Here is a 57,229-nt window from a genome sequence, read left to right as displayed (position 1 = left end):
GGACATTGCCGACCCAGCGCTGCTGGATGCTGTTGATTTCCTCGGGCGTCATGTCGGCGATGACCTTGTCGAGGATGCCGACCAGTACTTTCTGTTCCCTCGGAACGCCCATTGCCAGTTGATAACGGTAAGGCGTTTCGCCACTGACATAGAGCCCTTCAAGCTTGAGCTCGCGCAGGCTCCAGACGCTGGAGGCAAGGTCGCCGACGACCGCGTCCACTTCATCCGTGGCCAGGGCCTGCAGTGCCGAGCTGACGTTCGGCATGGCAACCAGATTGAGGTCGGGGTGGTGGGTGCGCAGCAGCTCATGCGGCGCATAGTTTTCCACCACCGCGATTTTCAGGCCGTAGAGGTCCTTCAACGCCTTGGGCTGGGGGCCGCCTTCATGGGACAGAATGACAATGGGAAAGTCGAGGTAAGGGCGGGTGAAGGACAGGTAGGCCTGGCGCTCCGGCGTGGACATGACGCCCGGCAGCAGGTCGAGCCGGTTTTGCCGCGCGCGCTCGAGTACGGCGGTCCAACTGGTTGGCTCCACCGGTTCGAAGGCGACATTCAGGCGATCCTGAATCACGGCAATGTAGTCGGCGGCCAATCCCTGGTAGCGGCCTTCCTGGTCCCGGTATTCGAACGGTGGCCACGAAGCATCGACGCCCAGGCGCAGTTTGGGGTGCGCGCTGAGCCAGGCCTGCTCTTCTTCAGTCAGGGTCAAGGCGCCGGCCGTCGCGCTCCAGGCCAGCAGGAGCGACAGTAGAAGGGCCGGCATTCTGGGCATAGCGGCCTCGTCTATCGAATTAATAGGTTCGAGTGTAGACGGGCATTCCGACCACAGGGCTGCGGTCGACAGCAGGATTTTCCGGGCGGGAAAGAAAAACCCCGGCGGGTGCCGGGGTTTGTCATTACTCGTCGAGGAAGGAGCGTAGATGCTCGCTTCGCGTCGGGTGGCGCAGCTTGCGCAGCGCCTTGGCTTCGATCTGACGGATCCGTTCACGGGTCACGTCGAACTGTTTGCCGACCTCTTCGAGGGTGTGATCGGTGTTCATGTCGATACCGAAACGCATGCGCAGCACTTTGGCTTCGCGTGCGGTCAGGCCCGAGAGCACGTCACGGGTTGCTTCCTTGAGGCTTTCGACAGTGGCGACATCGATTGGCGACTGCATGGTCGAGTCTTCGATGAAGTCACCCAGATGCGAATCTTCGTCGTCGCCGATCGGGGTTTCCATGGAGATCGGCTCTTTGGCGATCTTCAGTACCTTGCGGATCTTGTCCTCAGGCATTTCCATGCGTTCGCCCAGCTCTTCCGGGGTCGGTTCGCGACCCATTTCCTGCAGCATCTGCCGGGAAATGCGGTTGAGCTTGTTGATCGTCTCGATCATGTGCACCGGAATACGGATGGTGCGGGCCTGGTCGGCGATCGAACGGGTGATCGCCTGACGAATCCACCAGGTGGCATAGGTCGAGAACTTGTAGCCGCGACGGTATTCGAACTTGTCCACCGCCTTCATCAGGCCGATGTTGCCTTCCTGGATCAGGTCGAGGAACTGCAGGCCGCGGTTGGTGTACTTCTTGGCGATCGAGATAACCAGACGCAGGTTGGCCTCGACCATTTCTTTCTTGGCACGACGAGCCTTGGCTTCACCGATCGACATGCGACGGTTGACGTCCTTGATCTCGGCGATGGTCAGACCGGTTTCGGCTTCGAGGTCGACCAGCTTCTGCTGGCAACGCACGATGTCCGCGTCCAGACGACCCAGGGCTTCAGCCCATTTGGTGCTGCGCTTGGCGAGGTCGCCGCTCCAGGTCATGTCGACTTCGTTGCTCGGGAACAGACGCAGGAAGTCGGCGCGTGGCATGCGGGCGTCACGGACGCACAGTTGCATGATGGCGCGTTCCTGGGCACGCAGACGCTCAAGTGCACCGCGAACACGCTCGACCAACACTTCGAACTGCTTCGGAACCAGCTTGATCGGCATGAACAGCTCGGCCAGTGCCAGCAGCTCGGCAACGCCTTGCTTGCTGCCGCGACCATGCTTCTTCAGGATCTTGGTGGTAGCTTCCAGTTGTTCGGCGACGGCACCGAAACGTTGGCGCGCGATTTCAGGATCGGGACCGCTTTCGGTCTCTTCCTCTTCTTCGGCACCTTCTTTCTCTTCGTCTTCGTCCTCGTCACCTTCGGCCTTGGCCGGGGCTTTCGGATCGACAGGCGGAGGCACTTCGGCCGGCGGTGCAATACCGTCGTCCGGGTCGATGTAGCCGCTCAGGACGTCGGACAGCCGACCGCCTTCGACGGTAACGCGATCATATTCGCCGAGGATGTATTCGACGGTACCGGGGAAGTGAGCGATAGCGCTCATTACTTCACGGATGCCTTCCTCGATCCGCTTGGCGATTTCGATTTCGCCTTCACGGGTCAGAAGCTCGACGGTACCCATTTCGCGCATGTACATGCGCACTGGGTCGGTGGTGCGACCGATATCGGTTTCCACAGCCGCCAACGCTGCTGCGGCTTCTTCGGCTGCGGCTTCGTCGGTATCGGCTTCGGCCAACAAAAGGGCATCCGCATCCGGAGCACTCTCGAATACGTTGATCCCCATGTCGTTGATCATGCGGATGATGTCTTCCACCTGTTCCGGATCTGAAATATCCTCCGGCAGGTGGTCGTTGACCTCCGCGTAAGTCAGGTAGCCCTGCTCACGACCGCGGGTGATCAACTCTTTGATGCGAGACTGCTGTTGCGCTTTTCCGGACATAACACCCTATCCACTGAAGGTCTTGGCGGGCAAAAAACAAGCCGAGGATTATACCCGAGCATGGACCTCACGCGCCAGTTGAGGTCGGGGTTTGTGCGGGAACATTGCGACTCAGCAGGTCGCGCAGCTGATTTTTTTCCTCTGCGCTCAATTCGCTTTGACGTGCTTTTCTGAGCAGATGTTCCAGGCTGCGCTCGCGTTGGCGAGCGGACAAGCTAGTTATAGTGTCGAAAAACTGTTGTTCAAGGTTGTCGGCATCGATCAGCCATTCCTTTTCCGCGAGCGCCCGCAGCAGACGGCCTTGTTCAGTGCCGTGCCAGCGTGCGATCAACTGTAATGAGCGTAGCTCAGGTTTTTTTTGCAGCGCTTCGACCAGTGCTACCAGCAGTTGCGCGTGAAGATGTTCTTCGGCGGCAAAATGGCTGGTTTCCTCGACTTTCCTCGCCAGTTCCGGGTGATGCAGCAAGGTCCGCAGGGCGATGATGGTCGGTGGTTCGACCGAGGTCGGGACCCATGCCGGGTGGAATTCCTGGCGTTTGCCATTGCGATCCCACGGTTTGCCCTTCTTGCCCTGGCCGTCCCATTTCTTCTTCTGCTGCTGGCCGCCCTGGTTGGGCGTCCATTGCGGCTGGGGCTGGAAATGCTCCGGCTGGTGGAAGTCGCTGTAGTCCTGGCTGTAGTCCGGAATCGCATCGTAGTCGATGCCCGGGTCGTAGGCCGGCGGCGCCTCGCGCGGCGCGCTCTGGGCCAGTCGCTCGACCTGCTGGTTGTCCAGCCCGGTGATTTCCTTCAGGCGATTGCGCATCAGGGCGCGCAGGTTGGCGCCCGGCACTTTGTCGATCAGCGGTGCGGCGAGGGTGGCCATGTGGGCCTTGCCTTCGAGCGAGCGCGGATCGGCTTCCTCGGTCAGTTGCTGGAAGAAGTAGTCGGCCAGGGGCTGAGCGTGCTGGTTGATGCGGGCGCGGAAGGCATCGGTGCCTTCGGCGCGTACCAGGGTGTCCGGGTCTTCACCTTCGGGCAGGAACAGGAAGCGCGCCTTGCGGCCATCCTGCAGGCTCGACAGCGCTGCTTCCAGTGCACGCCAGGCGGCGTTGCGGCCGGCCTGGTCGCCGTCGAAGCAGAACAATACGCTGGGCACCACGCGGAACAGGCGTTTGAGGTGTTCCTCACTGGTCGCTGTGCCCAGGGTTGCGACGGCATTGCGCAGGCCTTGCTGGGCGAGGGCGATGACGTCCATATAGCCCTCGACGACGATGATCTCGTCGAGGTTGCGGTTGAATTTGCGTGCCTCGTACAGCCCGTACAGCTCCTGGCCCTTGTGAAAGACCGGGGTTTCCGGGGAGTTGAGGTATTTCGGCTTGTCGTCGCCGAGTACCCGGCCACCGAAGGCGATCACTCTGCCGCGACTGTCGCGGATCGGGAACATGACCCGGTCGCGGAAGCGGTCGTAGCGCTTGCCGGATTCGGCGTTCTCGATGAGCAGGCCGGCGTCGATCATGGCCTTTTGTTGCAGGGTGTCGCTGCCCAGATGCTTGAACAGGTTGTCCCAGCCGGGCGGGGCGAAACCGAGGCCAAAGTCGCGGGCGATTTCCCCGGACAGGCCGCGACCCTTGAGGTAGTCCACCGCCGCCTTGCGGGTCGGGTGGCTTTTCAGGGCCTGGCGATAAAACTCGGCGGACGCGGTGAGCAACGGGTAGAGCGGCGAATCGGTCGGCTGGCGCGGCTTGTGTCCGCGACCGCTTTCTTCGCGGGGGATTTCCATCCCCGCAGCCTTGGCCAGTTCTTCGACAGCCTGGGGAAAGTCCAGGTTGTCGTGGTCCATGATGAAGCCGAGGGCGTTGCCGCCGGCGCCACAGCCGAAGCAGTAATAGAACTGCTTGTCGGGGCTGACGCTGAAGGACGGGGTCTTTTCCTTGTGGAACGGGCAGCAGGCGGTGAGGTTCTTGCCGGCTTTTTTCAGCTGGACGCGAGAACTCACCACATCGACGATGTCGGTGCGGTTCAGAAGGTCGTCAATGAAGCTTTGGGGAATCAACCCGGCCATGGCTCTCTCGTCGTCAGGCGATAACAAAGTCTATCGCTAATGCAGCGGGAACGACGGTGCATTCGAAGCAGGTGTCGAATGGCATGACGCAAAAACGGAAAGAAGGGTGTGCTCGTCTGCAGCCCGTAAGGGCTCGTCAGTGGTGACGTGCACGGCTGGCGTTGAGGCCAGTTCTGACGATTTAAGCAGGCTTGCCCGCGCTGATAAACAGTCTGGGCGTCTCTGGCATCACGACCTGGGTCGCTGCCGGAGTAAACAGCAGAACATCTGCCGGCAGCCCGGCTGTAGGCCGGGCAAGGCAGAAGCTTGCGACGAATGTCTGTATTAGTACAGACGAACGGCGCGGCGCTGTTCGCGCTGAACTTTCTTGGCGTGACGCTTAACAGCGGCTGCTGCTTTGCGCTTACGCTCAGAAGTTGGCTTCTCGTAAAATTCGCGGCTACGAACTTCAGCCAGTACACCGGCTTTTTCGCAGGAGCGCTTGAAACGACGCAGAGCTACGTCGAAGGGTTCATTCTCTTTAACTTTGACGGCTGGCATCCAGAGCTACCTTCATTCATTACCGGGGTCAACGAACTCGTGGCAGAAATGTGCACTGGAGTAACGTCGGTTTTAAGGGTTGCGGATGGTAACTCTTAGCTGGGCGGAATGCAAAGCCTCTGATCGAAAACCGCTGGTCGGCACCGGGAGCGGGGACTATCATGCGCGCCTTCGAATTCAGCCTCGACAAGGCAAACACCCATGCTAGTACTGGGATTGGAAACATCCTGCGATGAAACCGGCGTCGCGCTCTACGACAGCGAGCGAGGCCTGCTGGCCGACGCGTTATTCAGCCAGATCGACCTGCACCGCGTCTACGGCGGCGTGGTGCCCGAGCTCGCTTCGCGCGATCACGTCAAGCGCATGCTGCCGCTGATCCGCCAGGTTCTGGCCGAAGCCGATTGCGCGCCTACCGAGATCGATGCGATCGCCTACACGGCCGGCCCCGGCCTGGTCGGTGCGCTGCTGGTGGGCGCCTCTTGCGCCCAGGCCCTGGCCTTTGCCTGGGACATTCCGGCGTTGGGCGTCCACCATATGGAAGGTCATCTGCTGGCGCCGATGCTGGAAGAGCATCCTCCGGAATTCCCGTTCGTCGCCTTGCTGGTGTCGGGCGGCCATACGCAACTGGTGCGGGTCGATGGCATTGGCCGTTACGAGCTGCTCGGCGAGTCGCTGGACGACGCCGCAGGCGAGGCCTTCGACAAGACTGCCAAGCTGATCGGCCTGAATTATCCGGGCGGTCCTGAAATTGCGCGCCTGGCAACCCAGGGCGTGCCCGGCCGCTTCGTATTCCCGCGGCCGATGACCGATCGTCCGGGTCTGGATTTCAGCTTCAGTGGTCTGAAAACCTTCGCCCTCAATACCTGGCAGCAGTGCAAGAGCGCTGGGGACGACGGCGAGCAAACCCGTTGCGACATCTCCCTGGCCTTCGAGAAGGCGGTGGTAGAGACTCTGACCATCAAGTGCCGTCGCGCATTGCAGCAGACCGGCCTGAAGCGCCTGGTGATCGCTGGCGGCGTAAGCGCCAACAAGGCGTTGCGCGCGTCCCTCGAGGATATGACTGCGGGACTCAAGGGCAATGTGTATTACGCCCGGCCGCAGTTCTGCACCGATAACGGCGCGATGATTGCCTATGCGGGATGCCAGCGCCTGGCGGCGGGCCAGAAGGAAAGCCTGGCGATCAGCGTGCAGGCACGCTGGCCGATGGAACAGTTGCAGGCGATCTGAAGGTGAATCCTGTTCATTCGGCGCGTTCAGAAATGCCGTTCGCGCCCGGCGAACAGGTCGCGTAGATTGCCGCGATGACGCCAGACGATGAGCAAGGTCAACAGGCTCATTGGCAACAACGCTTCAGGCTCGCGCCAGGCCAGCAGTGGCAGGGTGAGGGGTGTTGCGATCAGGGCGGCCAGCGAGCTGGTGCGGGTCAGGTAGAAGGTCAGCAGCCAACTGCTGATGGCCAGCAGGGCGGCCGGCGGGTAGAGGCCGAGCAGCATGCCGGCGGCGGTGGCGACACCCTTGCCGCCGCGGAAGCGGAAGTACACCGGGAACAGGTGGCCGATGACCGCGCTGACGCCGATCCAGGCCTGCTCTTGTTGGTCCAGGCCAGCCGAATGGGCGAGCAGTATGGGCAATAGCCCCTTGCACAGGTCGCCAAGCAGGGTCAGGATCGCCAGTTTCCGCCCTGCCAGACGCAACATGTTGGTGGCGCCGGCATTGCCTGAACCGCTCAGGCGCGGGTCCGGGCTACCGCTCAGGCGGCTGAGGACGATGGCGAAGGACAGAGAGCCGAGCAGGTAGGCGAATAACGCCAGTAACCAAAACATGCTAACTATTCCGGGCGAGGACGCCCTGATTCTAACGGCGCAAGTCGCCCTTGTCGTGCTGTGGAGAGAAGTGCTTGGACAGAGTGTTCATCGAGGGGCTGGAAGTCGACACCGTGATCGGTGCCTACGACTGGGAACGTGGCATTCGCCAGTGCCTGCGGCTGGACCTGCGGTTCGCCTGGGATAATCGCCCGGCGGCAGCGGGAGACGACCTCACCCTCGCCCTGGACTATGCCAGCGTCTCGGCGCGAATCCAGGCATTTGCCGAACAGACGCAGTTCCAGTTGGTGGAAACCTTCGCCGAGCGTCTGGCCCAGGTGCTGATGGCCGAGTTCAACATTCCATGGCTGCACTTGAAGCTGACCAAGCCCGGCGCGGTGCCTGCGGCTTCGGGAGTTGGTGTGGAGATCGAGCGCGGATGCCTCTGATACGGGTCTACCTGGGCCTCGGCAGTAATGTCGAGCGCGAACGGCACCTCAGTGCCGGCCTCGACGCACTGGCCGGTTTTCTCCAGCAAATGGAGTGTTCCGCCGTCTTCGAAAGTCAGGCGGTGGGCATCAAGAGCGGGCCGTTTTTCAATCTGGTGGTGACCGGCCTGACCGATCTGCCGCTGATCGAACTGGATCGCCGGCTCAAGTTCATCGAGGCCGACAACGGCCGCTATGCGCCGGAGCGCAAAGGGCTGCCGCTGGACATCGATGTGCTGATGTACGGCGACCTTCACGGCAACTTCGACGGCCTGATCCTGCCCCGTGCCGAAATTCTGAAAAACGCTTTCGTTCTGTGGCCGCTATCGCTGATAGCGCCGACGCTGCTGCATCCGGGCGCCGGCAAGACCATGGCGCAGCTATGGAGCGAGGCGCAGATCGACCAGGTCCTCGCCCCCGTGCCGTTCCTCTGGAGCGACCGGCAGTTGACTCCGCAAGGGCTCTGATCGAGCGCCGCGAACTCAGTTCGCGGCGTTTTCCTTGTAGGCTTTCAGCGCATTCAGACGCGCTTTCTTCAGTGCTTCGCCCAGTGCCTGCCCGGTGTAGCCCTGCTGCACCAACGGCTGCACGGCCACTTCTCTCGCCGCCGCCGCCGCGCCGCGCAGATATTCCGCCTGTGGATAAGCACGATCCTCCAGCCCCAGCCGACCCCGCGCATCCATTTCGCAAGCGGCAATAAATTCTTCGAACCGCTGTGGGCGCCGATACACGTCGAAACGTTGCAGCAGCTCCAGCAAGGTCGAGGGCTTCAGTTCCAGGGCGCGATGGCCGTGGGTGTGGAACTCGCCTACCAGCAGCGCCAGCTCCTGGCAGTCGCGCGGTGCCTTGAAGCGCTGGTTGACCGCTTCGATCAATTTCAGGCCGCGATGTTCATGGGCGATATGTCGGGGCCATTCGGCTTCCGGCGTGGCGCCCTTGCCCAGGTCGTGGAGCAGGCAGGCCCAGCGCACGGTCAGTGGATGCTCATGCCGCGCGGCTTGTTCCAGCACCGCAAGCGTATGGGCGCCGGTATCGATTTCCGGGTGATGGGCGACCGGCTGGGGCACGCCGAACAGGGCGTCCAGCTCGGGCATCAGTTGCTTGAGTGCGCCGCAGTCGCGCAGGACCTGAATGAATACTTGGGGGGCGTCTTCCATCATTGCGCGGGAAATTTCCTTCCAACTGCGCTCCGCGGTGAGGGCCTGCAGTTCGCCTGACTCGCTCAACTGACGCATCAGTTCCAGGGTTTCAGGGGCCACCGTGAAACCGAGCCCGGCAAAGCGCGCAGCAAAGCGTGCGACGCGCAGGACCCGCAGAGGATCTTCGGCGAACGCGGGGGAAACATGGCGGAGAATGCGGTCTTCTAGGTCTTTCTGGCCGTTGTAGGGATCGGTCAGATTACCGTCGCTGTCTTCGGCCATGGCGTTGATGGTGAGGTCGCGGCGGATCAGGTCCTGCTCAAGGGTGACCTCCGGACTGGCATGGAACGTAAAGCCGCCGTAGCCAACGCCACTCTTGCGCTCGGTGCGGGCGAGGGCATATTCCTCGCCGCTCTTGGGGTGCAGGAACACCGGGAAATCGCTGCCTACCGGGCGAAAGCCCTGGGCCTGCATCTGTTCGACCGTGGCGCCAACCACCACCCAGTCGTTGTCGGTGACCGGCCTGCCGAGCAGGCGGTCACGCACGGCGCCGCCGACTTTGTAAATCTGCATGAAAAACCTCCGTAGATGCCCCACAGGATAACCTGTGTGACATCACGGAGGCTGCCTGGGTTACAGGTGGACGACGGCGAGATCGAGGCGACCGTGGTCACCGTCTGAGTGCTCCCCCCGTGGCGGAACATGATGGGTTTTCATGATCTGCTCGCCCTGCAGGGTTTCGAGGTGAATATCGAAGCCCCAGAGACGGTGCAGGTGCTTGAGGACTTCCTCGGTGGAGTCGCCCAGTGGTTTGCGGTCGTGTTGTTGGTGGCGCAGGGTGAGCGAGCGATCGCCGCGGCGGTCGATGCTCCAGATCTGCACGTTGGGTTCGCGGTTGCCGAGGTTGTACTGGGCCGCCAGGGTTTCGCGAATGACGCGGTAACCGCTCTCGTCATGGATTGCCGGGACCAGCAGGTCGTCGCGCTGATCGTCATCCATGATGCTGAACAGTTTCAGATCACGAATGACCTTGGGCGAGAGGTACTGCAGGATGAAGCTCTCGTCCTTGAAGCTGCTCATGGCGAACTTGATGGCGGACAGCCAGTCGCTGCCGGCGATGTCGGGGAACCAGCGGCGGTCCTCTTCGGTTGGGTGCTCGCAGATGCGGCGAATGTCGGTGTACATGGCGAACCCCAGCGCATAGGGGTTGATGCCGCTGTAGTAGGGGCTGTCGAAGCCGGGCTGGAACACCACACTGGTGTGGGACTGGAGGAATTCCATCATGAAACCGTCAGTGACCAGGCCTTCGTCGTACAGGTCGTTCATCAGCGTGTAGTGCCAGAAGGTTGCCCAGCCTTCGTTCATTACCTGGGTTTGACGCTGTGGATAGAAATACTGGGCGATCTTGCGCACGATGCGCACGATCTCACGCTGCCAGGGCTCCAGCAGCGGCGCATGTTTCTCGATGAAGTAGAGAATGTTCTCCTGAGGCTCGGCAGGGAAGCGGCCGGCGTCCTTGTCGCTGGACTTGTCAGCTCCTTTAGGGATGGTGCGCCACAGGTCGTTGATCTGCTTCTGCAGGTGTTCTTCGCGGTCTTTCTGCCGACGTCGCTCTTCTTCGGCGGAAATCGGGTAGGGCCGTTTGTAGCGGTCGACGCCGTAGTTCATCAGGGCGTGGCAGGAGTCCAGCAGGTCTTCCACGGCGTCGATGCCGTGGCGCTCCTCGCACTGGGTGATGTACTGCTTGGCGAACACCAGGTAATCGATGATCGAACTGGCGTCGGTCCAGGTGCGGAACAGGTAGTTGCCCTTGAAGAAGCTGTTGTGCCCGTAGCAGGCGTGAGCCACCACCAGGGCCTGCATGCAGATGGTGTTTTCCTCCATCAGGTAGGCGATGCAGGGGTCGGAGTTGATCACGATCTCGTAGGCCAGGCCCATTTGACCGCGGCTATAGGATTTTTCCGTGCTCAGGAAGTGCTTGCCGTAGGACCAGTGGTGATAACCCAGCGGCATGCCCACCGAGGCGTAGGCGTCCATCATCTGCTCGGCGGTGATCACTTCGATCTGGTTGGGATAAGTGTCCAGGGCGTAGCGCTCTGCCAGGCGGCTGATCTCGCGGTCATAAGCCTGGATGAGCTCGAACGTCCACTCGGACCCGGTGGAAATGGGATGGCGTTTCTGCTCTCTGGCGGTCATGTCACTAACCTGCGCTGGAAGAGTTCACGGAAGACCGGATAGATATCGCCGGCCGACACCAACTGTTGCTGGGCGAACGTGTCAGCAAAGGCTTCGCCGATACGTTCGTATTCGTACCAGAGGGCCTGATGTTCGCGGGGCGTGATTTCGACGTAAGTGTAGTACTGCACGAACGGCATGATCTGCTTGCTGAGGATCTCCCGGCAGATGGGCGAATCGTCGTTCCAGTTGTCACCGTCCGAAGCCTGGGCGGCGTAGATGTTCCACTCGCTGGCCGAATAGCGTTCGGCCATGATTTCCTGCATCAATTTCAGCGCGCTGGAGACGATGGTGCCGCCGGTTTCGCGTGAATAGAAAAACTCTTCTTCGTCCACTTCGCGGGCGCTGGTGTGATGGCGGATGAATACCACTTCGATGCGGTCGTAATTCCGCTTCAGGAACAGGTACAGCAGGATGAAGAAGCGCTTGGCGATGTCCTTGGTGGCCTGGGTCATGGAGCCGGAAACGTCCATGAGGCAGAACATCACGGCTTTGGAGCTCGGGTTCGGGTGTTTGACCAGCAGGTTGTACTTGAGGTCGAACGTGTCAAGGAAGGGGATGCGGTGGATACGGGCGCTCAGGCGCTCGATTTCCGCTTCGATTTCCTGAATGTCGCCGAAATTGTCGGGTTCTTCGCGTTTCAGCCGTTCCAGCTCTTCCCGTACCTCGCGCAGGCGCGCGCGGCTGCTGCCGGACAAGGCGATGCGCCGGGCATGGGCCGAACGCAGGGTGCGGATGATATTGATGCGCGACGGGTTGCCTTCGTTGCTGATGCCGGCGCGTACGGTCTTGAAGGTGTCGGTGCCGGTCAGGTGGCGTTTGACCAGGTTGGGCAGTTCCAGGTCTTCGAACATGAATTCGAGGAACTCTTCCTGGGTGATCTGGAAAACGAACTCATCCATGCCTTCGCCGGAATTGCCCGCCTTGCCACGGCCGCCGCCGCCCCCGCCGCCTTGTGGGCGCGGAATGTGCTCGCCAGCAGTGAATTCCTTGTTGCCAGGATGAACCACGGTCTGTTTGCCACCACGTCCGTGGTGAAGAACAGGTTCGTCGATATCGCGTCCGGGAATGCTGATCTGCTCGCCGTGTTCCATATCGGTAATGGAGCGGCGGCTTACGGCTTCCTCGACGGCTTTCTTGATGTGGTCACGGTAACGCCGCAGAAAGCGCTGGCGGTTGACCGTGCTCTTGTTCTTGCCGTTCAGGCGTCGGTCGATTACATAGCTCATGGGCCCCTCCGGTAATGCAGCCGCAAGCGTCAAGCTACGCGCTGCAAGTAAAAGCATCCGCCGCCACCATGAGCTGCGCGGTGTGCCTTGGGCACCCGCGACCAGCTCGTGGCTTGTGGCCTACTGCTTGCAGCTTTTACTGGGATTTTCTGACCCGCAGGTACCATTCCGAGAGCAGGCGAACCTGTTTGTCCGTGTAGCCGCGCTCCACCATCCGCGTAACGAAGTCGTTGTGTTTCTGTTGATCCTCTTTGCTGGCCTTGGCGTTGAAGCTGATGACGGGCAGGAGGTCCTCGGTGTTGGAGAACATTTTCTTCTCGATGACCACCCGCAGTTTTTCGTAGCTGAGCCAGGTCGGGTTCTTGCCGTTGTTGTTGGCCCGGGCGCGCAGTACGAAGTTGACGATCTCGTTGCGGAAATCCTTCGGATTGCTGATGCCGGCCGGCTTCTCGATTTTCTCCAGTTCTTCGTTGAGCGCGATGCGGTTGAGGATCTCGCCGGTTTCCGGATCGCGGTATTCCTGATCCTGAATCCAGAAGTCCGCGTACAGCACATAGCGGTCGAAGATGTTCTGGCCGTATTCGCTGTAGGACTCCAGGTAAGCGGTCTGGATTTCCTTGCCGATGAACTCGATGTAGCGCGGTGCCAGGTATTCCTTCAGGAAGCGCAGGTAGCGTTCGCGCACTTCGGCGGGGAATTGCTCCTGCTCGATCTGTTGTTCCAGCACGTACAGCAGGTGAACCGGGTTGGCCGCCACTTCATGAGGGTCGAAGTTGAACACCTTCGACAGGATCTTGAAGGCGAAGCGGGTCGACAGGCCGTTCATGCCTTCGTCCACGCCAGCGCTGTCGCGGTACTCCTGGATCGACTTGGCCTTTGGATCGGTGTCCTTGAGGTTTTCCCCGTCATAGACACGCATTTTCGAATAGATGTTCGAGTTTTCCGGCTCTTTGAGGCGCGAGAGAACGGTGAACTGGGCCAGCATTTTCAGGGTGTCGGGCGCGCAGTGCGCCTTGGCCAGGGAGCTGTTGAAGAGAAGTTTGTCGTAGATCTTGATCTCGTCGCTGACGCGCAGGCAATACGGCACCTTGACGATGTAGATCCGGTCGATGAACGCCTCGTTGTTCTTGTTGTTGCGGAAGCTGTGCCATTCCGATTCGTTGGAGTGGGCCAGCAGGATCCCGGAGTAAGGGATCGCCCCCAGGCCTTCGGTACTGTTGTAGTTGCCTTCCTGGGTCGCGGTCAGCAGCGGGTGCAGGACCTTGATCGGCGCCTTGAACATCTCGACGAATTCCATCAGGCCCTGGTTGGCCCGGCACAGCGCGCCCGAATAGCTGTAGGCATCGGCGTCGTTCTGCGGGAATTCCTCGAGCTTGCGGATATCCACCTTGCCCACGAGGGCCGAGATGTCCTGGTTGTTCTCGTCGCCCGGCTCGGTCTTGGCCACGGCGATCTGGTTGAGGATCGAAGGGTAGAGCTTGACCACCTTGAACTGGCTGATGTCGCCGCCGAATTCGGCCAGGCGCTTGGTCGCCCAAGGGGACATGATGGTGCTCAGGTAGCGACGCGGGATGCCGAAGTCTTCTTCCAGAATCGCGCCATCCTCGGTGGCATTGAACAGCCCCAGTGGTGACTCGAAGACCGGCGAGCCCTTGATGGCGTAGAAGGGCACCTTCTCGATCAGTTGCTTGAGTTTTTCCGCCAGGGACGATTTACCGCCACCTACCGGGCCGAGCAGGTAAAGGATCTGTTTCTTCTCTTCCAGACCCTGTGCGGCATGGCGGAAGTAGGAAACGATCTGATCGATGCATTCCTCCATGCCATGGAAATCCTCGAAGGCCGGATAACGCCGGATGACCTTGTTGGAGAAGATTCGCGACAACCTGGAGTTGTTCGAGGTGTCGACCAGTTCCGGCTCCCCGATGGCCATGAGCAGGCGCTCAGCCGCCGAGGCGTATGCGCTGCGGTCGTTCTTGCAGAGCTCTAGATACTCCTGCAGCGAGAGCTCTTCCTGACGGGTGGACTCGAAGCGTTGTTGGAAGTGGCTAAAAATACTCATGACGTCACCTCGCTCGATACGTGGAGCCGACGCCGGATCAGTCAGCTGATGCTGGCATGCAATCGGGATGGACGATTGCTGTATACCCCCCAGAACACCTTGAAATCGCTACCGATGACCCGCACGCCGGTGTACCGGCTCTCCCCTTTTTGGATGGCCTGGGCTTAAGGATAGTTCGGAATCCGGGAGGTCAAGGACGGAAGGGCGATAAGTTCGCCATGACCGTTCGTCTGGTCAGGCGCGAGCCCGCACGGGACGCGGGCTGCGGGGAATTTAAAAAATTATTCGGACGTCCCTTGGCTGGTTTCCGCCGGGTAGGTGCCGCGCCACAACTCGAAACCGCCGTCGAGGCTGTAGACCTCCGAGAAGCCCTGGCCAGCCAGGTACGCTGCCGCGTTCTGGCTCGAGTTGCCGTGGTAGCAGACCACCACGGTGGGGGCGTCCAGGTCGGCGTTGCGGATGAAGTCGGCAACCGACTGGTTGTCCAGGTGATGGGAGCCTGCGATGTGGCCAGTGGCGTAGCTTTGAGGGTCGCGAATGTCGACCACGACCGCACCTTGTTCACGCAGCGCCTGGGCCTGCTCGGGAGGGATGCGTTTGAATTCGCTCATGGGGCGGTTTCCTTCAGCAGTGACGGGCCATTCTAGCCGTTTGTGTGGGGCGTGGCAGGTGGGGCCGAGGGGCCTTTGGGCTTGCAGTCGCAGCGCTGGATTTCGCCGCTGTCGACATTCATCAGGGTCATGGCGCCGCCCCACACGCAGCCGGTGTCCAGGGCGAAGACCCCAGGCGCATTGCAGCGGCCTTCAAGGGCCGCCCAGTGGCCAAAGATGATCTTCACGTGCCGCGAGCGGCGGTCCTTGTGGGCGAACCAGGGCTTGTAGCCGGGCGGGGCGGTGTCGGCGCCTTCCTTGCCCTTGAGGTCGAGCTTGCCGTCCACGGTGCAGAAGCGCATGCGGGTGAAGTAGTTGGTGATGACGCGCAGGCGGGTGACGCCGGTAAGGTCCTTGTTCCACTTGGCCGGTTCGTTACCGTACATGCCGTCCAGGTAAGGCTTGAGGCGGTTGTCGTCGCGCAATACCTCTTCGACCTCGGCGGCCAGGGCCAGGGCCTTGGCCAGGGTCCACTGCGGTGGAATGCCGGCGTGAACCATCACCGTGCCGCGGGCTTCGTCGAAATGCAGCAGCTTCTGCTGGCGCAGCCAGTCCATCAGCTCCGGTGCGTCCGGTGCGTCGAGCACTTCGCGCAGGGTATCGCTCTTTTTCAGTCGCTCAATGTTGTGCCAGGCCGCCAGCAGGTGCAGGTCGTGGTTACCCAGCACGCAGACCAGCGAGTCGCGCATGCCATAGAGGAAGCGCAAGGTTTCCAGGGACTGCGGGCCGCGGTTGACCAGATCGCCCACCAGCCACAGACGATCGACGGCGGGGTTGAAGTTGACCCGTTCGAGCAGGCACTTGAGCGGCTCCAGGCAACCCTGCAGATCGCCGACGGCATACGTCGCCATCAGTGCAGGGCCCCGGGAACGGCAAGGCGGAACGGCGCGATCACCGCTTCGAAGCGCACGCCGTCTTCGGCGAACATCTGGTAGCTGCCCTGCATGGTGCCGACCTTGGCGGACAGCACCGCACCGCTGCTGTAGGTGTGGCTCTGGCCCGGTGCGATCAGTGGCTGCTGCCCCACCACGCCGTCTCCGCGAATCTCTTCCACCTTGCCGCTGCCATGGGTGATGACCCAGTGACGGGAGATCAGCTTGGCCGCCAGGGCGCCGTTGTTGCTCACCGTGATGGTATAGGCGAACGCAAACTGCTCGTTCTCGGGGTTGGACTGTTCCGGGAGGAAGCGGGTGACGACGCTGACGTCGACCTGATAGCGCGGTTCGGACATGCGAGGGGCCTTCAATACAAGCGGATGTTGCGAAGGAGTCAGTCTAGGCCATTGGCCGGTGCGCCGGCCAGCTTCGGAAGGAAGCTGGCCGGGCTTGTATTAATTGGCCGGCGCTTGCTCGGCCAGCTTGTCCGCCAGACGGACAAACGCGGCCAGGTCGAGCTGCTCGGGACGCAGGCTGCCGTCGACACCGGCGGCTTCGATGGCATCGCTGCTGAGCAGGGCCTTCAAGGTGTTGCGCAAGGTCTTGCGGCGCTGGTTGAAGGCTTCGCGAACGACGCGCTCCAGCAGCCGGTGGTCCTTGGCCGGATGAGGCAGGGTTTCGTGAGGCACCAGGCGTACGATCGCGGAGTCGACTTTCGGTGGCGGATTGAATGCGCCCGGGCCGACGTTGAACAGGTGCTCGACCCGGCAGTGGTACTGCACCATGATCGACAGGCGTCCCCAGTCGCCACCGCCAGGGCCTGCGGCCAGGCGCTCGACTACTTCTTTCTGCAGCATGAAGTGCATGTCGCGGATCAGGCCGGCGTTGTTCAGCAGGTGGAAGATCAGCGGGGTGGAGATGTTGTACGGCAGGTTACCGACCACCCGCAGGGCGCGTGGTTCGGCGCCGAGTGTGGTGAAGTCGAACTTCAGCGCGTCGCCCTGGTGCAGGCGGAAGTTGCTGCGGTCGGCAAATTGCTGGTTGAGGATCGGCACCAGGTCCTTGTCCAGCTCCACCACGTCCAGTTGCGCGCCGCTGCTCAGCACGCCTTCGGTCAGGGCGCCCTGGCCAGGGCCGATCTCCAGGATGTGTTCGCCGGCCTTGGCATTGATGGCGCGCAGAATGCGATCGATCACGCCAGCGTCGTGCAGGAAATTCTGGCCGAAGCGCTTGCGCGCCCGGTGTTGGTATTGCTCAGTCATAGTCGGGTCTCGGCCATCTGGTAGGCGGTTTCCAGTGCGACCTGCAGGCTGCCTGTGTCGATCTTGCCGGTGCCGGCAAGGTCCAGAGCGGTACCGTGATCCACCGAAGTGCGGATGATCGGCAGGCCGAGGGTGACATTCAGTGCGGCGCCAAAGCCCTTGAACTTGAGCACGGGCAGGCCTTGGTCGTGGTACATCGCCAGCACTGCATCGCAGTGCTCCAGATATTTGGGGGTAAACAGTGTGTCGGCGGGCAGCGGACCGCGCAGGTCCATGCCTTCGCCACGCAGGCGTTCCAGCGTGGGCTCGATGATGTCGATTTCCTCGCGACCCAGATGGCCACCTTCGCCGGCATGCGGGTTGAGTCCGCAGACCAGGATGCGCGGAGCGGCGATACCGAATTTCTGTTGCAGGTCGGCATGCAGGATCCGCGTGACCCGCTCGAGGCGTTCCACAGTGATGGCGTCCGCCACATCGCGCAGGGGCAGATGGGTTGTCACCAGGGCGACGCGCAGGCCGCGGGTGGCGAGCATCATGACGACCTGGGCGGTGTTGGTCAGTTCGGCGAGGAATTCGGTGTGTCCGGAGAAAGCGATGCCGCTCTCGTTGATCACGCCCTTGTGTACCGGGGCGGTGATCATGCCGGCGAAGTGCCCGTCCAGGCAGCCCTGCCCGGCGCGGGTCAGGGTTTCCAGGACGAAGGCGGCGTTGGCCTTGTCCAGCGTACCCGCGACTGCCTTGTTCGCCAGTGGCGTATCCCAAACGTACAGGCTGCCGGCTTTGGCGGGCTGATCGGGGAAGGCAGCGGGGCTGACTGGCAGCAGTTCGACAGCCACACCCAGTTGCGTGGCCCGCTCGGCGAGCAGGTCACGGCTGGTGATGGCAATCAGGGGATAAGGCTGGGCTTGCGAGGCGAGCAGCAGGCAAAGGTCAGGACCTATGCCGGCCGGCTCGCCGGGTGTGATGGCGAAGCGCTGAGGTTTCACTGGGCTGCCTGTTCGGCGCCAGGAAGCTTGATCTCGACGTAGGCTTCGTCGCGGATCTGACGCAGCCAGCTTTGCAGCTCTTCGTCGTACTTGCGGTTGCGCAGTACGGTCATGGCCTGTTGCTCGCGGGCCTGGGCAGTGCTGTCAGTGGCGCGACGACCAAGGACTTCCAGTACGTGCCAGCCATATTGGGTCTGGAACGGCTTGGACACTACGCCTTGCTGGGCGTGGGCCATGACTTCGCGGAACTCGGGTACCAGGGCGTTCGGGTCGATCCAGTTGAGGTCGCCGCCGTTGAGCGCCGAGCCCGGGTCTTCCGAGAAGCTCTTCGCCAGTTCGGCAAAGTCTTCACCCGCCTGGATGCGATCGTACAGGCGCTGGGCCAGGACCTTGGTCTCGGCTTCGCTGCGGATTTCGCTTGGCTTGATCAGGATGTGGCGTACATGGACTTCATCACGCAGCTGGGTTTGGCCGCCGCGCTTTTCCTGCAGTTTTAGGATGATGAAGCCGCCTGGCGTACGGATCGGCTCGGTGACGTCACCAACTGCCATGGATCCGAGCATCTTGTCGAATGGAGGTGGCAACTGGGCCGCTTTGCGCCAGCCCATCTCGCCGCCTTCCAGCGCGGTTTCGCTAGCTGAGCGGGCGATTGCCAGCTGGGCGAAGTCGGCGCCTTGCTTGAGCTGCTGATAGATCTCGCCGGCCTGACGGGCAGCGGCCTGGATCGCGTTGGAACTGGCGCTTTCCGGGGTCGGGATCAGGATGTTGGCCAAACGGTATTCTTCCGACAGCTGCACCTTGCCCAGATCCGAGGCGAGGAAGTTCTTCACTTCCTGCTCGGACACCTGGATGCGCTCGGCAACCCGGCGCTGGCGTACGCGGCTGATGATCATCTCGCGACGGACCTGCTCGCGGGCGTCATCAAAGGACAGGCCATCATGGGCCAGGGCAGCGCGGAACTGCTCCAGGCTCATGTTGTTGCGCTGTGCAATGGTGCCGATGGCCTGGTTGAGTTCTTCATCGGTGATGCGGATACCGGAGCGTTCGCCGATCTGCAGTTGCAGGTTTTCGACGATCAGACGTTCCAGTACCTGCTGGTCGAGCACGCTGGTAGGCGGCACCGCGCCGCCCCGCTTGGCGATGGTCTGCTGGACTTCGTGGACACGCTGATCCAGTTGGCTCTGCATGACCACGTCGTTGTCGACGATGGCGACGATCTTGTCCAGGGTCTGCACCGCGGCGTGCGCGGTGCTGCTCAACATCACGGCGCCCAGCACTAGCGGGCGCAGACAATCAATAAGCTTGGTCTTCACGTGTACGGTAACCTTGAATGCCTTGATCGAGGAACGACTCAACCTTGTTGCCCACTACACCACCGAGGCCTTTCAGCACGATCTGCAGGAAGACGCCGTGGTCGCCTTTTTCGTTTTGCGGTGCGTCCTGGCTGAATTCGTCGTAATCGACCCAGTAGCGGTTGATCAGACGCAGCTTCCAGCAGCAGTTGTCATATTCGAAACCACCGAAGGCTTCCAGGGTGCGGTTGCGGTTGTAATCGTGCTGCCAGCGAGCGATTGCGGTCCACTGCGGAACGATCGGCCACATGACGGAGAAGTCATGTTGCTGGATCTTGTAGTAGTCCTTGACGTAGCCCGGTTGGCCTGGAGTTCCGTAGTCGCCGCCTCCCACTGACCATTTACCGGTGGTTTGGTCGTAACGGACCAGATCATTACGGTAGCGGTAGCCGAAGTTGACGATCTTGTTGACGTTATCTTCAGGCTGGTAGTGGAACATGGCGCTTCCCGAACGAGTACTGCGCGTATCCGGGTCCCAGTTGAAGTCGGAAGTCACACGCCAGTCACGATTGAAGCGGAGTTCGTACTCCATGGCATAGGGCGACACGTCAGAGGTCGAATCCTGGCGGATACTTCCGTCAATGCCAGGCAATTGAACCTTGCGATCCTTGAAGTACAGTGCTTGGCCAATACTGAAGCGCTGGCGTTCAAAGCCGTTCTCTTCGATCCAGCGGTTAGTGAGACCCAGAGAGAGCTTGTTCTCGTCACCGATACGGTCATTACCGCTGAAGCGGTTGTCGCGGAAGAGAGAGGAATAGCTGAAGGTCGACTCGCTCGTGTCGAAGATCGGAATATCGCTCTGATCTTTATATGGCACGTAGAGGTAGTACAGCCGTGGCTCAAGGGTCTGGCGATAGTTTTTGCCAAACCACTGAGTGTTGCGATCAAAGTACAGACCGCTGTCCAGGCTAGCAACGGGGATGCTTCGGCTCGGGCTTTGGTCGTAGCTGGCAACCTGGCTTCTGCCTCTCGAGTCCAGATCCAGATCGTACTGGGTATGGACATACTTCAGCGTCGGCTTGAGGAAGCCGTAGGTCCAGTCCATCGGCAAACTGACCTCTGGCGCCAGGTTGACCCTGTTACCGTTGGCGCGAGCCAAGCCTGATACGTTGTTGTCATACCAAGAGGAAAGCTCGCCTTTTTCGTTGCTAAAGTCACCGGAGCGCAGGCTGCGTTCAAAACGCACGAACTCGGTGTTGTAAGCGAAATTCAGGCCCGCCGGTTTGTAAGGGAGCACACCGGAAGCAAACACCTGTGGAAGGCGGTTATAGGGTGTAATCGTTGAGATGTTCGCCATTTCATAGGCATGGACGTTCAATCCAGCCGTAAAACTATCGCCGCGCCAGCTCAGCCCCGCGCGCTGATTGACGTAGTCGGTGCTTTCTACACCAATTTGGTCCGATTCCAGATCCTGGAAGTAGTAAGGATCGCTGATGTCGGTGTAGTCGACTTCAGTCAGCAGGCGCGAGTCCAGCCCACCTTTATGCTGCCAGTTGATCATCCAGCGCTGGTCCTTGTAATCGGACATCTCCTTGCGCTCGTCATCTTTGTCATTCAACCACGCCCCCCCAAACTGCCCCTCGCTGGACTTGGTCAGGTAGCGGAATTCGCCTTCCATCAACAAGCCGCGCTTGGCCATGTAGCGTGGGTACAAGGTGGCGTCGTAGTTTGGCGCCAGGTTGAAGTAGTACGGCGTGACCAGCATGAAGCCGGTATCGCTGCTGGTGCTGAAGGACGGTGGCAGGAAGCCGGACTGGCGACGATCGTCGATCGGGAAGTAGATATACGGGGTGTAGAGCACCGGAATATCTTTGACCCGCAGGGTGACGTTGGTCGCGGTACCGAAACCGGTAGCCGGGTTCAGGGTGATGTTGTTACCCCGGAGCTGCCAGGCGTTGCTGTTCGGCTCACAGGTGGTATAGGTACCGTCCTTGAGGCGAATGATGGCGTTCTCGGCACGCTTGGCGTACAGCGCGTTACCGCGGATGCGCGATTTGTGCATCACGTATTCGGCGTTGTCGACCTTGGCTTCACCGGTATCGAGCTGGATGTCGGCGTGGTCGCCCACCACCAGCGAACCGTTGTCGCGGATTTTCACGTTGCCGCTCAGCTCGCCGCGGTTCTCGGCCTGGTACAGGTTGGCCTCGTCGGCCTCGACCTGCATGCTGCCCTGGCGCATGACCACGTCACCCGCGAGGGTGGCGATCTGCTGTTCCTGTTGGTAGCGAGAGACCTTGGCGCCGATGAAGGTCGGCGACTCGTCCTTTGGCGTGCTGTCATCCATGCCCGGACGGGTGGGTTCGATATAGGCACCGGAGCAATACGGACCGGTCTCGGCGAGTTGCGCCGCGGTCAGCTTGTCGCGTGGAACCCAGTCCAGGTGACTGTAGTCGGCGCTGCGGGACTTCAGTCCACGACCTTTGCTCTCGGTCACCAGCGCGGTGCCGGTGCCTTTCGCTTCGGCAGTGCCTGCGGCGACCTGCTCTGGCGTGGCATTGGCCGAACTGACGGCCGCACCGTCGTGCACCGGGCGCGGCGGAAGGGCGTTCACGCTGGTCTTGGGCTTGCAGTCCCAGCTACCGGAAGCGGAAACTTGGCAGTCGAACTGCTCGGCGGCCACCACGTACGACGTGGCCAGGGGTTGCAGTGCCAGCAAACCGCCGGTGACCAGCAACGGGAATTTTCTACGAAACGCGGGGGATTTCAATGCCATCTTATTAGTCCGGGCTTCCTGCGTGCCATCTGCCCGCGTGTGGGGCCGCACGCCTCTCGATGGTCTGAAAGTCGGGTAGGAAGGAGTCATTGCTGACCCCTCCCCCCCTAAGAACCGTACGTGCGCCTTTCAGCGCATACGGCTCAAGTCTTCACAAAGCCCCCGAGAGGGCCGGTTTGGTCACTTTTAGCCCACGTGCGTGGAGTCGCTGGTGACAAATAGGGTGCAATAGTACCCGGTTGTCCAAGGAGTCTCTACCACCTTGTGAGCGGTAAATGATGTGGTGGTCGTGCCACCCCGTCTCCTTGTTAAGGGGTTGATTGCAGAGCATGCACAGCCCTTTTTGGCTTTTGAACAGGCTGACAACCTGCGTGCGGTACTTCAGCTTTTTCAGCATCCGTTCCGTGCGCAGTTTCTCGCCCATCTCTTCCATTGCGGGGTCGAACGGGTTGAATTCCCCGCTCGTTTTCTTGTGCCGCTCAATCGGTGTGCTCGCGAGCGAGTACAGCGCGATTTCCTTCTTGCCTCCTTTTTCATCCACATCCGTGGCGGTGAACACCCAGGCTTGGTCGCCAATGGATCGGAAGTAGTTCCTCCGTACCCAGTGGAGCGATTTGTTAGGGTGTCGCCGTTTTGCCCAACGCCATAACCGAATGAAGATCCTGTAGTCCATTCGGCTGTAGGCCTGCTTAGCTACGACGGGTTGGTGGTAGTTAGCCCACCCCCGGAGTATCGGGTTCAGCAAGCGGATGAGATCCACCTGCTTACTCGATTTATGTGCGTCGATGACTTCCTTTACTTTGCGATAGAACGCTTGCGCGTTTTTCTTGCTTGGTTTGATCAGGAGCTTCCCGCTGTATTTGCGGAAATTCCATCCCAAGAAGTCGAAGCCTTGATCGATGTGGGTGATGTGCGTTTTTTCCGTTGAGAGTCGTAAGCCTCGGGAAGCCAGGAATTGCTCTACCCATGGTTTGACCTCCGCTTCCAGAATATCTGGGGCATTACCGGTGATGACGAAGTCATCCGCGTACCGCACCACATTGATTTTCAGCTTCTTGGATCTGGCGATGCCCAGATGTTGCCTGAGCAGCGTTTCCAATCCATCGAGCGCCATGTTTGCCAAGGTGGGGGAGATGATCCCACCCTGTGGTGTTCCGGCGTCCGTAGCAGTCAGTTGCCCTTTATGGACAACCCCAGCTTTCAGCCATTTCCGAAGGGTCGACTTGTCTGTGGGGACGTTATCGATCAGCCAGTCATGGTTGATATGGTCGAAGCAGCCGTGGATGTCCGCCTCCAATACCCATTGAGCCGAGACCCGTTTGGATAAGCAGACGAACAACTGCCCCATTGCATCCGCCGTGGAGCGTTCGATCCTAAAGCCGTAGCTGTTTGGATCGCCGCTTGTTTCCGCGACGGGAGCGAGGGCTAGCAGGTGGAGTGCCTGCATGGCTCTGTCTGTCATGGTCGGAATGCCTAGAGGGCGTTCTTTACCATTGGATTTGGGTATGAACACACGCCGTAAGGGGAGTGGTTTATATCCTCGTTGCTTCAAACCGTTGGCCGCTTTCCATTTGGCGTCGGGTGTATCCCAGAGCACGCGATCGACTCCCGCCGTACGCTTACCCTGGTTTTCCGTGACTCTCCGCACGGCCAAGTATCTGGCCGATTTGGAGCGAGTCAGCATTCGTTGCAGAGCTTTCACCCTGCGCCATTTGCCTTCTCGACAAGCCTTCGCAATTCGAATCTGCATGCCTCGGACGCACCTCTCCACGCGACACCATTCGATGTCGTGCCAGTGTAGAGGTGAGTCGGAAAACGCAGACCTGGTCGTAGGACTAGGCTCTTTCATGCTGCTTTCCTCTCAGGTTGATCCCGAGCGGAGGCGCATCTCTCCCGACGGGAAAGATGGTCCCGTCGGGATAAGGTGGATGGCGACGACCTACGTGGTCGTTAACCGTTTCTGGGTGTTACCAGGAAGGCTTAGCGTTGGCACTTAATGCGCCGCCACTCGTCCTTTAATCCCTGAATCGCACCCCGGAGCGGGGCGAAGTAGATAGCCGGTGCTTGTTTTGCAGCCGTGATGAATTCACGAGCAATCCTATTCATCCGATCTCTCCTTTGCCGACCTTCCCGGTGAGGGAAGGTGCCTTGTTGAGTGAGGTTACTCAGACGTCTTGCGACGAAAGACCATGCAGAAGTCTGCCCGGTTTCCCGCGAGGTGATGTTTCAACCTCTATCCGGATCATTACAACCCGGCATTCGCTTTTTCTGCAATCCCCTACCCGCACCGCCAACAGTTTGCCTTGCGGCTCACCTGCCCATGGGGCAGCGATACGGGCTTACCACGTTCCCTACCTACCACACGATTGGGTTAGGGCCTGCCTTTTCACCGGAGGTCTGTGTGACGACGTATCCCCACATCCCACAGAGATATCCGACCTCGTACCTTTTGGTTCATGCCCATAAGCAGCTTAGGCATGGTCATCCTTACGGTGTTTATCAGCAGTTCACATATGTTGCCCATACCAATCAGCCTAGCGCCTTGACCCGGTTCTGCTCCGAGCCGCTACGCTCCCACCTCGCGGGGGGACGCACCCAATGGGGGCTACATTGTTAGAAGAGCTTCACACCCCACCGTTACCAGTGACGCATGTCTTCCTAGGCTACCGCTGGTCGTACAGCGGGTCCGCTACCAACATTAAAGACTGGTTGGACAATGGTAAGCAGAGCTTTCGCTCTGTGCTTTGGTCGAACAAGTACCCCTGACGTCTCACGACGTAGGAAGAGCCGCAGCCCATCGATTAGAGGTGACTTTCCCGCCGAGGCGAGATGGTCGCCTCAAGGCAATGGATTGATCTGGCAGGGCGGCGGAATGCCGTGACCTGTTTGAGGAACTCGGATAAAACTCTGCTCGTGAGAGAGAATTTTCAGTTCGAAGCCCTGTCAGACGGGTTTCCAAGCTGCCCCGACTGGGGATGAGAGAGCCAAGAAGTGGCTGGTGACTTGTGCTGTTTCTTAGATTTAAGACCTATATTTCAAGGGCTTAGGTTCTAAAGGTACAGCTACCTACCAAGCACAACACGAACCATGCCGTGTCGCACAAGATGCTGGATAATAAAGCATGACCCGCTTGGCGGCTAGGCTCTCTACGAAATGCGTCCCGGCTCGCTTGCGTTGCGTTGTAAATGCGCTCGGAATGCCCCTCTACAACCGGTAAAGTCGGGCGCGCCCGCGGCCTTCGTTGCCTGTTTTGGCCTTGCCTGGCCTTCGTTCGAATACATTTTTCCAGAGCCCTGGGCCGTTGGAGACCCTTGTAATGCCCGATCACGATGTACGTCTGCAGCACCTCAACGTCTGGCTCGATGAGCAACTTGCACGTCTTTTCCAACAGCAGGGCTGGGGTCCGGTTCCCGCCGGCAGCCTGACGGCCGCCAGCAGCGATGCGAGTTTCCGCCGCTACTTCCGCTGGCAGGCCGATGGCCGCAGCTTCATCGTGATGGACGCACCGCCGCCCCAGGAGAACTGCCGTCCTTTCGTCGATATCGCCCGCCTGCTGGCCAGTGCCAATGTCAATGTGCCGGTTATTCATGGTGAAGACCTGGAGCGCGGCTTCCTTTTGCTGAGCGACCTGGGCAACCAGACCTACCTCGATGTGATCGACACCGGCAATGCCGACGCCTTGTTCCACGACGCGATCGACGCACTGCTCGCCTTCCAGCACCTGCCCATGGACGCTCCGCTGCCGAGCTACGATGTGGCGCTGCTGCGCCGCGAGCTTGAGTTGTTCCCCGAGTGGTATGTCGGCCGTGAGCTCAGCGTGACCCTCGATGAGCAGCAGGCCGCAGCCTGGCAGCGCATCAGCAGCCTGCTGATCGACAGCGCTTTGGCCCAGCCGAAGGTCCTGGTGCACCGCGACTACATGCCGCGCAACCTGATGCGCAGTGTGCCGAACCCCGGCGTACTGGACTTCCAGGACGCCGTCTACGGTCCGGTCACCTATGACATCACTTGCCTGTTCAAGGACGCCTTCCTCAGTTGGCCGCAGCCGCAGGTGCTCGGCTGGCTGCGCGACTACTGGCAACGTGCCCAGGCCGAAGGCATCCCGGTGCAGGCGGATTTCGAGGACTTCCATCGCGCCAGCGACCTGATGGGCGTGCAGCGCCATCTGAAAGTGATCGGGATCTTCGCCCGTATCTGCCACCGCGACGGCAAGCCGCGCTACCTCGCCGACGTGCCGCGTTTCTTTGCCTATATAGATGAAGTGATTTCCCGGCGGCCGGAGTTGGCCGAACTGGGCGAATTGATCGTCAGTCTTCGCGCGGCTGCGGAGGCGCGTCCATGAAGGCGATGATCCTCGCGGCCGGCAAGGGCGAACGGATGCGTCCGCTGACCCTGCACACGCCAAAGCCGCTGGTGCCGGTGGCGGGTGTGCCGTTGATCGAATATCACCTGCGCGCGCTGGCGGCGGCAGGATTCACCGAAGTCGTCATCAACCATGCCTGGCTTGGCCAGCAGATCGAGGACCACCTCGGCGATGGTTCGCGGTGGGGGCTGAGCATCCGCTTCTCCGCCGAGGGCGAGCCGCTGGAAACCGGTGGTGGGATCTTCAAGGCCTTGCCGCTGCTGGGTGACGAGCCGTTCGTGCTGGTCAACGGTGATATCTGGACCGACTACGACTTCACCCGCCTGCGCCAGCCGCTGCAAGGGCAGGCGCATCTGGTGCTGGTGGACAATCCCGGGCATCACGGCGCCGGCGATTTCCGCCTGGATGCCGGAGAAGTGCGCGACGGTGAGGGTGCCAGCGATACCTTGACCTACAGCGGTATCGCCGTGATCCATCCGGCGCTGTTTGCCGGTTGCCAGGCGGGCGCTTTCAAATTGGCTCCACTGCTGCGTCACGCCATGGCTTCCGGCCAGGTCAGCGGCGAGCATTTCCGTGGGCACTGGGTGGATGTCGGGACGCTGGAGCGTCTTGCCGAAGTCGAGCACCTGCTCGCTGAGCAGCGCTGAGATGTTGTGGCCGAGCACAGTGATTGGTGCCGGAGCCGGCTTTGCCCTCGCCAGTATTCCTGGCGCGTTGCTGGGGGCGTTGCTCGGCCAGGCGATGGACCGCCGACTGCAATTGCACAGTTGGGCGCACCTGCGGGAAAAGCTGGGCGGGCGTCCGGTGCTGCGGGACGACGAAGTGCTGTTCGTGCTACTGGGGCGCCTTGCCAAAAGCGGCGGCCGGGTGCTCGAAGGGCATATTCAGCAGGCGCGCCACGAGATGCAGCGGCTTGAGATGGACACCGCCGGCCGCAAGAAGGCCATCGCCGCGTTCAATCGCGGCAAGGCCGGGCGCGAAAAAGTGGACGGGCACCTGCGCCGCCTGAAGGAACAGCCGCATGCTGCCGAAGGCGTATTGCGTGCCTGTTGCCGCATGGCCTGGGCCGAAGGCCGTGCCGGGCGCGAACAGAAGGAACTGCTGGTGAACTGGGGGCAGCAACTGGGCTGGTCGGCGGCCAAGGTGCAGGCGCTGGCGGGTGACTACGAGCCGCGCAAAGCTGCGCTTGAGGGGGCGGGCAGTTATCCCGAGGCGTTGCGCTTGCTCGGTGTGACGGCGGAGGCCGAGCCCGGCCAGATCAAGCAAGCCTACCGGCGCCTGCTGAGCCGCCATCATCCGGACAAGCTGCAGGGCAGCGGCGCCAGCCCGGCCCGGGTCCGCGAGGCGACCGAGCGCACGCGGGAACTGCATCAGGCCTACTCAATCATCCGCAAGCGCCACGGTTTTTAGTCCACCTGACTCGGGCTCAACCATCCGCGAATCCGCCTGAACAATTGCTCCTGCTCTGCAGTGCGGTTGCCGGGCATCGCGGTCAGCGCCACTTGCCGGTAGTTGCTGTCCTTGAGTCGCTTGCTGGCCTGCAGGCGTTGTCTTGCTGCCTGACGGGCCTGTTCCTGATCGCTGTAATAGAAGTCGGCGGTCGGCACTTTCAGCGACGGGGTCAGGCTGTCCAGGCTGTGTTCGGCCTTCGGCGGTGTCTGTGCGGCCACCAGCACCAGTTTCTGCACCTGGGCTGGCTGGCGTTCGCTCAGGTAACGGGTCGCCCAGTAGGCGCCGCTGCCATTTCCGATCACGACAATACTGCGCGCGTTCTGCTGCTGGGCGTAGGCCACGGCGGCATCGAGTCGGGCGAAAATCCGTTCGGCGTCGGTGCTGTCACTGCTTGCACCGCCGCCCGCTACACCAGGTGCGTCAGGAGTTTCCGCTTCCGGCGCGGTGGCCTGGGCGATGTTGGCGTTGGCGTCGGCGGGCGTGTCTTTCGCCGGTGCGGCTTTGCTGGTGTCAGCGGCTTCCGGTGCAGGTGCGGGACTTTCGCTGCGGGCAACCGGGCTTTCGGTCAGCAGGTCGGGCAACGACAGACTCAGGGTGCCCCACTCGGCATCGGGAAACTTGCGCCGCAGCGGGCCGACGGTCTTCGGCCAGTCGGCGGTTTCTCCCGCGCCGGCGAGAATTACCAGAACGCCATGGGGAGAAGGGCTATTGGCCGGCTTCCACAAGGCCAGGAAGCTATCGCTGCCGGCTTGCAGGGTTTGCTGTTCTTCCTTGGGCACCTGACGTTCCAGCGCCAGCGCGTCTTCCTGACTCCGCTCGGCCAGCGGCTGACGTTGAACTACGGCGGCGTCCTTCGTGGTTTCTGGCGTTTTGCCATCCTCGGCGAGCACGGTACACGGTAGTATCAAGGTCAGGCATAACGTAGGAAGCGTCGTGCGATAGAGTGAGAACATTGATCGATCCAGGCCAGAATGATACCGGCAGCCTAATGGTATTTGTCCGGAACGGCCACGCCTCGCGACCGTCCTTCTATTGACGAGATTCAAGATGATTCGTTTGTGCCGTCTGTGGGTTATCGGCTGTTTTTGCTTGCCCTTGATTGTCTGGGCCGCGCCCGCGCCGACTACGGTGCAGTTGGACCTGGCGCAACGGCAGTGGCTTGAGCAGCACCGCAGCCTGCGGGTCGGCATGGTGCTGCAAGCCCCCTTTGCCCAGTTCGACCGGCGTTTGCAGCAGCTGTCCGGGGTCAACGTCGAGCTGATGAACATGCTCGCCCGCAGCCTTGGCCTGGACCTGACCTGGCGCAATTTCTCCGATCAGGCCGAACTCGAACGGGCGCTGGCCGGCGGCGAGGTCGACCTGGCACCGGGCCTGACCCAGACGCCCGCAGGCCTGCGCCTATGGTTGTTCAGCGATCCGTACATGCGCGTGCCGCAGCTGATCGTCGGTCCGCGCAGCGGTGCGGTGGCGGTGGATCTGGAGAAGATCGGCGACGTCGAACGGGTCGCCGTGCGCATGCCCAGCGCCGTGGCCGACTACCTGCGCGCCACCTATTCCAATCTCAACCTGCAAGGCGTGCCGGGCGAGCGCCAGGCCCTGCAACTGGTGGTCGGCGAGCAGGCGCGCTACGCGGTGGTGGATGAGGCGCAACTGAGCCGGCTGTCGCGGGAGAGCGAATTCAGCGAGCTGGCGGTGGTCGGCGATATCGGTTTCCCGCAGTTGCTCCGGGTTGCCTCGCGGCGCGACTGGCCGCTCTTGGCGGACATCCTCGAGCGCGGCCTGCAGGCCATTCCGGCCAAGGAACTGGAGCAGCTTCACGCGCGCTGGCTGCAGCCCAAATACCCGCGGTTGAGCGAGTCGCCGGGTTTCTGGCAAAACCTCGCGCTGCTGTTCGCCGCGCTGTTTTTCAGCGGGGTGGCCATCATCATTTGGCAGCGCCGCCAGCAGCATTTCCTTGAGCACAGCCTGCTGACCGCGCGGGAAGACCTGGCCCAGCGGTTGTCCCGCGAAGAGGAACTGCGCCTCAGCCAGTTCTCTCTCGATCAGAGCACGGTGGGCATTCTCTGGGTGCACTGGGACAGCCATGTGCGCTATGCCAACCACGCCGTGGAAACGATGCTCGGCTATCAGCCGGGGGCGATGGCCGAGCGGCCGTTGATCGACTTCGATCCTGAGCTGCACATGGACCGCTGGCTGGATTTGTGGAAGCGCGCGCGGGCCAGCGATGAGTCCGCCCAGCGTTTCGAAACCCGCTGGCTGCGCGCCGATGGCAGCTTGCTGCCGGTGGACATGTCGCTGAGCTTCCTGCGCTTTCGTGATGCCGAGTACCTGGTGGTGTTCCTCACCGACGTGACCGAACGCCGCCGTGCCGAAGCCGCCCAGCGCGAAAGCGAGGCACGGCTCAAGGGCATCGCCGCCAACGTGCCGGGGCTGGTGTTCCGCCTGGAGCGCGATCCCGGCATCGACGAATTGGAATTTCCCTACATCAGTGAAGGCAGCGAGGCGCTGGTCGGCTACGCGCCGGCAGAAATCCAGCACCCGGACATGGGCCTGCGCAGCCTGGTCCACAGCGCCGACCGCGCCGACTATCACCGTGTCCAGGATCAGGCGCTGGCCAGCGACAGCGACTGGTCCTGGCAGGGGCGCATCCTCACCCGCCAGGGCGAACAGCGCTGGGCAGATATCAAGGCCAGTGCCCGCAAACTCAGCGGTGGCCGGGTGGTCTGGGACGGTATCGTCTGGGACATCACCCAGAGCAAGCAGGTCGAGCTGGAACTGGCCCGTTCCCAGGAGCAACTGCGGGAACTGGCTGCACACCTGGAAAGCGTGCGAGAGGAAGAAAAGGCGCGGATTGCCCGGGAAGTCCATGACGAGTTGGGGCAGATGCTCACAGTGTTGAAACTGGAGACATCAATGTGCGAACTGGCCTACGCCGACCTCGACCCGGGTCTGACGGAGCGGTTGGGCAGCATGAAGCGTCTGATCGCCCAACTGTTCCAGTTGGTCCGCGATGTGGCCACGGCCTTGCGGCCGCCGATTCTCGATGCGGGCATCGCTTCGGCGATCGAATGGCAGGCCCAGCGTTTCGAAGCGCGCACGCAGATTCCGTGTCTGGTGCAGGTCCCGGAAAACCTGCCGCCGCTCAGCGATGCCAAGGCCACCAGCCTGTTCCGCGTGTTGCAGGAGGCGCTGACCAATGTCATGCGCCATGCCCAGGCGCATACTGTCGAAATAACACTGCACCTCGACGGCCCCATGCTGTGCCTGATTATCAGCGACGATGGCCTTGGGTTCGTGCGGGACGACAGCCGTCCCACTTCCTTCGGGCTGGTGGGCATGCGCGAGCGGGTGTTGATGCTCGGTGGTGACATGCACCTTGAAAGCGAGCCGGGCGAGGGCACCAGCCTGCGCGTGCGCATACCTCTGGATTGAGACAGGAGCGAAAAAGTGATTCGAGTTCTGGTTGCCGAAGACCACACCATCGTGCGCGAAGGCATCAAGCAACTGATTGGCCTGGCCAAGGACATGCAGGTGGTGGGCGAGGCGGGCAACGGCGAGCAGTTGCTGGAGACGCTGCGGCACACCGCCTGCGAAGTGGTCTTGCTGGATATTTCCATGCCCGGGGTTAATGGCCTGGAGGCGATCCCGCGGATTCGCGCGTTGAACTCGCCGCCAGCGATCCTGGTGCTGTCGATGCACGACGAAGCGCAGATGGCGGCGCGGGCATTGAAAGTCGGTGCTGCAGGCTATGCCACCAAGGACAGCGACCCGGCGCTGTTGCTCACCGCCATTCGCCGCGTGGCCGGCGGCGGGCGCTATATCGACCCGGACCTGGCCGACCGCATGGTCTTCGAAGTCGGCCTCACGGATGCCCGGCCGCTGCATTCGCTGTTGTCGGAGCGCGAGTTCTCGGTGTTCGAGCGTTTGGCCCAGGGCGCCAACGTCAACGACATCGCCCAGCAGCTGGCGCTGAGCAACAAGACCATCAGCACCCACAAGGCGCGGCTGATGCAGAAGCTCAACGTGACGTCGTTGGCGGAATTGGTGAAGTACGCGATGGAGCACAAGCTGCTCTGACTGTTCTGAAAGCGACAGGGATTGCGGTGTTCCCTTTCGCGAGCAAGCTCGCTCCTACCGGGGGGAGTGTGGGGGCGCGCTTGCTCGCGAAGGGGTGCATACCTAAAACCGCCATCCTTGTAGGGCAATTCCTACAGTCACCTTTCCACCCGGCTGATATCAATCTCTCAGCCCCGCCGATTTGCGCCACCCCGGCCCTTCTTTACGCTTGGATCACAGCAGTCATCCAATAAAAGGTGCGGGTATGAGTGAGGTCAATTCGAGCGCTGGAACCGGCGAAGTGCTGGTCAGCTTCCGTGGTGTGCAGAAGAGCTACGACGGCGAATCGCTGATCGTCAAAGACCTCAACCTGGACATTCGCAAGGGCGAGTTCCTGACCCTGCTCGGCCCGTCCGGTTCGGGCAAGACCACCAGCCTGATGATGCTGGCCGGTTTCGAGACGCCGACCGCTGGCGAGATCCAGCTGGCCGGCCGTTCGATCAACAACGTGCCGCCGCATAAACGCGACATCGGCATGGTCTTCCAGAACTACGCACTGTTCCCACACATGACCGTGGCCGAGAACCTGGCGTTCCCCCTCACCGTGCGCAACCTGAGCAAGACCGACGTCAGCGAGCGGGTCAAGCGCGTGCTGAACATGGTCCAGCTCGATGCCTTCGCCCAGCGCTATCCGGGCCAGCTTTCCGGTGGTCAGCAGCAGCGTGTGGCCCTGGCCCGGGCGTTGGTGTTCGAGCCGCAACTGGTGCTGATGGACGAACCCCTCGGCGCGCTGGACAAGCAACTGCGTGAACACATGCAGATGGAGATCAAACACCTGCACCAGCGCCTGGGCGTGACCGTGGTCTACGTGACCCACGACCAGGGCGAAGCGCTGACCATGTCCGACCGCGTGGCGGTATTCCACCAGGGCGAGATCCAGCAGATCGCCGACCCGCGCACCCTCTACGAAGAGCCGAAGAACACCTTCGTCGCCAACTTCATCGGCGAGAACAACCGCATCAACGGTCGCTTGCTCAGCCGTGACGGCGACCGCTGCCTGGTGTCCCTGGCCCGCGGCGAGAAAGTCGAGGCGCTGGCGGTCAACGTCGGTGAGCCAGGCGAGCCGGTGACCCTGTCGGTGCGTCCGGAACGCGTACGCCTGAACGGCCACAGCGAAAGCTGCGTCAACCGTTTCTCTGGCCGGGTGGCCGAATTCATCTACCTGGGCGACCACGTGCGGGTACGCCTGGAAGTTTGCGGCAAGGCCGATTTCTTCGTGAAGCAGCCTATCGCCGAACTCGACCCGGCCCTGGCCGTGGGCGACGTGGTACCACTGGGCTGGGCGGTCGAGCACGGACGTGCGCTCGATCCGCTCCTGGAAGCCCAATGAGGTTTGCGATACCAACCCCTGCAACGTGGAGAAAATAAGAATGCTCAAGCACTTGAAGTTGACCGCACTGACTCTGGGACTGTTCGCTGCGACCCAGGCGATGGCGGCAAGCGATCTGACCGTGATTTCCTTCGGCGGCGCCAACAAGGCGGCCCAGGTCAAGGCGTTCTACGAGCCGTGGGAAAAGGCGGGCAACGGCAAGATCGTCGCGGGTGAATACAACGGTGAGATGGCCAAGGTCAAAGCCATGGTCGACACCAAAAGCGTGTCCTGGAACCTGGTGGAAGTCGAATCGCCGGAACTGGCTCGCGGCTGCGACGAAGGCATGTTCGAAGAGCTGGATCCTGCGCTGTTCGGCGATGAGTCCGACTACGTTCCCGGCGCTATCCAGCCGTGCGGCGTAGGCTTCTTCGTCTGGTCCACGGTCATGGCCTACAACGCCGACAAACTGAAGACCGCGCCAACCAGCTGGAAAGACTTCTGGGACACCAAGAACTTCCCGGGCAAGCGCGGCCTGCGCAAGGGCGCCAAGTACACCCTGGAATTCGCCCTGATGGCCGACGGCGTTGCGCCGAAGGACGTCTACAAGGTGCTCGGCACCAAGGAAGGCCAGGACCGCGCCTTCAAGAAACTCGACGAACTGAAACCGAGCATCCAGTGGTGGGAAGCCGGCGCCCAGCCGCCGCAGTATCTGGCCTCGGGTGACGTGGTGATGAGCTCGGCCTACAACGGCCGGATCGCCGCGGTACAGAAAGAAAGCAACCTGAAAGTGGTGTGGAACGGCGGCATCTACGACTTCGACGCCTGGGCCATTCCGAAGGGCGCGAAAAACGCCGAAGAGGCGAAAAAGTTCATCGCCTACTCGGTCAAGCCTGAGCAGCAGAAGATCTACTCGGAAAACATCGCCTACGGTCCGGCCAACTCCAAGGCGGTCGCGCTGCTGTCCGACGAGATCAAGAAGGACATGCCGACCACCCCGGAAAACATCGCCAACCAGGTGCAGATCGACGTGGCGTTCTGGGCTGACAACAGCGAACAGTTGGAGCAACGCTTCAACGCCTGGGCGGCCAAGTAAGCCGTGCTGACAGGGCGCCGGTGCTGACACCGGCGCCCCCTGTTTCCAAGATTTTCCGGAGTTCGCTATGGCCATCGCAGTGCCCCTCAAAGAAGGCGCAGGTTCCAACCTCAAGCAGCGTCTGGCGCGTGCCGAGCGGGTCAACCGCTGGAAGGCGCAGGCGCTGATCGCGCCCCTGGCGCTGTTTCTGTTGCTGGTGTTTCTCGTGCCGATTGCCGCGCTGCTGTACAAGAGCGTCGGTAACCCCGAGGTCGTCAGTGGCCTGCCGCGCACCGTGGTCGCCGTGGCCGAGTGGGATGGCAAGAGCCTGCCGGGCGAGCCCGTGTACAAGGCGTTGAGCGAAGACCTCGCCGAATCGCGCAAGAACCAGACCCTGGGCGATCTGTCCAAGCGTCTGAACATGGAACTGGCCGGCTACCGCAGCCTCCTGGCGAAAACCGCCCGGGCCCTGCCGTTCAAGACCGAACCGGCTTCCTATAAAGATGCCATGCAAGAGCTGGACGAGCGCTGGGGCGACCCCGCCTACTGGCAGGCGATCCGCCGCAACACCAGCAGCGTGACCCCGTTTTATCTGCTGGCAGCCGTCGACCATCGCATCGACGACCTGGGCGAACTGGCCCCGGCCACCCCGGACCAGGCCATTTACCTGGACATCTTCACCCGTACCCTGTGGATGGGCTTCGTCATCACCGCCATCTGCCTGGTGCTGGCTTACCCATTGGCGTACCTGCTGGCCAACCTGCCGACCCGGCAGAGCAACCTGCTGATGATTCTGGTGCTGCTGCCCTTCTGGACGTCGATTCTGGTGCGGGTTGCCGCGTGGATCGTGCTGCTGCAATCGGGCGGACTGATCAACAGCGCGCTGATGGCGCTGGGGATCATCGACAAGCCGCTGGAACTGGTGTTCAACCGCACCGGCGTGTACATCTCGATGGTGCACATCCTGCTGCCGTTCATGATCCTGCCGATCTACAGCGTGATGAAAGGCATCTCGCCGACCTACATGCGGGCCGCGATCTCGTTGGGTTGCCATCCGTTCACCAGCTTCTGGCGCGTGTACTTCCCGCAGACCTACGCCGGTGTCGGCGCCGGTTGCCTGCTGGTGTTCATCATGGCCATTGGTTACTACATCACCCCGGCACTGCTGGGCAGCCCGAACGACCAGATGGTCAGCTACTTCGTGGCGTTCTACACCAACACCAGCATCAACTGGGGCATGGCGACCGCACTGGGCGGCCTGCTGTTGCTGGCCACTGTGCTGCTGTACCTGATCTATAGCTGGCTGGTCGGCTCCAGCCGCCTGCGTCTGAGCTGAGGAGCGAATTCATGCTGAGCCCCTACATGTCGCCCGTCGAGCGGGTCTGGTTCTACAGTTTGCGCATTCTCTGCGGCCTGATCCTGCTGTTCCTGGTGTTGCCGGTGCTGGTGATCATCCCGTTGTCGTTCAACTCCGGCAGCTTCCTGGTCTATCCGCTGCAAGGCTTCTCGCTGCAGTGGTACCACAACTTCTTCGCCTCGGATGAGTGGATGCGGGCGTTGACCAACAGCATCATCGTCGCCCCGGCGGCCACCGCACTGGCGATGGTCTTCGGCACCCTGGCCTCGATCGGCCTGACCCGCGGGGACTTTCCCGGCAAGTCGCTGATCATGGCCCTGGTGATTTCGCCGATGGTGGTGCCGGTGGTGATCATCGGTGTGGCCAGCTACCTGTTCTTCGCGCCGCTGGGGCTGGGCAACAGCTTCATTTCGCTGATTCTGGTGCATGCGGTGCTGGGTGTGCCGTTCGTCATCATCACGGTGTCGGCGACCCTGCAGGGCTTCAACCACAACCTGGTGCGGGCCGCCGCGAGCCTGGGTGCTTCGCCGGTGACTGCATTCCGCCGGGTGACCCTGCCGCTGATCGCGCCGGGGGTGATTTCGGGGGCACTGTTCGCCTTCGCCACCTCGTTCGATGAAGTGGTGGTGACCCTGTTCCTCGCCGGTCCCGAGCAGGCCACCCTGCCACGGCAGATGTTCAGCGGTATCCGTGAGAACCTCAGCCCGACCATTGCCGCTGCAGCGACCCTGCTGATTGCTTTCTCGGTCGTTCTGCTGCTGACCCTGGAATGGCTGCGCGGTCGCAGTGAGAAAATGCGTACGCAACAACCGGAATGATCTTTCCTGGGGCCGGCCAGCCGGCCCCGGACTGCATCCGTCGAGGTGTTTGACACCGGGCAGCCCCAGGCCGGTTGCGTGAGGTACAATGCGCGCCACCGTGAAATTGCCTACAGGTGCGCCATGCAGCCCTTCGCTATTGCCCCCTCGATTCTTTCCGCCGACTTCGCCCGCCTGGGCGAGGAAGTCGATAACGTGCTGGCCTCCGGCGCCGACATCGTTCACTTCGACGTGATGGACAACCACTACGTGCCCAACCTGACCATCGGCCCGATGGTCTGCTCGGCGCTGCGCAAGCACGGCGTGACCGCGCCGATCGATGTGCACCTGATGGTCAGCCCGGTCGACCGCATCATCGGCGACTTCATCGAGGCTGGCGCCACCTACATCACCTTCCACCCGGATGCCACCCTGCACGTCGATCGCTCGCTGCAACTGATCCGCGACGGCGGTTGCAAGGCCGGTCTGGTGTTCAACCCGGCTGCTGGTCTGGAAGCGCTGAAGTATGTGATGGACAAGGTCGACATGATCCTGCTGATGAGCGTCAACCCAGGCTTTGGCGGCCAGAAGTTCATCCCCGGCACCCTCGACAAGCTGCGTGAAGCCCGCGCGCTGATCGACGCCAGCGGTCGCGATATCCGCCTGGAAATCGACGGTGGCGTGAACGTCAACAACATCCGCGAGATCGCCGCCGCTGGCGCCGACACCTTCGTTGCGGGCTCGGCGATCTTCAACACGCCGAACTACAAGGAAGTCATCGACAAGATGCGCGCCGAACTGGCTCAGGCCCGCCCATGAGCGGTTTCGAGCAGCTGTTCCCCGGGAGTCTGCCCAGGCTGGTGATGTTCGATCTGGACGGTACCCTTATCGACTCTGTCCCGGACCTGGCGGTGGCGGTCGATCGCATGCTGCTCGAAATGAATCGCGCGCCGGCCGGCATCGACGCGGTGCGCGAGTGGGTTGGCAATGGTGCTCCGGTGCTGGTGCGCCGGGCGCTGGCCGGTGGCATCGACCATAGCGCGGTGAGCGACGACGAGGCCGAGCGCGGTCTGGAAATCTTCATGGAAGCCTATGCCGAGAGCCACGACCTGACGGTGACCTACCCCGGGGTGCACGACACCCTCAAGTGGCTGCACCAGCAGAAAGTGGAAATGGCGCTGATCACCAACAAGCCGGAGCGCTTCGTCGGCCCGCTGCTGGACCAGATGCAGATCGGTCGCTATTTCCGATGGATCATCGGCGGTGACACGCTGCCGCAGAAGAAGCCGGACCCGGCGGCGCTGCTGTTTGTCATGCAGATGGCTGGCGTGCAGGCGCACGACGCCCTGTTCGTCGGTGACTCGCGCAGTGACGTGCAGGCGGCGAAGGCTGCGGGCGTACAGTGCGTCGGCCTGACCTACGGCTACAACCATGGCCGGCCAATCAGCGACGAATCGCCCGCCCTGGTGATCGACGATTTGCGCGCCTTGCTCCCGGTTGCTTCGGTGCAGCCACTGAGCTAACGTTGGCGGACCTCAATTCCCCCCTTGGTAGAGATTCCATCGTGGTAGCACCCGGCAAACTCTGGATGAAAGTCATCAAGGCCCTGGCCCGCTGGCGTTGGCGCGCCTGACTCCTCTCCGGCCGGCTCTGATCCGGCACGTTTGCCATTCGACTTTTCTTGCCCTACTGCCACGAGGCAATCATGATCCGCGACGAATTCCTGCGCCTGGCCGCTGCCGGCTATAACCGCATTCCCCTGGCCTGCGAAACCCTGGCCGACTTCGACACACCGCTGTCGATCTACCTGAAGCTCGCCGACCAACCCAACTCCTACCTGCTCGAATCGGTGCAAGGCGGCGAGAAGTGGGGCCGTTACTCGATCATCGGTTTGCCGTGCCGCACCGTGCTGAGGGTGTATGACCATCAGGTCCGGATCACCCACGACGGCGTCGAAATCGAGCGCCACGATGTGGAAGATCCGCTGGCCTTCGTCGAAGCCTTCAAGGAACGCTACAAGGTGCCGACCATTCCTGGCCTGCCGCGCTTCAACGGCGGCCTGGTCGGTTACTTCGGCTATGACTGCGTGCGGTATGTCGAGAAGCGCCTGGGCAAGTGCCCGAACCCGGATCCGCTGGGCGTGCCGGATATCCTGCTGATGGTGTCCGACGCGGTGGTGGTCTTCGATAACCTCGCCGGCAAGATGCACGCCATCGTTCTCGCCGATCCGTCCCAGGACGATGCCTACGAGCAAGGTCAGGCGCGACTGCAGGACCTGCTCGAACAACTGCGTCAGCCGATCACCCCGCGCCGTGGCCTCGACTTCAGCGGTGCGCAGGCTGCCGAGCCTGAGTTCCGCTCCAGTTTCACTCAGGCTGACTACGAGCGCGCCGTCGATACCATCAAGGAATACATTCTCGCCGGCGACTGCATGCAGGTCGTGCCGTCGCAACGGATGTCCATCGACTTCAAGGCCGCGCCGATCGACCTGTACCGGGCGCTGCGCTGCTTCAACCCGACGCCGTACATGTACTTCTTCAACTTTGGCGATTTCCACGTCGTCGGCAGCTCGCCGGAAGTGCTGGTGCGGGTCGAGGACAACCTGGTCACCGTGCGTCCGATTGCTGGCACCCGTCCACGTGGCGCCAACGAGGAAGCCGACCGGGCACTTGAAGAAGACCTGCTGTCCGATGACAAAGAGATCGCCGAGCACCTGATGCTGATCGACCTGGGCCGCAATGACGCGGGTCGTGTGTCGGAGACCGGCTCGGTCAAGGTCACCGAGAAGATGGTCATCGAGCGTTATTCCAACGTGATGCACATCGTTTCCAACGTCACCGGCCAACTGAAGAGCGGCCTGACCGCGATGGACGCGCTGCGCGCCATCCTGCCGGCGGGCACCTTGTCCGGTGCGCCGAAGATTCGCGCGATGGAAATCATCGACGAACTGGAGCCGGTCAAGCGTGGCGTCTACGGTGGCGCGGTGGGTTATTTCGCCTGGAACGGCAACATGGACACCGCCATTGCGATTCGCACCGCGGTGATCAAGGACGGCGAGCTGCATGTGCAGGCCGGTGGCGGCATCGTCGCCGACTCGGTGCCGGCGCTGGAGTGGGAGGAAACCATCAACAAGCGTCGCGCGATGTTCCGCGCGGTGGCGCTGGCTGAGCAGACGCCGAAACAGTGATGCCTGATCGCGAGCAAGCTCGCTCCTACAGGAATGCACCAAACCCTGTAGGAGCGAGCTTGCTCGCGAAAGGCCGCTGTCAGAACTCCAGGCTCAGCGCCAGATTGACCCCCTGCTGAGTCAGCTCATCGCTCTTGCGCCAGTTATAGCCGCCACGCAGCGCCAACCCCGGCGCCAGGCTCTGGCTCAACCCCACACTCACCCGGTTCAGATTGCTCTGCGGCGTATAGCCGGTCAGGGTGAAGTCGTTGGCCGGCAGGCTGTTGAGGTGCAGGGTCAGGTCCTGACGGTCGTCCTCGAATTCATGCTCATGGGCCACTTCGCCAAACAGCAGCGTTGCCGGCGCTACCCGGTATTTGCCCTGCAAGCCCACGCCCAGCCGCCGTGAGTCGCGTTTCTGATCGTCGAAGGTCAGTGCCGTGGAGCGCGCGCCTTTCTCGCTGAAGCCATCCACTTCGACACGGGCGTAATCGGCGCTAACGAACGGCGAAAGCTGCCAGTCGCTGCCCGGCGCGGCCAGCTCGAAGCCGAGGCGGGCGGAGACGGCAAGCAAGTCGCCATCGGTGTCACCTTTCTCGCTGCGGTTGTTCGGGCCGAGGGCGAAGGTACGCTCGAGGTCGTCGTAGTCCAGCCGGCCACCGGTCAGCGCCGCATCGGCCCACCAGCGGCCTTGATGGAACTGCGCGAAGGCGGTGGCGAGGTAACTGTCGAGGCGGTAGTCGGAGTCCTGCGCGCCGGCTTCCAGTTTCTGCCGGTAGACGCCGCCAGCGATGCCGACGCGCCAGGCTTCACCGAGGCGGTAGCTGCCACCAACGGTCAGGTTGTAGCCGCGACCGTCGGCGCTGGCGGAACTGCGCTGGCTGTCGAAGTCGAGGTTCTGGCCACCTGCCGCCACAATCGCCTGCCATTGCCCGACTGGCTGCCAGTCGGCTTGCCACTGATTGCGCAGTTCGTCCTGATGGGCGCGCAATGTGCTGTGGGCCATTTCCGGTAGCAGCGTCAGTTCCCATGGCGCGGAGAGGATCGAATAGCCGTAGTCGGCAATCATCCGTTGGCCGGCGATGGTCGGGTGCACCGAGTCGTTGAACAACAGCTTGGTCGGATCCGGGGTGGTGCCGTTGGCGCCATACACCGGATTCTGCACGCAGCCATTGCCGCTGTAGCAGGTATTGATCAGGTTCTGATCGCTGGCCAGGCCGAACTGCACCGGTGAGGCGAGGGCCTCCTGAAACAGCAACGGGATGTTCAGCGGGATGATCTCTGCGTCGATCCGGGCGAGGCTGGCGACGAGTGTCTGGTTGAAGAAGGCGCTGAGCTGCGAACTTGGGCCTTGCAGCGGTGTGCCGTTGAGGGCAGGCGTCAGGCCGAGATCGGGCAGCAGCCAGACCATGATGTAACGTGCGCCCGCCTGTTGCAGAGCCTGGGCGCTGGCGGCCAGTTGGGTTGCCGACGTGGCGGCGCCGACCGGTGAGGTGATCAACCCCTGAAGGAAGTCGTTACCGCCACCGGTCAGGTAATACAGGGCATTGGGATCGGCCAGTCGTCCGCCGGCAAGGTAGCCGGGCTTCTGCCGCAGTACCGTGCCCGCACCGGGGTTGCCGGGCGGGATCACCACCAGCGATTCGCCGGTGATGGATTGGAAGATCTGGTCGGTGCGATAGCCTCCGGTTGCCCAGTTGTTGCCGTCGGGGATACCGAGGGCTGCATTCACGGGCGAAGTGGAGGCATTCAGGTCACCGGGTGCGATTCCGAGGTAGCCACCCAGGATCATCGGCGACACGGGCGCAAAGCTGCCGTCGGCATTGCGGTTGGTGTAGCGCTGGCTGGTGCCTGGCGCCCCGGCTGAGTCGGGAAACTGCCCGGCATCGGCGAGGCTGTCGCCGAAAACGATCATGGTGGAGTAAGGCGAGGGGCTTGCAATAGCGGTGGAGCAGGCTGCGGCCAGCAGACATGCAGCGGATTGACGCAGATAACGGCACTTTCTCATCGCAAGAGTCCTTTTTTTGTCTTTGTTTTTGGTATTGCGTCCGAAGAAAGTAGCAAATACCCCGGATCCTGCCTTGTCGATATTGCACGCAATGTTTCCGTGAGCTACTGTGCCGAAACGTATGAACGAGACCTACCCCGTGTTGATCGTCAGCAAACTCTTGATGCGCGTTATCAAGGCCCACGCCCGTTGGCGTTGGCGCGCCTGACTTTATCTCCCGCCGGCCAGTGCCGGCCCGTTACGTTTTGCCTTTCCGAAATCGCTTCACGCCCGCAACAGCTCACACCTGCTGTGCGTCGGGCAGCCCTGTATCGCGAAAGGCGGTTATTCAAAGTCAGTATTCAAGAGGTTGAACCCAGATGTTACTGATGATCGACAACTACGATTCCTTCACCTACAACGTCGTGCAGTACTTCGGCGAGCTGGGGGCTGAGGTCAAGGTCATTCGCAACGACGAACTGACCATCGCCCAGATCGAAGCCCTGCAGCCCGAGCGCATTGTCGTCTCTCCCGGTCCGTGCACCCCGACCGAAGCCGGTGTTTCCCTCGAAGCCATCAAGCATTTCGCCGGCAAGCTGCCGATCCTGGGCGTGTGCCTGGGCCACCAGTCCATCGGCCAGGCTTTCGGCGGTGAGGTGGTCCGTGCCCGCCAGGTCATGCACGGCAAGACCAGCCCTGTAGTACACGAGAACACAGGCGTGTTCACCGGCCTGAACAATCCGCTGACCGTGACCCGCTACCACTCGCTGGTGGTCAAGCGCGAAACCCTGCCTGATTGCCTCGAACTGACCGCCTGGACCGCTCTGGAAGACGGCTCGATCGATGAAATCATGGGCCTGCGTCACAAGACCCTGAACGTCGAAGGCGTACAGTTCCACCCCGAATCGATCCTCACTGAGCAGGGCCACGCGCTGTTCGCCAATTTCCTCAAGCAGACCGGCGGCCACCGCTAAGGATTGAATATGGATATCAAGAACGCGTTGGGTCGGATCGTCGATCAGCTGGACCTGTCCACCGAGGAAATGCGCGGTGTGATGCGCCAGATCATGACCGGTCAGTGCACCGAGGCGCAGATCGGCGCCTTCATGATGGGCATGCGCATGAAGAGCGAAAGCATCGACGAGATCGTCGGTGCCGTTTCGGTCATGCGCGAGCTGGCTGACAAGGTCGAGCTCAACAGCCTCGACGGCGTGGTCGACGTGGTTGGCACCGGCGGCGATGGCGCGAATATCTTCAACGTGTCCACCGCGTCGGCCTTCGTCGTTGCCGCCGCCGGTTGCACCGTGGCCAAGCACGGCAACCGCGCCGTTTCGGGCAAGAGCGGCAGCGCCGACCTGCTGGAAGCCGCCGGTATCTATCTGAACCTGACGCCGGTCCAGGTCGCTCGTTGCATCGACAGCGTGGGCATCGGCTTCATGTTCGCCCAGACTCACCACAGCGCCATGAAATATGCCGCCGGCCCGCGTCGCGACCTGGGTCTACGCACCCTGTTCAACATGCTCGGCCCGCTTACGAATCCGGCCGGGGTCAAGCATCAGGTGGTCGGCGTGTTCACCCAGGCGCTGTGCCGTCCGCTGGCCGAAGTGCTGCAGCGTCTCGGCAGCAAGCACGTGTTGGTGGTGCACTCCAAGGACGGGCTGGACGAGTTCAGCCTGGCCGCGCCAACCTTTGTTGCCGAACTGAAGAACGGTGAGATCAGCGAATACTGGGTCGAGCCCGAAGACCTGGGCATGAAAAGCCAGAGCCTGCACGGCCTGTCGGTGAGCGGTCCGGAAGAATCGCTGGCGCTGATTCGCGATGCCATTGGCCGGCGCAAGACCGAAAACGGCCAGAAAGCTGCGGAAATGATCGTGCTCAACGCCGGTGCCGCGCTTTACGCCGCGGACCATGCCATGAGCCTCAAGCAGGGCGTCGAGCTTGCTCACGATGCGCTGCACACCGGCCTTGCCCGGGAAAAACTCGAAGAGCTGGGCGCCTTTACCGCGGTATTCAAGCAGGAGAACGAAGGATGAGTGTGCCGACGGTTCTGGAAAAGATCCTCGCCCGCAAGGTCGAGGAAGTCGCCGAGCGTAGCGCCCGGGTCAGCCTCGCCGAACTGGAACGTCTGGCGGCTGCCGCCGACGCGCCGCGCGGATTCGCCAACGCCCTGATCGAACAGGCCAAGCGCAAGCAGCCGGCGGTAATCGCCGAGATCAAGAAAGCCTCGCCGAGCAAGGGCGTGATCCGCGAGGATTTCGTGCCCGCCGATATCGCCGTCAGCTACGAGAAGGGCGGGGCAACCTGTTTGTCGGTTCTGACCGATGTTGATTACTTCCAGGGCGCCGACGTCTATCTGCAGCAGGCCCGTGCCGCGGTGCAACTGCCGGTGATCCGCAAGGACTTCATGATCGATCCGTACCAGATCGTCGAAGCCCGCGCCCTGGGCGCCGACTGCGTGCTGCTGATCGTCTCCGCTCTGGATGACGTGAAGATGGCCGAACTGGCGGCCACCGCCAAGAGCGTCGGCCTCGACGTGCTGGTGGAAGTGCACGACGGTGACGAGCTGGAGCGCGCGCTGAAGACCCTCGACACCCCGTTGGTCGGCGTCAACAACCGCAACCTGCACACCTTCGAAGTGAGCCTGGAAACCACCCTCGACCTGTTGCCACGCATCCCTCGCGATCGCCTGGCCATCACCGAGAGCGGCATCCTCAATCGCGCCGATGTCGAGCTGATGGAAATCAACGAGGTCTACTCGTTCCTGGTGGGCGAAGCCTTCATGCGTGCCGAACAGCCAGGGCTGGAGTTGCAGCGCCTGTTCTTCCCGGGACGCGTGGTGCAAGGCCTGAACGGGCTGGACTGATCCCTTCGAAAGCCGGCATTCATTGCCGGCTTTTTTCTTTCAGGATGATTGTCATGACTGAACAACCTGTTGCCGTCACCGTTGAGGCCGGGCTGCATGCCGAGCAGGATCTGCTGGCGGCCGTTTGCAAGGGCGAGCGTGATCACGGCGTGCTGTTCTGGCGCCCTACGGACCGGGCGCTGGTGATGCCACGGCGCATGAGCCGGCTGGAGGGCTTCGAGGCCGCTTGCGGCGAACTGGCGATTTCCGGCTGGCCGGTATTGTTGCGCGAGACGGGCGGCGAGCCGGTGCCGCAATCGCCTGCGGTGATCAATATCGCGTTGGTGTATGTGGCGCCGCGCAGCGAAGGCGATAACGGACGCATCGAGAACGCTTACCTGCGCCTGTGCGAACCGTTGTGCGAGGTGCTGCGGGAGTGGGGGGGCGTGGCCTCGGTCGGCGAGATTGAAGGGGCGTTTTGCGACGGGCGTTACAACGTCAACCTCAATGGTCGCAAGTTGGTCGGCACCGCCCAGCGCTGGCGCCAGGGCCTCGGTGGCAAGCGACCGGTTGTGCTGGTGCATGGGGCGCTGCTGCTGGATAACGAGCGCGAGTCGATGGTGGCGGCGGTCAACCGCTTCAATGAATGTTGCGAGCTGGAGCAGCGCTGTCTGGCCGACAGCCACATCGCCCTGCATGAAGTGGTGCCCGAAGCGCCGCTGCTGGAGCGGTTGGCCCAGGCTTACGCCCGGACCATCGAGGCTATCCCCAAGGATTGACCCTGGGTTCAGCGCGTGCCGAAGACCACCATGGTCTTGCCCTTCACGTTGACCAGGTTGCGTTCTTCCAGGTCCTTCAGAACGCGACCGACCATCTCCCGTGAGCACCCCACGATCCGACCGATTTCCTGGCGGGTGATCTTGATCTGCATGCCGTCCGGGTGAGTCATGGCGTCCGGCTGCTTGCACAGCTCCAGCAGGCACCGGGCAACCCGGCCGGTGACATCGAAGAAGGCGAGATCGCCGACCTTGCGGGTGGTGTTGCGCAGGCGCTGGGCCATCTGGCTGCCCAGTGCATAGAGAATGTCCGGATCCTGGCGTGCCAGTTCGCGGAATTTCTCGTAGCTGATTTCCGCGACCTCGCATTCGGTCTTGGCCCGTACCCAAGCACTGCGGTGTTGCTCCTTGCCCGCAGGCTCGAACAGGCCCAGTTCTCCGAAGAAATCACCGCTGTTGAGGTAGGCGATGATCATTTCCCTGCCCTCATCGTCCTCGATAAGGATCGTGACCGAGCCCTTGACGATGAACGACAGGGTATCGGCTGTGTCGCCAGCACTGAGGATGTTGGTTTTTGCTGCAAAACGACGACGCTGGCAATGAGCGAGCAACTTGTCGACGTTTTTGATCTTGGCTGGAAGTGCTGCGGCAACCATGGTTAAGCCCCGAAATACGCGGTCCGTGAGTATTCTTGTAGGTGGGATGGGTGCAAAACGCCATCAATTTGGCGCCAGTTTATCAGACCACCCTCTGTGTCGGCAGATTTGATCGAACGCTTAAGTCTTTTCGCCTGTGCGTGTAGGGACTAAGCTGGCAGCCATTTTTTCAAGCAAGGGGAGACCGGTTAATGAAGGCGCGTATCCAGTGGGCCGGTGAGGCCATGTTCCTCGGTGAATCGGGCAGCGGCCACGTCGTGGTAATGGACGGTCCGCCCGATGCCGGTGGTCGCAATCTCGGTGTCCGTCCGATGGAAATGCTGCTGTTGGGCCTGGGCGGCTGCAGCAATTTCGATGTGGTCAGCATCCTGAAGAAATCCCGCCAGGCCGTGGAAAGCTGCGAAGCCTTCCTGGAAGCCGAGCGGGCGGATGAAGACCCGAAGGTCTTCACCAAGATTCACCTGCGTTTCGTGGTCAAGGGGCGTGGTCTGAAGAAAGCGCAGGTCAAGCGCGCGGTGGAGCTGTCGGCGGAGAAGTACTGCTCGGCCTCGATCATGCTGGGCCGCGCGGGTGTGGATATCACCCACAGCTACGAGATCGTCGAACTCGGCTGAGCCGTGACATCTTCCACGGAGCCCGACAGCTCCGTGGCAAGGTTCAGCGACGCAACCCCGGCAACAACGCCATCACGCCCGTCGGAATGGCGGCGCGCAATGTCGCGCTCAAGCGCTCGCGATGCTTCTGATACAGCAGCCCCAGGCCAATCACGCCCAGGCCGATCACGCTCAATACCAGCGGGAACAGCAGCGAGTCGGCGAACACTTCATACGACAGATAACCCAGGTACGCCGCCACGCCCAGGGCGCCGAAGACCATGAACATCGGCCGGCGCAACAGCACGGCGATCAACATCAGTCCCAGGTTGATCAGGCAGTACAGGGCCTTGCCCACTTCACTGTCGCTGTTCATCGACGTCAGTCCTCCCCAGAACGCCAGCAATCCGGCCAGGTAGCCCCAGAAGGCGAAGTCCTGGCGGGTGCGGCCGTCGATCAACAGGAACACCATCAGCAACCCCAGGCCGAACCAAAGCGACACCTGCTGGCGCTGATCCCAGTCGAACGGTGAGCCATAAAGCCATTCCGTCAGGTCCATGGACATGAACCACAGCGCGAGGGCGATCGGCATGACGATGAATGGGAAAGGGATCAGCCGCAGCATCAGCAGGCCGGCGCACACCGTCGCCAACTCCATCAGCAGCCAGCCGCCTTGCACGTAGGTGTAGTAGTGGTGGTAGTTGGACTGGTTGTCGTCCAGTGGCCAGAAGCCGGCGAGGCGCTCAATGGCGAACACCGCCAGCGGCACGATGCTGACCGCCACTGCGGCGAGGACGCCTCCGGGAATGAGCTGGCCTCGGCGTTGCAACGCCAGGCCGCCCAGGGTCAGCAGCAGAATGTAGGCCAGGGCAACCGTCAGCAGCGCGCCGTCGCCGATACGCATCCAGGCTTCACTGAGCAGCCAGCCCATGGCGCCCATGATCAGCAGGGCGCCAAGGTAGAAGGCGACGTGGGCCAACTGGAAGCTGGCCTGTCGTGGCGTCTGCTGCTCCAGAAAGGACAGCAGCGCCTGTTTTTGCGCGGCGTCGAGGACGCCCGCGTCGACCGCGCGGGTCAGGTCACTGGCATCGAAGCGCCCGGTCATGGCAGATCAGATGCGGTAGGTGCTTTTGGTCATGACCTTGGCCATCAGGCTCATGCCAAATTTGACCGGGGCCGGGAAGCGGAAGCCGCCAGCGTTGAGCGCCGACTCGGCGTGGTGCTCTTCGTCGATACGCATCTGTTCGAGGATGGCGCGGGATTTCTCGTCTTCCGGCGGGATCTGCTCCAGATGCTCGTCCAGGTGCTTGCAGACCTGATGCTCGGTAGCGGCGACGAAACCCAGGCTGACTTTGTCGCTGATCAGCCCGGCAAAGGCGCCAATGCCGAAGGACATGCCGTAGAACAGCGGATTGAGCACGCTCGGATGGCTGCCCAACTGACGGATGCGCTGTTCGCACCAGGCCAGGTGGTCGATTTCTTCATCGGCGGCTTGTTCCATGGCCTTGCGCACGTGCGGCAGCTTGGCGGTCAAGGCTTGGCCCTGATACAGCGCCTGGGCGCAGACTTCGCCGGTGTGGTTGATGCGCATGAGGCCAGCGATGTGGCGGGTCTGTTTCTCGTCGAGCTCGGACTCGGGCTGGACGATCGCCGGGGAAGGGCGGGTAGGTTGGCCGCTGAAGGGCAGCAAGGTGCGCATGGCGGTGTCGGCCTGCAGCAACAAGCGGTCGAGCGGGGAATATTGACGTTCGGTAGCCATCGGGCACCTCCGCAAGAATGTGCCCGACAGTTTAACCCAATCGATGTGACAGGGCTTGCGCTGGATCAGCCCGGTGGCCAGTGCATTTGGCGCTGGCCGAGCACGTGCATGTGGATGTGGTAGACCGTCTGCCCGCCCAGCTCGTTGCAGTTCATCACGACGCGGAAACCGTCTTCACAGCCCAGCTCCTTGGCCAGCCGCTGCGCGGTGAACAGGATGTGTCCGGCCAGGCCCTTGTCTTCCTCGGTGAGGTCGTTGAGGGTGCGGATCGGCTTTTTCGGGATTACCAGGAAATGTACCGGGGCCTGGGGGGCGATATCGTGGAACGCCAGGACCTGGTCGTCTTCGTAGATGATCTTGGCCGGGATCTCCCGGTTGATGATCTTGGTGAAAATAGTTTCCACAACGCTTGCTCCATGGTGGTGGTCGGGCCTGAGTGTACTCAGCCCGCGCGCCGCCGCCCAGTAGCGATTCGATTCAGCGCGGGCAGTAAGCGCGGTTGATGGCCCCGGCCAGTTTGCGGCTCATCCAGCGTGTCAGCAGGCGGGGACTGAAGGCCAGCCAGCGGTTGCGCCGGCCGGGAATGATGATCGCCTTGTTGCGGTCCAGCGCGCGAACTGTGTAGAGCGCCACTTCTTCGGGGCTCAGGCAGCGCTTGCCGGACTCGAGGCGCGGGATGCGCCGGTTGGGTGAGCGGACCGGGCCGGGGCAGAGGACCGAGACCTTGATGCCAGTTTGCTTCAGTTCCTCGCGCAACCCTTCGGAGAAGTGCAGCACGTACGCCTTGCTGGCGGCATAGCTGCTCATCCATGGGCCCGGCGCGAAGGCGGCCAGCGACGCGACATTGAGAATCTGCCCGCCGCCCTGCACGGCCATGGCATTGCCCATGGCATGGCACAGGCGGGTCAGGGCGATGATGTTCACTTCGATGAGGTCTTGCTCGTCGGCCCATTCCTGCGCGAGGAAATGACCGTAGGAGCGAATCCCGGCGCAATTGACCAGCAGGTCGATGTGCCGATCGCTTTCTTCGAGCTCCAGCAGGAAGCCCGACAAGCGCAGCGGCTCGCCGATATCGCAGGCGCGGAACAAGACTTCCACGCCGAAACGCTGGGTCAGCTCGATGGCGACGGGTTCCAGCAGGTCGCGCTGGCGTGCCACCAGGATCAGGTTGCGCCCCCGACGCGCCAATGCTTCGGCCAGTGCCAGGCCCAGACCGCTGGAGGCACCGGTGATCATGGCGTAACGGGTCATGCAGTTCTCCAATGGCGGGGGCGTTTGAAAGGGCGGCCTAGTCTACACAAAGGCCGCTCGCTCAGCGCGGCCAGTGCGTGCCGAGGCGCTGGGCGTTGGCCAGGGCCTGGCGATATTCGGTGTCCAGGCGCTCGATCAGTGCCTGTGTCGGCAACTGCTCATCGATGCCGCCCACGCCTTGGCCGGCGGACCAGACGGTCTTCCAGGCCTTCGCTTCGTCGTGAATAGGTTTGAGCTGGATCTCGCCACCCTTGTTCAGGTTGGCCAGGTCGTAACCGGCTTTCTCCAGGCTCTGGCGCATGAAGCTCGCCGGCACGCCGGACACCACTGGCGTATGAACGATATCGGCGGCCTTGGCTTGCAGCAGCATGTCCTTGTATTGCGCAGGCGCCTGGCTTTCCTGGCTGGCAATGAAGTGGGTGCCGAGATAGGCCAGGTCGGCGCCCAGCAGTTGCGCGGCGAGAATTTCACGGCCTGTGTTCAGGCACCCGGCCAGCAACAAGGTCTTGTCGAAGAACTGGCGAATCTCGCTGACCAGGGCGAACGGGCTCCAGGTCCCGGCATGCCCGCCGGCGCCTGCCGCGACCGCGATCAGGCCATCGACCCCGGCCTGTGCAGCTTTCTCGGCATGGCGGCGGGTGGTGACATCGTGAAACACCAGGCCGCCGTAGCTGTGCACGGCATCCACGACTTCCTTGACCGCCCCGAGGCTGGTGATGACGATCGGCACCTTGTGCTCGATACACACCGCCAAATCCGCCTGCAGGCGCGGATTGCTGTGATGGACGATCAGGTTCACCGCGTAGGGAGCTGCGCGCTCAAGCCCGTCCAGCCCCGCCTCGATTTCTTCCAGCCAGGCCTTGAAACCGGCGGTTTCGCGCTGGTTCAGGGCCGGGAAACTGCCCACCACGCCATTGCGACAACAGGCGAGCACCAGTTGCGGGTTCGATATCAGAAACATCGGCGCCGCCACCACGGGCAGGCGCAGGCGTTGTTCGAGCAGGGCAGGCAGTGACATGGCGGATTCTCGGGTCGGGGGTGGCTACTGTCAGAACGGTTTGACGACCACCAGAATTACAATGCCCAGCAGCATCAACACGGGCACTTCATTGAACCAGCGGAAGTAGGTGTGGCTGCGGGTGTTGTCGCCGCGGGCGAAGCGTTTCACGTTGGCGCCGCACATGTGATGGTAGCCGGTCAGCAGGATGACAAGGGTGAGCTTGGCGTGGAGCCAGCCCTGGCTGAGAAAGCCGGGGCTCAGGATCAGCATCCAGATCCCGAAGACGAAGGCGGCGATCATCGCCGGGCCCATGATGAAGCGGTAGAGCTTGCGTTCCATGACCACGAAGCGGTCGCGGCTGATGCTGTCTTTGCTCTGGGCGTGGTAGACGAACAGGCGGGGCAGGTAGAAAAGTCCTGCAAACCAGCAGACGACGCTGACGATGTGCAAGGCTTTGATCCATAGGTACAGCATGTTTTTTATTCCTTTCAGGTTCACGGTCGTCAGATAGTAGTAGTTCGGTGCCGCGCCCGTCATCTCAACGGTTGTAGGCGTAGTCGCTGGCCCCTATCATCGTCGGCTTTCCAGTCGGTTCGTTGATAGGGGGCAGGTATATGGTCAAGGTCGGTATCGTCGGCGGCACGGGTTACACCGGTGTCGAATTGCTGCGTCTGCTGGCACAGCATCCTCAGGCTGAAGTTGCAGTCATCACTTCTCGCTCCGAGGCGGGCCTGCCCGTGGCCGACATGTACCCGAACCTGCGAGGCCACTACGACGGCCTGGCGTTCAGCGTCCCGGATACCAAGACCCTCGCCGCCTGTGATGTGGTGTTCTTCGCCACCCCGCACGGCGTCGCCCACGCGCTGGCCGGTGAATTGCTGGCGGCGGGTACCAAGGTCATCGACCTGTCCGCCGACTTCCGCCTGCAGGACGCCGATGAATGGGCCAAATGGTACGGCCAGCCGCACGGTGCACCTGAGCTGCTCAAGGACGCGGTCTACGGCCTGCCGGAAGTTAATCGCGAGCAGATCCGCCAGGCGCGCCTGATCGCGGTGCCGGGTTGCTACCCCACTGCAACCCAGTTGGGCTTCCTGCCGCTGCTGGAAGCAGGCATCGCCGACACTTCGCGTCTGATCGCCGACTGCAAGTCGGGCGTGAGCGGTGCCGGCCGCGGTGCCAGCGTGGGTTCGCTGTTCTGTGAGGCGGGCGAAAGCATGAAGGCCTACGCGGTCAAAGGTCACCGTCACCTGCCTGAAATTCGCCAGGGCCTGCGCCGGGCGGCGGGTGGTGACGTCGGCCTGACCTTCGTTCCGCACCTGACCCCGATGATCCGCGGCATTCACTCGACGCTGTACGCGACGGTCGCCGATACCTCGGTGGACCTGCAGGCGCTGTTCGAGAAGCGCTACGCCGATGAGCCGTTCGTCGACGTGATGCCGGCCGGCAGCCACCCGGAAACCCGTAGCGTGCGTGGTGCCAACGTCTGTCGTATCGCCGTGCATCGTCCGCAAGGCGGCGATCTGGTGGTGGTACTGTCGGTCATCGACAACCTGGTGAAGGGCGCTTCGGGCCAGGCGGTGCAGAACCTCAACATCCTCTTTGGCCTCGACGAGCGCCTGGGCCTGTCCCACGCCGGGCTGCTGCCTTAACGGCTACCACATCGTGCTGCGGGCGGGACTTATACCTTCCGCTTGTAGCCTGATGCCGCTTCTATAGTTGACCAATTTTCTAGGGGAAGCGGATAATGCGCGCCATCACGCATTATGGCGGCATAGCGCCGGGAGATATTCAGCATGAGCGTCGAATCCTTCACCCCTTCGGTTTTGCAGTTCACGCATAACGCCGCGCACAAGGTGAAGACCCTGGTAGACGAAGAGGGCAATGATCGTCTGAAGTTGCGAGTATTCGTGACGGGTGGCGGTTGCTCCGGCTTCCAGTATGGCTTCACTTTCGATGAAGATGTCGCTGAAGACGACACCATTGTCGAGCGCGAGGGCGTTGCCCTGGTGGTTGACCCGATGAGCTTCCAGTACCTGGCAGGTGCCGAAGTGGACTACCAGGAAGGTCTGGAAGGTTCGCGCTTCATCATCAAGAACCCGAACGCCACGACCACCTGTGGTTGCGGTTCCTCGTTCTCGATCTGATTTGCCGGGATGTTGCTGAACGCCGCGCTGATGCGCGGCGTTTTGCTTTTTGCGGTTTATGCCGGGTAGATGGCGCCCAATACCCGTAAGCCGCGGGCACCGGTGACGCTTGGGCGATTGCCGGCGATGCCTTCCAGGCAGCAATGGGCAAGCCAGGCGAAGGCCATGGCTTCGACCCAGTCGGGGTCGACACCGAAGTCTGCCGTGCTGCTGACCCGCGCACCTGGCAGCAGGTTTTCCAATCGCGCCATCAACGTGCCGTTGTGGGCACCGCCGCCGCAAACCAGAAGGGCCTGGGTATCCTGCTGGGCTTTATTCAGCGAGTCGACGATGCTCAGGGCGGTCAACTCCAGCAGTGTCGCCTGGACGTCTTCATCTGCACACGGTGGCTGTGTGCTGAGCTGGTGGTGCAGCCAGGGCAGATTGAACAGCTCCCGGCCGGTGCTCTTCGGGCCCGTGCCCGCAAAGAACGGATCGCTGAGCAGGCTGCTGAGTAGACCTGGAAGTACCTTTCCGCTGGCAGCCCATGTGCCGTTGGCATCGTAGGCATGACCCAGTTTCTCGTTGATCCAGGCGTCGAGAAGTACGTTGCCCGGGCCGCAATCGAAACCGCTGACGGGCTTGTCCTGCGCGATCAGGCTCAGATTGCTGAAACCTCCGACATTGAGGACAGCAAGACGCTCGCCCTGATTGCTGAACAAGGCTTCATGGAAGGCCGGAACCAACGGTGCACCCTGACCGCCGGCAGCGACGTCGCGGCGGCGGAAGTCGCCAACGACGGTGATGCCGGTCAATTCGGCCAGCAAGGCCGGGTTGCCGATCTGAACAGTGAAGCCGCGTGCCGGCTCGTGCCGGATCGTCTGGCCGTGGCTGCCGATTGCGCGAATGTCCTCGGGGCGAAGTTGGCGGCTGTCGAGCAGATGCTTGATACCTTCCGCCGCTAGCCGCACCCACTCCGCCTCGGCCAGGGCGGCACGGGCGATCTCGTCCGGGCCGCTGGCGCAAAGGCCGAGCATGGCCAGGCGCAGCGATTCGGGCATGGGGATGTAGTGGGTAGCGAGCAGCGAGGTCCGCTGCTCCTGTTCGATCAAGGCGATGTCCAGGCCATCAAGGCTGGTGCCGGACATCACCCCCAGATAAAGCGCCATGGCTTAGCGCTTGTTCAAGGCCAGCATGGTGGCCTTTTCCTGGTCCATGCGCGCGATAAGCGGCTGGCTCAACTGCATGAAGCGCTGGCGCTCGGCCTTGGCGATCGGGTCGGCCATGGGCAGCTTCTGGCCCAGCGGGTCGACGTGCACACCGTTGACCTGGAACTCGTAGTGCAGGTGCGGTCCGGTGGACAGGCCGGTGGTGCCGATGTAGCCGATGACCTGGCCCTGCTTGACGGTGCCGCCGGTCTTCACGCCCTTGGCGAAGCCTTGCATGTGGCCGTACAGGGTCTGGTAGGTGTTGCCGTGCTGGATGATCACGGTGTTGCCGTAACCGCCACGGCGCCCGGCCAGCAGGACCTTGCCGTCGCCGGCGGCCTTGATCGGCGTGCCGCGCGGGGCTGCGTAGTCGACGCCTTTGTGGGCGCGGATCTTGTTCAGGATCGGATGCTTGCGGCCAGCGGAGAAGCGCGAGCTGATGCGGGCGAAGTCCACCGGAGTACGGATGAACGCCTTGCGCATGCTGTTGCCGTCGGCGGTGTAGTAGCTGGTGGTGCCGAGCTTGTTGGTGTAGCGCACTGCGCTGTAGCTCTTGCCGCGGTTGGTAAAGCGCGCCGAGAGGATGTTGCCGTTGCCGACGACTTTGCCGTCGATGACCTTCTGTTCGTAGATCACATCAAATTCGTCGCCCTGGCGGATGTCTTGGGCGAAGTCGATGTCGTAGCCAAAGATGCTGGCCATGTCCATGGTCATGTTGTGAGACAGGCCGGCACGCTGCGCGGAGGCGGAGAGCGAGCTCTTGATCACGCCGTGCACATACGCGGAGCGGACCACGGGTTTGGTCACTTCGCGGTTGAAGACAAAGCCGTTGGCGCTCTTGTTCAGGCGGATGGTTTCCAGGTCGCTGACCTTGCTGTGCAGGCTGGCCAGTTGACCGTCCTTGTCCAGCTCGATCTGAAGGACTTGGCCATGCTTGAGCTGGCTGAACTGCTTGGCTTGCTTGTTACTGGCCAGCACTTCATGCACCGCATTGGCGGGGAGGCCGACCTTGGAGAACAGCGTCGACAGCGTATCACCGCGGGCCACGGTCACTTCGCGGTGGTTGGGCTGGTTGCTGGCGACTTCTTTTGCAGGCTCCGGCGCCGCGGTGGCGGGCTCGGTCTTGGCGGTTTCCTCGGTCGTTTGCGCGGAGTTGTCGATCTGCGCGAAGGGCGAGGTGCTGGTTTCCTCGGCGGCGATTGGCTGCTCGGGCTGATCCTTGAGCTGCTCCGCAGGGCTTTCCAGTTCGAGATTCAGGGTGGTCCGTTTGGCTTCCACTTCGCTGGACGGGAATACCAGCAAAGCCAGGCTGAGCAAGGCGGCGATGCCGCTTGCGGCCAACAGGTGGCTCTTCGGATAAAGCGGGGGCGCTTTAGGCGGTTCTTTGGTCATGGATGAATAGACTTTGAAAAATGATGAAAAGGAAAAGATGAATGACATGATGAAGATGAAATAACTGTATAAAATATAACCAAATCCCCTTCAAAGCAAGCGCGCAGACGTCATGTACAGGGTTGCGGGTCACATCCGGCCCGGGAACTTGTATTTGGCGGTTGATCTTGTATGGTTGGGGCCCTTTGAATCTGAGCCTTGCGGGTCTGTTATGAAGTCGGTTGAAGAGCAGCTAGCGCTAATCAAGCGTGGTGCGGAAGAGGTATTGGTCGAGTCCGAACTGGTCGAGAAACTCAAGCGTGGTCAGCCGCTGCGTATCAAGGCGGGTTTCGACCCGACTGCGCCGGACCTGCACCTGGGGCACACGGTGCTTATCAACAAGCTGCGCCAGTTCCAGGATCTGGGTCACCAGGTGATCTTCCTGATCGGTGACTTCACCGGCATGATCGGCGACCCGAGCGGCAAGAGCGCCACCCGTCCACCGCTGACCCGCGAGCAGGTGCTGGACAACGCCGAGACCTATAAACAGCAGGTCTTCAAGATTCTCGATCCGGCCAAGACCGAGGTGGCGTTCAACTCCACCTGGATGGACAAGCTGACGCCGGCCGATTTCATTCGCCTGGCTTCGCAGTACACCGTAGCCCGGATGCTTGAGCGCGACGACTTCGACAAGCGTTACACCACCAATCAGCCGATCGCCATCCACGAGTTCCTCTACCCGCTGGTGCAGGGTTATGACTCCGTGGCGCTGAAGGCGGACGTCGAGCTGGGTGGGACCGATCAGAAGTTCAACCTGCTGATGGGGCGTGAGCTGCAGCGCAGCTATGGTCAGGAAGCTCAGAACATCGTCACCATGCCATTGCTCGAAGGGCTCGATGGCGTGAAGAAGATGTCGAAGTCGCTGGGCAACTACGTCGGCATCCAGGAGGCACCGGGTGTGATGTACAGCAAGCTCGTGTCGATTCCGGACACCCTGATGTGGCGCTACTTCGAGCTGCTCAGCTTCCGCTCCATGGAAGAGATCGACGGTTTCCGTGCGGATGTGGCGGCAGGTGCCAACCCGCGCGACATCAAGATCAAGCTGGCTGAGGAAATCGTTGCTCGTTTCCATGGTGAAGAAGCGGCAGCCAATGCGCATCGCGCAGCCGGTAACCGGATGAAAGAGGGTGAGCTGCCTGAGGATCTGCCTGAGGTCGAGGTGTCGGCTGCTGAAGACATGCCGATCTCTGCGATCCTTAATAAGGCAGGTCTGGTGAAGAACTCGGCGGCTGCTCGTGATCTGCTGGCATCCGGTGGTGTGAAGGTCGATGGTGAAGTGGTCGATCGCGGTTTCGTATTTGCCCTGGGCGCGACGCATGTTTGCCAGGCAGGCAAGAAGGCGTTCGCTCGTATTACGTTGAAGGCTGAATAAAGGAAGGCGTTGTTCGTCCTCTTCTATATATAGAGGAGGGCGTAAGGTACTGATTTGAATCAATTTCAAATTAGTCCTTGACGCCCTGTTTTATCTGTCTATAATTCGCCCCACTTCCGGCGCAGTCGAAACGGAAAACTCCTTGAGATTCAACGAGTTAGAAGTTTCAGGTAGCGTAGGAAGTGTTTCGGTCTCCACCGAAAGCGGTGAAAAAAGGCAGTTGACAGCAGGTTGTAACGCTGTAGAATTCGCCTCCCGCTGACGAGAGATCGCAGCGAGTCAAGTGTTTGAAGTTAAAAGAGAAATTCTGAAAAACTTCAAAATAAACGCTTGACAGGCTGAGAGGAAAGCGTAGAATGCGCGCCTCGGTTGAGACGAAAAGCTCTTAACCAACCGCTCTTTAACAATTGAATCAAGCAATTCGTGTGGGTGCTTGTGAATTTGGACTGATAGTCAGCAAGATTATCAGCATCAC

General features: G+C 61.7%; 50 protein-coding genes and 1 pseudogene (1 of these 51 cut by a window edge). 23 read left to right on the top strand and 28 right to left on the bottom strand.

Annotated features, from left to right (window positions below; genetic code table 11):
- The 4 genes from CKW37_RS13305 to rpsU all read right to left on the bottom strand — a co-directional run.
- A protein-coding gene (locus CKW37_RS13305) for a bifunctional diguanylate cyclase/phosphodiesterase (protein ID WP_095156169.1) crosses the window boundary here: on the bottom strand, positions 1-772 show its 5' end (the start). 2,972 nt of this gene lie to the left of the window's left edge; 772 of the gene's 3,744 nt are visible here — the first part of the coding sequence; it begins with the start codon at positions 770-772; its stop codon lies beyond the left edge, outside the window.
- 124 nt (positions 773-896) lie between these two features.
- Positions 897-2,747 (bottom strand): RNA polymerase sigma factor RpoD, encoded by a 1,851-nt coding sequence (rpoD, locus tag CKW37_RS13300; protein ID WP_095156168.1) that lies wholly within the window; start codon positions 2,745-2,747, stop codon positions 897-899.
- Between the two features lie 67 nt (positions 2,748-2,814).
- Positions 2,815-4,791 carry a DNA primase gene (gene dnaG, locus CKW37_RS13295; protein WP_095156167.1) on the bottom strand — a complete coding sequence of 659 codons (1,977 nt, stop codon included), beginning with the start codon at positions 4,789-4,791 and terminating at the stop codon, positions 2,815-2,817.
- Between the two features lie 324 nt (positions 4,792-5,115).
- Positions 5,116-5,331, bottom strand: coding sequence for a 30S ribosomal protein S21 (rpsU, locus tag CKW37_RS13290; protein ID WP_002551877.1), 216 nt, complete (start codon positions 5,329-5,331; stop codon positions 5,116-5,118).
- 201 nt (positions 5,332-5,532) lie between these two features.
- Here rpsU and tsaD point away from each other — a divergent pair, with 201 nt between their 5' ends.
- Entirely contained in the window at positions 5,533-6,558 is a 1,026-nt protein-coding gene (gene tsaD / locus CKW37_RS13285; protein WP_095156166.1) for a tRNA (adenosine(37)-N6)-threonylcarbamoyltransferase complex transferase subunit TsaD, read from the top strand.
- 26 nt (positions 6,559-6,584) lie between these two features.
- Here tsaD and plsY read toward each other — a convergent pair whose 3' ends face one another.
- Positions 6,585-7,154, bottom strand: a complete 570-nt coding sequence (gene plsY / locus CKW37_RS13280) for a glycerol-3-phosphate 1-O-acyltransferase PlsY (protein WP_095156165.1) — start codon at positions 7,152-7,154, stop codon at positions 6,585-6,587.
- Between the two features lie 74 nt (positions 7,155-7,228).
- Here plsY and folB point away from each other — a divergent pair, with 74 nt between their 5' ends.
- Together folB and folK are read left to right on the top strand one after the other, a co-directional pair.
- Positions 7,229-7,582: a dihydroneopterin aldolase gene (gene folB, locus CKW37_RS13275; protein ID WP_095156164.1), complete on the top strand. Its 354-nt coding sequence runs from the start codon at positions 7,229-7,231 to the stop codon at positions 7,580-7,582.
- Entirely contained in the window at positions 7,573-8,088 is a 516-nt protein-coding gene (gene folK, locus CKW37_RS13270; RefSeq protein ID WP_095156163.1) for a 2-amino-4-hydroxy-6-hydroxymethyldihydropteridine diphosphokinase, read from the top strand. The genes folB and folK overlap by 10 nt, the downstream gene beginning before the upstream one ends.
- A gap of 15 nt (positions 8,089-8,103) precedes the next feature.
- Here the strand turns inward: folK and CKW37_RS13265 are convergent, their stop codons facing one another.
- The 12 genes from CKW37_RS13265 to ltrA form a co-directional block, all read right to left on the bottom strand.
- The gene (locus CKW37_RS13265) at positions 8,104-9,333 is read right to left on the bottom strand and encodes a multifunctional CCA addition/repair protein (protein WP_095156162.1); all 1,230 of its coding nucleotides are present in this window, start codon (positions 9,331-9,333) and stop codon (positions 8,104-8,106) included.
- Positions 9,334-9,393: 60 nt separating this feature from the next.
- Entirely contained in the window at positions 9,394-10,956 is a 1,563-nt protein-coding gene (locus tag CKW37_RS13260) for a SpoVR family protein (protein ID WP_095156161.1), read from the bottom strand.
- Positions 10,953-12,224 carry a YeaH/YhbH family protein gene (locus CKW37_RS13255; RefSeq protein WP_095156160.1) on the bottom strand — a complete coding sequence of 424 codons (1,272 nt, stop codon included), beginning with the start codon at positions 12,222-12,224 and terminating at the stop codon, positions 10,953-10,955. Before CKW37_RS13255 ends, CKW37_RS13260 begins: the two co-directional genes overlap by 4 nt.
- 136 nt (positions 12,225-12,360) lie before the next feature.
- On the bottom strand, positions 12,361-14,283 hold the full coding sequence (locus tag CKW37_RS13250; RefSeq protein ID WP_095156159.1) for a PrkA family serine protein kinase: 1,923 nt from the start codon (positions 14,281-14,283) through the stop codon (positions 12,361-12,363).
- A gap of 281 nt (positions 14,284-14,564) precedes the next feature.
- Positions 14,565-14,894, bottom strand: a complete 330-nt coding sequence (gene glpE / locus CKW37_RS13245; protein ID WP_095156158.1) for a thiosulfate sulfurtransferase GlpE — start codon at positions 14,892-14,894, stop codon at positions 14,565-14,567.
- A 32-nt stretch (positions 14,895-14,926) separates the two neighbouring features.
- Positions 14,927-15,784: a symmetrical bis(5'-nucleosyl)-tetraphosphatase gene (locus CKW37_RS13240; RefSeq protein ID WP_095156157.1), complete on the bottom strand. Its 858-nt coding sequence runs from the start codon at positions 15,782-15,784 to the stop codon at positions 14,927-14,929.
- Positions 15,784-16,164 (bottom strand): Co2+/Mg2+ efflux protein ApaG, encoded by a 381-nt coding sequence (gene apaG / locus CKW37_RS13235; RefSeq protein ID WP_095156156.1) that lies wholly within the window; start codon positions 16,162-16,164, stop codon positions 15,784-15,786. Before apaG ends, CKW37_RS13240 begins: the two co-directional genes overlap by 1 nt.
- A 99-nt stretch (positions 16,165-16,263) precedes the next feature.
- Positions 16,264-17,070: a 16S rRNA (adenine(1518)-N(6)/adenine(1519)-N(6))-dimethyltransferase RsmA gene (gene rsmA, locus CKW37_RS13230; protein WP_095156155.1), complete on the bottom strand. Its 807-nt coding sequence runs from the start codon at positions 17,068-17,070 to the stop codon at positions 16,264-16,266.
- Positions 17,067-18,056 (bottom strand): 4-hydroxythreonine-4-phosphate dehydrogenase PdxA, encoded by a 990-nt coding sequence (gene pdxA, locus CKW37_RS13225; RefSeq protein WP_095156154.1) that lies wholly within the window; start codon positions 18,054-18,056, stop codon positions 17,067-17,069. The genes rsmA and pdxA overlap by 4 nt, the downstream gene beginning before the upstream one ends.
- The gene (surA, locus tag CKW37_RS13220; protein ID WP_095156153.1) at positions 18,053-19,369 is read right to left on the bottom strand and encodes a peptidylprolyl isomerase SurA; all 1,317 of its coding nucleotides are present in this window, start codon (positions 19,367-19,369) and stop codon (positions 18,053-18,055) included. The genes pdxA and surA overlap by 4 nt, the downstream gene beginning before the upstream one ends.
- Positions 19,350-22,121: an LPS-assembly protein LptD gene (locus tag CKW37_RS13215; RefSeq protein ID WP_095156152.1), complete on the bottom strand. Its 2,772-nt coding sequence runs from the start codon at positions 22,119-22,121 to the stop codon at positions 19,350-19,352. The genes surA and CKW37_RS13215 overlap by 20 nt, the downstream gene beginning before the upstream one ends.
- A gap of 151 nt (positions 22,122-22,272) precedes the next feature.
- Positions 22,273-23,970 carry a group II intron reverse transcriptase/maturase gene (gene ltrA, locus CKW37_RS13210; RefSeq protein WP_095156151.1) on the bottom strand — a complete coding sequence of 566 codons (1,698 nt, stop codon included), beginning with the start codon at positions 23,968-23,970 and terminating at the stop codon, positions 22,273-22,275.
- A gap of 1,467 nt (positions 23,971-25,437) precedes the next feature.
- Between ltrA and CKW37_RS13205 the strand changes: the two genes are divergently transcribed.
- The 3 genes from CKW37_RS13205 to CKW37_RS13195 are packed head-to-tail and all read left to right on the top strand — an operon-like array spanning position 25,438 to position 27,894.
- Positions 25,438-26,463: an aminoglycoside phosphotransferase family protein gene (locus tag CKW37_RS13205; protein ID WP_095156150.1), complete on the top strand. Its 1,026-nt coding sequence runs from the start codon at positions 25,438-25,440 to the stop codon at positions 26,461-26,463.
- Positions 26,460-27,131 carry an N-acetylmuramate alpha-1-phosphate uridylyltransferase MurU gene (gene murU / locus CKW37_RS13200; RefSeq protein WP_095156149.1) on the top strand — a complete coding sequence of 224 codons (672 nt, stop codon included), beginning with the start codon at positions 26,460-26,462 and terminating at the stop codon, positions 27,129-27,131. Before CKW37_RS13205 ends, murU begins: the two co-directional genes overlap by 4 nt.
- Position 27,132: 1 nt before the next feature.
- Positions 27,133-27,894, top strand: coding sequence for a DnaJ domain-containing protein (locus CKW37_RS13195; protein ID WP_095156148.1), 762 nt, complete (start codon positions 27,133-27,135; stop codon positions 27,892-27,894).
- On the opposite strand, the gene CKW37_RS13190 is transcribed toward CKW37_RS13195, so the two are convergent.
- Complete coding sequence (locus CKW37_RS13190) at positions 27,891-28,889, bottom strand: alpha/beta hydrolase family protein (protein ID WP_095156147.1); 999 nt, start codon at positions 28,887-28,889, stop codon at positions 27,891-27,893. The genes CKW37_RS13195 and CKW37_RS13190 overlap by 4 nt on opposite strands.
- A gap of 94 nt (positions 28,890-28,983) precedes the next feature.
- Here CKW37_RS13190 and CKW37_RS13185 point away from each other — a divergent pair, with 94 nt between their 5' ends.
- From CKW37_RS13185 to trpE, 9 genes and pseudogenes are all read left to right on the top strand, one after another.
- A complete protein-coding gene (locus tag CKW37_RS13185) occupies positions 28,984-31,368 on the top strand; it encodes a PAS domain S-box protein (RefSeq protein ID WP_095156146.1) in 2,385 nt (794 codons plus the stop codon).
- A 15-nt stretch (positions 31,369-31,383) separates the two neighbouring features.
- A complete protein-coding gene (locus CKW37_RS13180; protein ID WP_095156145.1) occupies positions 31,384-32,013 on the top strand; it encodes a response regulator transcription factor in 630 nt (209 codons plus the stop codon).
- Between the two features lie 244 nt (positions 32,014-32,257).
- Positions 32,258-33,382, top strand: coding sequence for an ABC transporter ATP-binding protein (locus CKW37_RS13175; RefSeq protein WP_095156144.1), 1,125 nt, complete (start codon positions 32,258-32,260; stop codon positions 33,380-33,382).
- 40 nt (positions 33,383-33,422) lie between these two features.
- The gene (locus CKW37_RS13170; protein WP_095156143.1) at positions 33,423-34,457 is read left to right on the top strand and encodes an ABC transporter substrate-binding protein; all 1,035 of its coding nucleotides are present in this window, start codon (positions 33,423-33,425) and stop codon (positions 34,455-34,457) included.
- 67 nt (positions 34,458-34,524) lie between these two features.
- A complete protein-coding gene (locus tag CKW37_RS13165; protein WP_095156142.1) occupies positions 34,525-35,772 on the top strand; it encodes an ABC transporter permease in 1,248 nt (415 codons plus the stop codon).
- Between the two features lie 11 nt (positions 35,773-35,783).
- A complete protein-coding gene (locus CKW37_RS13160) occupies positions 35,784-36,611 on the top strand; it encodes an ABC transporter permease (RefSeq protein ID WP_095156141.1) in 828 nt (275 codons plus the stop codon).
- Positions 36,612-36,734: 123 nt separating this feature from the next.
- A complete protein-coding gene (gene rpe, locus CKW37_RS13155; protein WP_095156140.1) occupies positions 36,735-37,409 on the top strand; it encodes a ribulose-phosphate 3-epimerase in 675 nt (224 codons plus the stop codon).
- Positions 37,406-38,223: pseudogene (locus CKW37_RS13150) on the top strand (phosphoglycolate phosphatase). The gene rpe and the pseudogene CKW37_RS13150 overlap by 4 nt, the downstream one beginning before the upstream one ends.
- Positions 38,224-38,295: 72 nt before the next feature.
- On the top strand, positions 38,296-39,777 hold the full coding sequence (trpE, locus tag CKW37_RS13145) for an anthranilate synthase component I (protein ID WP_095156139.1): 1,482 nt from the start codon (positions 38,296-38,298) through the stop codon (positions 39,775-39,777).
- A 79-nt stretch (positions 39,778-39,856) separates the two neighbouring features.
- Here trpE and estP read toward each other — a convergent pair whose 3' ends face one another.
- Complete coding sequence (estP, locus tag CKW37_RS13140; protein ID WP_095156138.1) at positions 39,857-41,764, bottom strand: esterase EstP; 1,908 nt, start codon at positions 41,762-41,764, stop codon at positions 39,857-39,859.
- A gap of 359 nt (positions 41,765-42,123) precedes the next feature.
- Between estP and CKW37_RS13135 the strand changes: the two genes are divergently transcribed.
- The 4 genes from CKW37_RS13135 to CKW37_RS13120 are packed head-to-tail and all read left to right on the top strand — an operon-like array spanning position 42,124 to position 45,364.
- A complete protein-coding gene (locus CKW37_RS13135; protein WP_095156137.1) occupies positions 42,124-42,717 on the top strand; it encodes an aminodeoxychorismate/anthranilate synthase component II in 594 nt (197 codons plus the stop codon).
- A 9-nt stretch (positions 42,718-42,726) separates the two neighbouring features.
- Positions 42,727-43,776, top strand: a complete 1,050-nt coding sequence (gene trpD, locus CKW37_RS13130; protein ID WP_095156136.1) for an anthranilate phosphoribosyltransferase — start codon at positions 42,727-42,729, stop codon at positions 43,774-43,776.
- A complete protein-coding gene (trpC, locus tag CKW37_RS13125) occupies positions 43,773-44,606 on the top strand; it encodes an indole-3-glycerol phosphate synthase TrpC (RefSeq protein WP_095156135.1) in 834 nt (277 codons plus the stop codon). Before trpD ends, trpC begins: the two co-directional genes overlap by 4 nt.
- 53 nt (positions 44,607-44,659) lie before the next feature.
- A complete protein-coding gene (locus CKW37_RS13120) occupies positions 44,660-45,364 on the top strand; it encodes a lipoate--protein ligase family protein (RefSeq protein WP_095156134.1) in 705 nt (234 codons plus the stop codon).
- Positions 45,365-45,372: 8 nt separating this feature from the next.
- Here CKW37_RS13120 and crp read toward each other — a convergent pair whose 3' ends face one another.
- Positions 45,373-46,017 (bottom strand): cAMP-activated global transcriptional regulator CRP, encoded by a 645-nt coding sequence (gene crp / locus CKW37_RS13115; RefSeq protein ID WP_095156133.1) that lies wholly within the window; start codon positions 46,015-46,017, stop codon positions 45,373-45,375.
- 191 nt (positions 46,018-46,208) lie between these two features.
- On the opposite strand from crp, the gene CKW37_RS13110 reads away from it, so the two are divergent.
- Positions 46,209-46,631 (top strand): OsmC family protein, encoded by a 423-nt coding sequence (locus CKW37_RS13110; protein WP_095156132.1) that lies wholly within the window; start codon positions 46,209-46,211, stop codon positions 46,629-46,631.
- A gap of 43 nt (positions 46,632-46,674) precedes the next feature.
- Here the strand turns inward: CKW37_RS13110 and CKW37_RS13105 are convergent, their stop codons facing one another.
- The 6 genes from CKW37_RS13105 to hemJ all read right to left on the bottom strand — a co-directional run bounded on the left by CKW37_RS13105 (position 46,675) and on the right by hemJ (position 51,094).
- Positions 46,675-47,715 (bottom strand): DUF2157 domain-containing protein, encoded by a 1,041-nt coding sequence (locus tag CKW37_RS13105; RefSeq protein WP_095156131.1) that lies wholly within the window; start codon positions 47,713-47,715, stop codon positions 46,675-46,677.
- A 6-nt stretch (positions 47,716-47,721) separates the two neighbouring features.
- Entirely contained in the window at positions 47,722-48,369 is a 648-nt protein-coding gene (gene coq7 / locus CKW37_RS13100; protein WP_095156130.1) for a 2-polyprenyl-3-methyl-6-methoxy-1,4-benzoquinone monooxygenase, read from the bottom strand.
- 65 nt (positions 48,370-48,434) lie between these two features.
- Complete coding sequence (locus tag CKW37_RS13095; RefSeq protein ID WP_009408519.1) at positions 48,435-48,773, bottom strand: histidine triad nucleotide-binding protein; 339 nt, start codon at positions 48,771-48,773, stop codon at positions 48,435-48,437.
- 73 nt (positions 48,774-48,846) lie between these two features.
- Positions 48,847-49,620 (bottom strand): SDR family oxidoreductase, encoded by a 774-nt coding sequence (locus CKW37_RS13090; protein WP_095156129.1) that lies wholly within the window; start codon positions 49,618-49,620, stop codon positions 48,847-48,849.
- A gap of 61 nt (positions 49,621-49,681) precedes the next feature.
- Positions 49,682-50,638 carry a nitronate monooxygenase family protein gene (locus tag CKW37_RS13085; RefSeq protein ID WP_095156128.1) on the bottom strand — a complete coding sequence of 319 codons (957 nt, stop codon included), beginning with the start codon at positions 50,636-50,638 and terminating at the stop codon, positions 49,682-49,684.
- A 30-nt stretch (positions 50,639-50,668) separates the two neighbouring features.
- Complete coding sequence (gene hemJ, locus CKW37_RS13080; protein ID WP_095156127.1) at positions 50,669-51,094, bottom strand: protoporphyrinogen oxidase HemJ; 426 nt, start codon at positions 51,092-51,094, stop codon at positions 50,669-50,671.
- Positions 51,095-51,234: 140 nt separating this feature from the next.
- On the opposite strand from hemJ, the gene argC reads away from it, so the two are divergent.
- Positions 51,235-52,269 (top strand): N-acetyl-gamma-glutamyl-phosphate reductase, encoded by a 1,035-nt coding sequence (argC, locus tag CKW37_RS13075; protein ID WP_095156126.1) that lies wholly within the window; start codon positions 51,235-51,237, stop codon positions 52,267-52,269.
- Between the two features lie 144 nt (positions 52,270-52,413).
- On the top strand, positions 52,414-52,764 hold the full coding sequence (gene erpA, locus CKW37_RS13070; protein ID WP_095156125.1) for an iron-sulfur cluster insertion protein ErpA: 351 nt from the start codon (positions 52,414-52,416) through the stop codon (positions 52,762-52,764).
- A gap of 56 nt (positions 52,765-52,820) precedes the next feature.
- Here erpA and CKW37_RS13065 read toward each other — a convergent pair whose 3' ends face one another.
- Positions 52,821-53,912 carry an anhydro-N-acetylmuramic acid kinase gene (locus CKW37_RS13065; protein WP_095156124.1) on the bottom strand — a complete coding sequence of 364 codons (1,092 nt, stop codon included), beginning with the start codon at positions 53,910-53,912 and terminating at the stop codon, positions 52,821-52,823.
- Between the two features lie 3 nt (positions 53,913-53,915).
- Positions 53,916-55,343 carry a peptidoglycan DD-metalloendopeptidase family protein gene (locus CKW37_RS13060; RefSeq protein WP_095156123.1) on the bottom strand — a complete coding sequence of 476 codons (1,428 nt, stop codon included), beginning with the start codon at positions 55,341-55,343 and terminating at the stop codon, positions 53,916-53,918.
- Positions 55,344-55,554: 211 nt separating this feature from the next.
- Here CKW37_RS13060 and tyrS point away from each other — a divergent pair, with 211 nt between their 5' ends.
- Positions 55,555-56,754 (top strand): tyrosine--tRNA ligase, encoded by a 1,200-nt coding sequence (gene tyrS, locus CKW37_RS13055; RefSeq protein ID WP_095156122.1) that lies wholly within the window; start codon positions 55,555-55,557, stop codon positions 56,752-56,754.
- Positions 56,755-57,229: the final 475 nt, after the last annotated feature.

This window comes from Pseudomonas sp. Irchel 3E13 (assembly GCF_900187455.1).
Taxonomy (GTDB): domain Bacteria; phylum Pseudomonadota; class Gammaproteobacteria; order Pseudomonadales; family Pseudomonadaceae; genus Aquipseudomonas.
Note: the sequence above shows the minus strand (reverse complement) of the source record. Positions and strands in the feature narration are given on the sequence as shown.

Coding starts and splice junctions, on each gene's coding strand:
- rpoD (WP_095156168.1), bottom strand. CDS start 2,747: ATGTCCGGAAAAGCGCAACAGCAGTCTCGCATCAAAGAGTTGATCACC.
- dnaG (WP_095156167.1), bottom strand. CDS start 4,791: ATGGCCGGGTTGATTCCCCAAAGCTTCATTGACGACCTTCTGAACCGC.
- rpsU (WP_002551877.1), bottom strand. CDS start 5,331: ATGCCAGCCGTCAAAGTTAAAGAGAATGAACCCTTCGACGTAGCTCTG.
- tsaD (WP_095156166.1), top strand. CDS start 5,533: ATGCTAGTACTGGGATTGGAAACATCCTGCGATGAAACCGGCGTCGCG.
- plsY (WP_095156165.1), bottom strand. CDS start 7,154: ATGTTTTGGTTACTGGCGTTATTCGCCTACCTGCTCGGCTCTCTGTCC.
- folK (WP_095156163.1), top strand. CDS start 7,573: ATGCCTCTGATACGGGTCTACCTGGGCCTCGGCAGTAATGTCGAGCGC.
- CKW37_RS13265 (WP_095156162.1), bottom strand. CDS start 9,333: ATGCAGATTTACAAAGTCGGCGGCGCCGTGCGTGACCGCCTGCTCGGC.
- CKW37_RS13260 (WP_095156161.1), bottom strand. CDS start 10,956: ATGACCGCCAGAGAGCAGAAACGCCATCCCATTTCCACCGGGTCCGAG.
- CKW37_RS13255 (WP_095156160.1), bottom strand. CDS start 12,224: ATGAGCTATGTAATCGACCGACGCCTGAACGGCAAGAACAAGAGCACG.
- CKW37_RS13250 (WP_095156159.1), bottom strand. CDS start 14,283: ATGAGTATTTTTAGCCACTTCCAACAACGCTTCGAGTCCACCCGTCAG.
- glpE (WP_095156158.1), bottom strand. CDS start 14,894: ATGAGCGAATTCAAACGCATCCCTCCCGAGCAGGCCCAGGCGCTGCGT.
- CKW37_RS13240 (WP_095156157.1), bottom strand. CDS start 15,784: ATGGCGACGTATGCCGTCGGCGATCTGCAGGGTTGCCTGGAGCCGCTC.
- apaG (WP_095156156.1), bottom strand. CDS start 16,164: ATGTCCGAACCGCGCTATCAGGTCGACGTCAGCGTCGTCACCCGCTTC.
- rsmA (WP_095156155.1), bottom strand. CDS start 17,070: ATGACTGAGCAATACCAACACCGGGCGCGCAAGCGCTTCGGCCAGAAT.
- CKW37_RS13215 (WP_095156152.1), bottom strand. CDS start 22,121: ATGGCATTGAAATCCCCCGCGTTTCGTAGAAAATTCCCGTTGCTGGTC.
- ltrA (WP_095156151.1), bottom strand. CDS start 23,970: ATGAAAGAGCCTAGTCCTACGACCAGGTCTGCGTTTTCCGACTCACCT.
- CKW37_RS13205 (WP_095156150.1), top strand. CDS start 25,438: ATGCCCGATCACGATGTACGTCTGCAGCACCTCAACGTCTGGCTCGAT.
- murU (WP_095156149.1), top strand. CDS start 26,460: ATGAAGGCGATGATCCTCGCGGCCGGCAAGGGCGAACGGATGCGTCCG.
- CKW37_RS13195 (WP_095156148.1), top strand. CDS start 27,133: ATGTTGTGGCCGAGCACAGTGATTGGTGCCGGAGCCGGCTTTGCCCTC.
- CKW37_RS13190 (WP_095156147.1), bottom strand. CDS start 28,889: ATGTTCTCACTCTATCGCACGACGCTTCCTACGTTATGCCTGACCTTG.
- CKW37_RS13185 (WP_095156146.1), top strand. CDS start 28,984: ATGATTCGTTTGTGCCGTCTGTGGGTTATCGGCTGTTTTTGCTTGCCC.
- CKW37_RS13175 (WP_095156144.1), top strand. CDS start 32,258: ATGAGTGAGGTCAATTCGAGCGCTGGAACCGGCGAAGTGCTGGTCAGC.
- CKW37_RS13170 (WP_095156143.1), top strand. CDS start 33,423: ATGCTCAAGCACTTGAAGTTGACCGCACTGACTCTGGGACTGTTCGCT.
- CKW37_RS13165 (WP_095156142.1), top strand. CDS start 34,525: ATGGCCATCGCAGTGCCCCTCAAAGAAGGCGCAGGTTCCAACCTCAAG.
- CKW37_RS13160 (WP_095156141.1), top strand. CDS start 35,784: ATGCTGAGCCCCTACATGTCGCCCGTCGAGCGGGTCTGGTTCTACAGT.
- rpe (WP_095156140.1), top strand. CDS start 36,735: ATGCAGCCCTTCGCTATTGCCCCCTCGATTCTTTCCGCCGACTTCGCC.
- trpE (WP_095156139.1), top strand. CDS start 38,296: ATGATCCGCGACGAATTCCTGCGCCTGGCCGCTGCCGGCTATAACCGC.
- estP (WP_095156138.1), bottom strand. CDS start 41,764: ATGAGAAAGTGCCGTTATCTGCGTCAATCCGCTGCATGTCTGCTGGCC.
- CKW37_RS13135 (WP_095156137.1), top strand. CDS start 42,124: ATGTTACTGATGATCGACAACTACGATTCCTTCACCTACAACGTCGTG.
- trpD (WP_095156136.1), top strand. CDS start 42,727: ATGGATATCAAGAACGCGTTGGGTCGGATCGTCGATCAGCTGGACCTG.
- trpC (WP_095156135.1), top strand. CDS start 43,773: ATGAGTGTGCCGACGGTTCTGGAAAAGATCCTCGCCCGCAAGGTCGAG.
- CKW37_RS13120 (WP_095156134.1), top strand. CDS start 44,660: ATGACTGAACAACCTGTTGCCGTCACCGTTGAGGCCGGGCTGCATGCC.
- crp (WP_095156133.1), bottom strand. CDS start 46,017: ATGGTTGCCGCAGCACTTCCAGCCAAGATCAAAAACGTCGACAAGTTG.
- CKW37_RS13110 (WP_095156132.1), top strand. CDS start 46,209: ATGAAGGCGCGTATCCAGTGGGCCGGTGAGGCCATGTTCCTCGGTGAA.
- CKW37_RS13105 (WP_095156131.1), bottom strand. CDS start 47,715: ATGACCGGGCGCTTCGATGCCAGTGACCTGACCCGCGCGGTCGACGCG.
- coq7 (WP_095156130.1), bottom strand. CDS start 48,369: ATGGCTACCGAACGTCAATATTCCCCGCTCGACCGCTTGTTGCTGCAG.
- CKW37_RS13090 (WP_095156129.1), bottom strand. CDS start 49,620: ATGACCCGTTACGCCATGATCACCGGTGCCTCCAGCGGTCTGGGCCTG.
- CKW37_RS13085 (WP_095156128.1), bottom strand. CDS start 50,638: ATGTCACTGCCTGCCCTGCTCGAACAACGCCTGCGCCTGCCCGTGGTG.
- hemJ (WP_095156127.1), bottom strand. CDS start 51,094: ATGCTGTACCTATGGATCAAAGCCTTGCACATCGTCAGCGTCGTCTGC.
- argC (WP_095156126.1), top strand. CDS start 51,235: ATGGTCAAGGTCGGTATCGTCGGCGGCACGGGTTACACCGGTGTCGAA.
- erpA (WP_095156125.1), top strand. CDS start 52,414: ATGAGCGTCGAATCCTTCACCCCTTCGGTTTTGCAGTTCACGCATAAC.
- CKW37_RS13065 (WP_095156124.1), bottom strand. CDS start 53,912: ATGGCGCTTTATCTGGGGGTGATGTCCGGCACCAGCCTTGATGGCCTG.
- CKW37_RS13060 (WP_095156123.1), bottom strand. CDS start 55,343: ATGACCAAAGAACCGCCTAAAGCGCCCCCGCTTTATCCGAAGAGCCAC.
- tyrS (WP_095156122.1), top strand. CDS start 55,555: ATGAAGTCGGTTGAAGAGCAGCTAGCGCTAATCAAGCGTGGTGCGGAA.